Source organism: Rhizobium sp. TH135 (assembly GCF_002855515.1).
In the GTDB taxonomy this organism is placed as follows: domain Bacteria; phylum Pseudomonadota; class Alphaproteobacteria; order Rhizobiales; family Rhizobiaceae; genus Allorhizobium.
Map to the genome: position 1 here is coordinate 222,523 of NZ_PKRP01000001.1, position 55,140 is coordinate 277,662.

Annotated in this window: 56 protein-coding genes and 1 tRNA gene (2 of these 57 cut by a window edge); 30 read left to right on the forward strand and 27 right to left on the reverse strand. The window is 61.6% G+C overall.

Annotated elements, in window-relative coordinates:
• Both ade and C0V73_RS01125 read left to right on the forward strand, forming a co-directional pair.
• Positions 1-398, forward strand: partial view of an adenine deaminase gene (gene ade, locus C0V73_RS01120; protein WP_102018159.1) — the 3' portion only. The gene continues 1,297 nt to the left of window position 1, outside the view; the window shows 398 of its 1,695 coding nt (coding positions 1,298-1,695); its start codon lies off the left edge, out of view; the stop codon is at positions 396-398.
• A gap of 168 nt (positions 399-566) precedes the next feature.
• Complete coding sequence (locus C0V73_RS01125; protein ID WP_102018160.1) at positions 567-1,355, forward strand: potassium channel family protein; 789 nt, start codon at positions 567-569, stop codon at positions 1,353-1,355.
• A 1-nt stretch (position 1,356) separates the two neighbouring features.
• On the opposite strand, the gene aac(6') is transcribed toward C0V73_RS01125, so the two are convergent.
• Together aac(6') and C0V73_RS01135 are read right to left on the reverse strand one after the other, a co-directional pair.
• The gene (gene aac(6') / locus C0V73_RS01130; RefSeq protein ID WP_102018161.1) at positions 1,357-1,809 is read right to left on the reverse strand and encodes an aminoglycoside 6'-N-acetyltransferase; all 453 of its coding nucleotides are present in this window, start codon (positions 1,807-1,809) and stop codon (positions 1,357-1,359) included.
• A gap of 4 nt (positions 1,810-1,813) precedes the next feature.
• Positions 1,814-3,472, reverse strand: coding sequence for an alpha-glucosidase family protein (locus C0V73_RS01135; protein ID WP_102018162.1), 1,659 nt, complete (start codon positions 3,470-3,472; stop codon positions 1,814-1,816).
• A gap of 192 nt (positions 3,473-3,664) precedes the next feature.
• Here C0V73_RS01135 and C0V73_RS01140 point away from each other — a divergent pair, with 192 nt between their 5' ends.
• Positions 3,665-4,759 (forward strand): glycosyltransferase family 1 protein, encoded by a 1,095-nt coding sequence (locus tag C0V73_RS01140; RefSeq protein WP_102018885.1) that lies wholly within the window; start codon positions 3,665-3,667, stop codon positions 4,757-4,759.
• A gap of 10 nt (positions 4,760-4,769) precedes the next feature.
• Here C0V73_RS01140 and der read toward each other — a convergent pair whose 3' ends face one another.
• From der to C0V73_RS01155, 3 genes are all read right to left on the reverse strand, one after another.
• Positions 4,770-6,197 carry a ribosome biogenesis GTPase Der gene (der, locus tag C0V73_RS01145; protein ID WP_102018163.1) on the reverse strand — a complete coding sequence of 476 codons (1,428 nt, stop codon included), beginning with the start codon at positions 6,195-6,197 and terminating at the stop codon, positions 4,770-4,772.
• A 36-nt stretch (positions 6,198-6,233) separates the two neighbouring features.
• On the reverse strand, positions 6,234-6,905 hold the full coding sequence (locus C0V73_RS01150; RefSeq protein ID WP_102018164.1) for a tetratricopeptide repeat protein: 672 nt from the start codon (positions 6,903-6,905) through the stop codon (positions 6,234-6,236).
• Positions 6,906-7,013: 108 nt separating this feature from the next.
• Positions 7,014-7,592 carry an NnrU family protein gene (locus C0V73_RS01155; protein WP_102018165.1) on the reverse strand — a complete coding sequence of 193 codons (579 nt, stop codon included), beginning with the start codon at positions 7,590-7,592 and terminating at the stop codon, positions 7,014-7,016.
• A gap of 129 nt (positions 7,593-7,721) precedes the next feature.
• On the opposite strand from C0V73_RS01155, the gene C0V73_RS01160 reads away from it, so the two are divergent.
• Positions 7,722-8,741: a polysaccharide deacetylase family protein gene (locus C0V73_RS01160; RefSeq protein WP_102018166.1), complete on the forward strand. Its 1,020-nt coding sequence runs from the start codon at positions 7,722-7,724 to the stop codon at positions 8,739-8,741.
• A 66-nt stretch (positions 8,742-8,807) separates the two neighbouring features.
• Entirely contained in the window at positions 8,808-8,963 is a 156-nt protein-coding gene (locus C0V73_RS23005) for a hypothetical protein (protein ID WP_172449956.1), read from the forward strand.
• A 78-nt stretch (positions 8,964-9,041) separates the two neighbouring features.
• On the opposite strand, the gene sbmA is transcribed toward C0V73_RS23005, so the two are convergent.
• Positions 9,042-10,322 carry a peptide antibiotic transporter SbmA gene (gene sbmA / locus C0V73_RS01165; protein ID WP_102018167.1) on the reverse strand — a complete coding sequence of 427 codons (1,281 nt, stop codon included), beginning with the start codon at positions 10,320-10,322 and terminating at the stop codon, positions 9,042-9,044.
• A gap of 214 nt (positions 10,323-10,536) precedes the next feature.
• Between sbmA and C0V73_RS01170 the strand changes: the two genes are divergently transcribed.
• Complete coding sequence (locus C0V73_RS01170; protein ID WP_102018168.1) at positions 10,537-10,773, forward strand: hypothetical protein; 237 nt, start codon at positions 10,537-10,539, stop codon at positions 10,771-10,773.
• A 25-nt stretch (positions 10,774-10,798) separates the two neighbouring features.
• Here C0V73_RS01170 and map read toward each other — a convergent pair whose 3' ends face one another.
• Positions 10,799-11,551, reverse strand: a complete 753-nt coding sequence (map, locus tag C0V73_RS01175) for a type I methionyl aminopeptidase (protein WP_102018169.1) — start codon at positions 11,549-11,551, stop codon at positions 10,799-10,801.
• Between the two features lie 67 nt (positions 11,552-11,618).
• On the reverse strand, positions 11,619-12,665 hold the full coding sequence (locus tag C0V73_RS01180; RefSeq protein ID WP_102018170.1) for an LLM class flavin-dependent oxidoreductase: 1,047 nt from the start codon (positions 12,663-12,665) through the stop codon (positions 11,619-11,621).
• A gap of 231 nt (positions 12,666-12,896) precedes the next feature.
• Here C0V73_RS01180 and C0V73_RS01185 point away from each other — a divergent pair, with 231 nt between their 5' ends.
• The 3 genes from C0V73_RS01185 (at position 12,897) to xdhB (ending at position 17,563) form a co-directional block, all read left to right on the forward strand.
• Complete coding sequence (locus C0V73_RS01185) at positions 12,897-13,670, forward strand: 3-hydroxybutyrate dehydrogenase (protein ID WP_102018171.1); 774 nt, start codon at positions 12,897-12,899, stop codon at positions 13,668-13,670.
• A gap of 81 nt (positions 13,671-13,751) precedes the next feature.
• Positions 13,752-15,224 carry a xanthine dehydrogenase small subunit gene (gene xdhA, locus C0V73_RS01190; protein ID WP_102018172.1) on the forward strand — a complete coding sequence of 491 codons (1,473 nt, stop codon included), beginning with the start codon at positions 13,752-13,754 and terminating at the stop codon, positions 15,222-15,224.
• 2 nt (positions 15,225-15,226) lie between these two features.
• Positions 15,227-17,563, forward strand: a complete 2,337-nt coding sequence (xdhB, locus tag C0V73_RS01195; protein ID WP_102018173.1) for a xanthine dehydrogenase molybdopterin binding subunit — start codon at positions 15,227-15,229, stop codon at positions 17,561-17,563.
• Between the two features lie 5 nt (positions 17,564-17,568).
• Here xdhB and C0V73_RS01200 read toward each other — a convergent pair whose 3' ends face one another.
• Positions 17,569-18,450: a hypothetical protein gene (locus C0V73_RS01200; RefSeq protein ID WP_102018174.1), complete on the reverse strand. Its 882-nt coding sequence runs from the start codon at positions 18,448-18,450 to the stop codon at positions 17,569-17,571.
• Between the two features lie 130 nt (positions 18,451-18,580).
• Between C0V73_RS01200 and xdhC the strand changes: the two genes are divergently transcribed.
• Entirely contained in the window at positions 18,581-19,378 is a 798-nt protein-coding gene (gene xdhC, locus C0V73_RS01205; protein ID WP_102018175.1) for a xanthine dehydrogenase accessory protein XdhC, read from the forward strand.
• 71 nt (positions 19,379-19,449) lie between these two features.
• Here xdhC and C0V73_RS01210 read toward each other — a convergent pair whose 3' ends face one another.
• On the reverse strand, positions 19,450-19,671 hold the full coding sequence (locus tag C0V73_RS01210) for a hypothetical protein (protein WP_143708296.1): 222 nt from the start codon (positions 19,669-19,671) through the stop codon (positions 19,450-19,452).
• Between the two features lie 110 nt (positions 19,672-19,781).
• Between C0V73_RS01210 and C0V73_RS01215 the strand changes: the two genes are divergently transcribed.
• The 6 genes from C0V73_RS01215 to C0V73_RS01240 all read left to right on the forward strand — a co-directional run bounded on the left by C0V73_RS01215 (position 19,782) and on the right by C0V73_RS01240 (position 25,509).
• The gene (locus C0V73_RS01215) at positions 19,782-20,681 is read left to right on the forward strand and encodes a LysR substrate-binding domain-containing protein (protein WP_102018177.1); all 900 of its coding nucleotides are present in this window, start codon (positions 19,782-19,784) and stop codon (positions 20,679-20,681) included.
• Between the two features lie 137 nt (positions 20,682-20,818).
• Positions 20,819-22,051: a urate hydroxylase PuuD gene (puuD, locus tag C0V73_RS01220; RefSeq protein ID WP_102018178.1), complete on the forward strand. Its 1,233-nt coding sequence runs from the start codon at positions 20,819-20,821 to the stop codon at positions 22,049-22,051.
• A 2-nt stretch (positions 22,052-22,053) separates the two neighbouring features.
• Positions 22,054-23,367, forward strand: a complete 1,314-nt coding sequence (gene guaD / locus C0V73_RS01225) for a guanine deaminase (protein ID WP_102018179.1) — start codon at positions 22,054-22,056, stop codon at positions 23,365-23,367.
• 7 nt (positions 23,368-23,374) lie between these two features.
• Positions 23,375-23,794, forward strand: a complete 420-nt coding sequence (locus C0V73_RS01230) for a hypothetical protein (protein ID WP_102018180.1) — start codon at positions 23,375-23,377, stop codon at positions 23,792-23,794.
• A 28-nt stretch (positions 23,795-23,822) separates the two neighbouring features.
• On the forward strand, positions 23,823-24,257 hold the full coding sequence (locus C0V73_RS01235; protein WP_102018181.1) for a potassium channel family protein: 435 nt from the start codon (positions 23,823-23,825) through the stop codon (positions 24,255-24,257).
• Between the two features lie 106 nt (positions 24,258-24,363).
• The gene (locus C0V73_RS01240) at positions 24,364-25,509 is read left to right on the forward strand and encodes an alpha-hydroxy acid oxidase (RefSeq protein WP_102018182.1); all 1,146 of its coding nucleotides are present in this window, start codon (positions 24,364-24,366) and stop codon (positions 25,507-25,509) included.
• 6 nt (positions 25,510-25,515) lie between these two features.
• On the opposite strand, the gene C0V73_RS01245 is transcribed toward C0V73_RS01240, so the two are convergent.
• The 6 genes from C0V73_RS01245 to C0V73_RS01270 form a co-directional block, all read right to left on the reverse strand.
• Entirely contained in the window at positions 25,516-26,256 is a 741-nt protein-coding gene (locus C0V73_RS01245; RefSeq protein ID WP_102018183.1) for a metallophosphoesterase family protein, read from the reverse strand.
• Positions 26,257-26,258: 2 nt separating this feature from the next.
• A complete protein-coding gene (uraH, locus tag C0V73_RS01250) occupies positions 26,259-26,615 on the reverse strand; it encodes a hydroxyisourate hydrolase (protein WP_102018184.1) in 357 nt (118 codons plus the stop codon).
• Complete coding sequence (locus C0V73_RS01255; RefSeq protein ID WP_102018185.1) at positions 26,612-27,112, reverse strand: ureidoglycolate lyase; 501 nt, start codon at positions 27,110-27,112, stop codon at positions 26,612-26,614. Before C0V73_RS01255 ends, uraH begins: the two co-directional genes overlap by 4 nt.
• A 5-nt stretch (positions 27,113-27,117) precedes the next feature.
• Entirely contained in the window at positions 27,118-27,483 is a 366-nt protein-coding gene (locus C0V73_RS01260) for a HepT-like ribonuclease domain-containing protein (protein ID WP_102018186.1), read from the reverse strand.
• Positions 27,480-27,773, reverse strand: a complete 294-nt coding sequence (locus tag C0V73_RS01265) for a nucleotidyltransferase family protein (protein ID WP_102018187.1) — start codon at positions 27,771-27,773, stop codon at positions 27,480-27,482. Before C0V73_RS01265 ends, C0V73_RS01260 begins: the two co-directional genes overlap by 4 nt.
• 133 nt (positions 27,774-27,906) lie before the next feature.
• Positions 27,907-28,947 carry a glutamine synthetase beta-grasp domain-containing protein gene (locus C0V73_RS01270; RefSeq protein WP_102018188.1) on the reverse strand — a complete coding sequence of 347 codons (1,041 nt, stop codon included), beginning with the start codon at positions 28,945-28,947 and terminating at the stop codon, positions 27,907-27,909.
• A 394-nt stretch (positions 28,948-29,341) separates the two neighbouring features.
• Between C0V73_RS01270 and C0V73_RS01275 the strand changes: the two genes are divergently transcribed.
• On the forward strand, positions 29,342-29,521 hold the full coding sequence (locus C0V73_RS01275; RefSeq protein ID WP_054148428.1) for a DUF2735 domain-containing protein: 180 nt from the start codon (positions 29,342-29,344) through the stop codon (positions 29,519-29,521).
• A 149-nt stretch (positions 29,522-29,670) separates the two neighbouring features.
• Here the strand turns inward: C0V73_RS01275 and alc are convergent, their stop codons facing one another.
• Complete coding sequence (gene alc / locus C0V73_RS01280; protein ID WP_102018189.1) at positions 29,671-30,693, reverse strand: allantoicase; 1,023 nt, start codon at positions 30,691-30,693, stop codon at positions 29,671-29,673.
• Between the two features lies 1 nt (position 30,694).
• A complete protein-coding gene (gene uraD, locus C0V73_RS01285) occupies positions 30,695-31,192 on the reverse strand; it encodes a 2-oxo-4-hydroxy-4-carboxy-5-ureidoimidazoline decarboxylase (RefSeq protein ID WP_102018190.1) in 498 nt (165 codons plus the stop codon).
• 233 nt (positions 31,193-31,425) lie between these two features.
• Between uraD and C0V73_RS01290 the strand changes: the two genes are divergently transcribed.
• Entirely contained in the window at positions 31,426-32,472 is a 1,047-nt protein-coding gene (locus tag C0V73_RS01290; protein ID WP_102018191.1) for an NAD(P)-dependent alcohol dehydrogenase, read from the forward strand.
• A 54-nt stretch (positions 32,473-32,526) separates the two neighbouring features.
• Here the strand turns inward: C0V73_RS01290 and C0V73_RS01295 are convergent, their stop codons facing one another.
• Positions 32,527-33,384, reverse strand: coding sequence for a DUF1989 domain-containing protein (locus C0V73_RS01295; RefSeq protein ID WP_102018192.1), 858 nt, complete (start codon positions 33,382-33,384; stop codon positions 32,527-32,529).
• 109 nt (positions 33,385-33,493) lie between these two features.
• Here C0V73_RS01295 and C0V73_RS01300 point away from each other — a divergent pair, with 109 nt between their 5' ends.
• Positions 33,494-34,372: a LysR substrate-binding domain-containing protein gene (locus C0V73_RS01300; protein WP_102018193.1), complete on the forward strand. Its 879-nt coding sequence runs from the start codon at positions 33,494-33,496 to the stop codon at positions 34,370-34,372.
• Between the two features lie 90 nt (positions 34,373-34,462).
• Here C0V73_RS01300 and puuE read toward each other — a convergent pair whose 3' ends face one another.
• The 3 genes from puuE to C0V73_RS01315 form a co-directional block, all read right to left on the reverse strand.
• The gene (puuE, locus tag C0V73_RS01305; RefSeq protein WP_102018194.1) at positions 34,463-35,383 is read right to left on the reverse strand and encodes an allantoinase PuuE; all 921 of its coding nucleotides are present in this window, start codon (positions 35,381-35,383) and stop codon (positions 34,463-34,465) included.
• A 91-nt stretch (positions 35,384-35,474) separates the two neighbouring features.
• The gene (locus C0V73_RS01310) at positions 35,475-36,182 is read right to left on the reverse strand and encodes a DUF1045 domain-containing protein (RefSeq protein WP_102018195.1); all 708 of its coding nucleotides are present in this window, start codon (positions 36,180-36,182) and stop codon (positions 35,475-35,477) included.
• Between the two features lie 137 nt (positions 36,183-36,319).
• On the reverse strand, positions 36,320-37,528 hold the full coding sequence (locus C0V73_RS01315; protein ID WP_102018196.1) for an FAD-binding oxidoreductase: 1,209 nt from the start codon (positions 37,526-37,528) through the stop codon (positions 36,320-36,322).
• Here C0V73_RS01315 and mnmD point away from each other — a divergent pair.
• Positions 37,527-38,252 carry a tRNA (5-methylaminomethyl-2-thiouridine)(34)-methyltransferase MnmD gene (gene mnmD, locus C0V73_RS01320; protein ID WP_102018197.1) on the forward strand — a complete coding sequence of 242 codons (726 nt, stop codon included), beginning with the start codon at positions 37,527-37,529 and terminating at the stop codon, positions 38,250-38,252. The two genes, C0V73_RS01315 and mnmD, sit on opposite strands and share 2 nt — an antisense overlap.
• Here mnmD and C0V73_RS01325 read toward each other — a convergent pair whose 3' ends face one another.
• A complete protein-coding gene (locus tag C0V73_RS01325; RefSeq protein WP_102018198.1) occupies positions 38,253-42,245 on the reverse strand; it encodes a PAS-domain containing protein in 3,993 nt (1,330 codons plus the stop codon). It lies immediately after the preceding gene.
• Positions 42,246-42,484: 239 nt separating this feature from the next.
• Here C0V73_RS01325 and C0V73_RS01330 point away from each other — a divergent pair, with 239 nt between their 5' ends.
• Positions 42,485-44,071, forward strand: coding sequence for a trimethylamine methyltransferase family protein (locus C0V73_RS01330; protein WP_102018199.1), 1,587 nt, complete (start codon positions 42,485-42,487; stop codon positions 44,069-44,071).
• 4 nt (positions 44,072-44,075) lie between these two features.
• Here C0V73_RS01330 and C0V73_RS01335 read toward each other — a convergent pair whose 3' ends face one another.
• Positions 44,076-44,753 (reverse strand): YafY family protein, encoded by a 678-nt coding sequence (locus tag C0V73_RS01335; protein ID WP_102018200.1) that lies wholly within the window; start codon positions 44,751-44,753, stop codon positions 44,076-44,078.
• Positions 44,754-44,838: 85 nt separating this feature from the next.
• On the opposite strand from C0V73_RS01335, the gene C0V73_RS01340 reads away from it, so the two are divergent.
• Both C0V73_RS01340 and C0V73_RS01345 read left to right on the forward strand, forming a co-directional pair.
• On the forward strand, positions 44,839-45,138 hold the full coding sequence (locus C0V73_RS01340) for a hypothetical protein (RefSeq protein ID WP_102018201.1): 300 nt from the start codon (positions 44,839-44,841) through the stop codon (positions 45,136-45,138).
• Positions 45,139-45,144: 6 nt separating this feature from the next.
• Positions 45,145-46,284 carry a DNA alkylation repair protein gene (locus C0V73_RS01345; protein WP_102018202.1) on the forward strand — a complete coding sequence of 380 codons (1,140 nt, stop codon included), beginning with the start codon at positions 45,145-45,147 and terminating at the stop codon, positions 46,282-46,284.
• 62 nt (positions 46,285-46,346) lie between these two features.
• Here the strand turns inward: C0V73_RS01345 and C0V73_RS01350 are convergent, their stop codons facing one another.
• The gene (locus tag C0V73_RS01350) at positions 46,347-46,622 is read right to left on the reverse strand and encodes a PepSY domain-containing protein (RefSeq protein WP_102018203.1); all 276 of its coding nucleotides are present in this window, start codon (positions 46,620-46,622) and stop codon (positions 46,347-46,349) included.
• A 463-nt stretch (positions 46,623-47,085) separates the two neighbouring features.
• On the opposite strand from C0V73_RS01350, the gene C0V73_RS01355 reads away from it, so the two are divergent.
• A complete protein-coding gene (locus tag C0V73_RS01355) occupies positions 47,086-48,471 on the forward strand; it encodes a DEAD/DEAH box helicase (protein WP_102018204.1) in 1,386 nt (461 codons plus the stop codon).
• Between the two features lie 67 nt (positions 48,472-48,538).
• Here C0V73_RS01355 and C0V73_RS01360 read toward each other — a convergent pair whose 3' ends face one another.
• Positions 48,539-49,435: a DMT family transporter gene (locus C0V73_RS01360; RefSeq protein ID WP_102018205.1), complete on the reverse strand. Its 897-nt coding sequence runs from the start codon at positions 49,433-49,435 to the stop codon at positions 48,539-48,541.
• A gap of 389 nt (positions 49,436-49,824) precedes the next feature.
• On the opposite strand from C0V73_RS01360, the gene C0V73_RS01365 reads away from it, so the two are divergent.
• From C0V73_RS01365 to C0V73_RS01380, 4 genes are all read left to right on the forward strand, one after another.
• Positions 49,825-51,234, forward strand: coding sequence for a circularly permuted type 2 ATP-grasp protein (locus tag C0V73_RS01365; protein ID WP_102018886.1), 1,410 nt, complete (start codon positions 49,825-49,827; stop codon positions 51,232-51,234).
• A 7-nt stretch (positions 51,235-51,241) separates the two neighbouring features.
• Positions 51,242-52,183, forward strand: coding sequence for an alpha-E domain-containing protein (locus C0V73_RS01370; RefSeq protein WP_102018887.1), 942 nt, complete (start codon positions 51,242-51,244; stop codon positions 52,181-52,183).
• Between the two features lie 14 nt (positions 52,184-52,197).
• On the forward strand, positions 52,198-53,019 hold the full coding sequence (locus C0V73_RS01375) for a transglutaminase family protein (RefSeq protein ID WP_102018206.1): 822 nt from the start codon (positions 52,198-52,200) through the stop codon (positions 53,017-53,019).
• Positions 53,020-53,132: 113 nt separating this feature from the next.
• A complete protein-coding gene (locus C0V73_RS01380) occupies positions 53,133-53,609 on the forward strand; it encodes a hypothetical protein (protein ID WP_102018207.1) in 477 nt (158 codons plus the stop codon).
• 3 nt (positions 53,610-53,612) lie between these two features.
• Here the strand turns inward: C0V73_RS01380 and C0V73_RS01385 are convergent, their stop codons facing one another.
• The gene (locus C0V73_RS01385) at positions 53,613-54,065 is read right to left on the reverse strand and encodes a MarR family winged helix-turn-helix transcriptional regulator (RefSeq protein WP_245407845.1); all 453 of its coding nucleotides are present in this window, start codon (positions 54,063-54,065) and stop codon (positions 53,613-53,615) included.
• A 351-nt stretch (positions 54,066-54,416) separates the two neighbouring features.
• On the opposite strand from C0V73_RS01385, the gene C0V73_RS01390 reads away from it, so the two are divergent.
• Both C0V73_RS01390 and C0V73_RS01395 read left to right on the forward strand, forming a co-directional pair.
• Positions 54,417-54,493 (forward strand) — tRNA-Arg (locus C0V73_RS01390).
• Positions 54,494-54,761: 268 nt separating this feature from the next.
• A protein-coding gene (locus C0V73_RS01395) for an AMP-binding protein (RefSeq protein ID WP_102018208.1) crosses the window boundary here: on the forward strand, positions 54,762-55,140 show its beginning. It continues 1,358 nt past the right edge of the window; 379 of the gene's 1,737 nt are visible here — the first part of the coding sequence; its start codon is at positions 54,762-54,764; its stop codon lies off the right edge, out of view.

A 55,140-nucleotide genomic window follows, 5' to 3' on the forward strand; every position in this document is an offset into this window, starting at 1 on the left:
ACGCCAACGGCTTCGTCCAGGGTTTCGGCCTGAAGAAGGGTGCGATCGCCTCGACCGTCGGCCACGACAGCCACAACATCTGCGTCGTCGGCGTCTCCGAAGAGGACATGGCTCTCGCCGCCAACCGGCTCGGCGAGATCAAGGGCGGTTTCGTCGTGGTCGAAGACGGCAAGGTCACCGGCGAGATCCCGCTGCCCGTCGCCGGCCTGATGAGCCTCGAACCCTATGAAAGCGTGCGCGACACGCTGCATCACTTGAGAAAAGCGGCCTATGCCCTTGGAACGACTCTCGAAGAACCCTTCCTGCAAGTCGCCTTCCTGCCTCTGCCGGTCATCCCGCACTTGAAGATTTCCGACAAGGGCATGGTCGACGTGGACAAGTTCTGCCTGATCGGGTGAGGATTGGCAGCGGGCATCGGCAAGACGGAGCCATTAAAAGACACGCTCAAGGGCATGTAGTCCTGCCGCATCACCCAGGAACACCGGATCGTCTAAGCCGTTGTCGGCAAGGACGAGGACCAGACACTGGTCATCCCGCAATGCCGCCACCACGACTGACGAGGCTCTATGGCATCCCAGACTGAAAGCACTCCATCCAAAACGATCCGCCAGCATCTGGCGCGGCTCTACTACGGCCGCGACACCCCCGCCATCCGTTTCCAGTTCGCGCTGATGGTGATCGATCTCTCGATCATCGGCTTCTTTCTCGCGGGACCGTACATCCGAGATCGGCCGAGCTATCTCATTCTGGATTACGCCATCGCCGCATGGATTGCGGTCGAGATGCTGGCCCAGTGGGGCGCGTCGCGCACCACGCGCGGATTTCTGACGCGACCGATGACCTGGGTCGACCTCTTCGTGCTCGGCACGCTGCTCTTCCCGCATCTCCTGTTCAACTTCGCCTTCCTGCGCGTTGCGCGCATCTGGGCGGTGGCGCAGCGCCCGGTCTTCAAGCTGATGCTGAACCGGCTCGGCCTGAAAGAGCAGACGGATGTCGTCACCGCCTTCATTAACCTCTTCGTTTTTCTCTTCCTGGTGACGGGCTTCGTCTACACCTTCTTCTTCTATGCCGAAGATGCCGGCACCGGGTTCATCGATGCGCTCTATTTCACCGTTGCCACGGTCACCACGACGGGCTTCGGCGACATCACGCTGCCGGGCACGGCCGGCAAGCTCACCTCGATCGTGACGATGATCATCGGCATCTCACTCTTCGTGCGGCTCGCCCAGGCGATCGTCCGGCCCTACAAGGTGAGCTTCCCCTGCCCCGAATGCGGCTTGCAGCGGCATGACGCGGATGCCGTCCACTGCAAGGCCTGTGGCCACACTCTCAACATCCCCGACGACGGGCTTTAACTCAGAGCGCTTTGCGGAAATAGACCACGCGCTGCGTCTCCTCGAAACCGAGAGCACCATGCATGGCATGGGAGGCGGTATTGTGCAGTTCAGCATCGGAAGCGAGTTCGCTCAGGCCCTTGCTACGAGCCCAGTCGCTGACGGCAGCGACCAGCAGAGCTGCGACGCCCCGCCGCCGCATTGCGGGATCGACCACGATGCCTTCGAGAAAGGCGACCGGCGAGGTTTCGCAGCCATTGACATAGTCGGAGCGGACACTCGCCTCCGCAAGCCCGACCGCAGTCCCATCGGGTGACATACACAAGAAGGCGATGAGCCTCTCAGGCAGCGACAGCGCGTCGACGATCTCTGCCTCGTGCGCTTCCAGCGACAGATGGGGCCAGAGTTGGTGGCGCAGCCCCGCCCAAGCGCCGAGATCGTCCGCCGTTGCAACCCTCGCAGCCAGCGCCGTCATCGCGTCACAGCCGCGCGCAGAAGCCGTCGAGCGGCCCGAGATGGATTTCGCTCTCCACCTTCCGTCCGAAAAGACCCGGCATCACGATGCTTTCCTTGACCTTCAGCCCTGCCGGAACCGAGATCTCCTGCGGGCCGCGGCGGAGATTGAAGACGAAAAGCAGCCGCTCCTCACCCTTGGAACGGGTGAAGGCCAGCACGTCCTCATTGGTCGCCAGGAACTCCATGTCGCCGTCAGCAAGGGCCGGATGCGCCTTGCGGAAGGCAAGTGTCGCCCGGTAGTGGGCAAGCACCGAAGCCGCATCGGCTTCCTGCGCATCCACGGCCAGCGCCTGATGCTCAGCCGACACCGGCAGCCAGGGCTTCGCCGTCGAGAAGCCGGCTTGGTCCTTGCTCTTGTCCCAGACCATTGGTGTGCGGCACCCGTCGCGACCCTTGAAGGCTGGCCAGAAGCGAATGCCATAGGGGTCGCGCAGATCCTCGAAGGAAAGCTCCGCCTCTGGCAAGCCCAGTTCCTCGCCCTGATAGAGGCAGATCGAGCCGCGCAGGGTCGAGAGCACCGAGATCGCCAGCCGGGCAACGGCTTCGCGTTCCTGCGGCTGCTGCACGAAGCGGCTCACATGCCGCGTCACATCATGGTTGGAGAAGGCCCAGCAGACCCAGCCGTCCTTCACCTGTTTTTGAAAACTCTCGACGCAATGGCGGATATGGCTCGGCGTGAAGTCCGGCCCAAGCAGGTCGAAGGTGTAGCACATGTGCAGCTTGTCGCCGCCGGACGTATAGGCTGCCACCGTCTTCAGCGAGCGGGCTCCGTCACCGACTTCGCCCACCGTCGTGCGATCCGGATACTGGTCAAGCAGTGCACGGAAACGCTTGAGAAACTCGATATTCTCCGGCTGTGTCTTGTCGAAGAGATGGCTCTGCATGCCGTAAGGATTGACGTCGGGCGCATCGAGGCCGGCATCGTCGCTGTCGGGCGCATGGGGCGGATTGTCCCGCAGCTCCTTGTCGTGGAAATAGTAGTTGACCGTATCGAGACGGAAGCCGTCGACGCCGCGGTCGAGCCAGAACTTCACGGCATCGAGCACGGCGTCCTGAACCTCGCGATTGTGGAAGTTGAGATCCGGCTGCGAGGCGAGGAAGTTGTGCATGTAATACTGCTTGCGCACCCCGTCCCACTCCCAGGCGGGGCCACCGAAGACGGAGAGCCAGTTGTTCGGCGCCGTACCATCGGGCTTGGCGGCAGCCCAGACAAACCAGTCGGCCTTGGCATTGTCGCGGCTCGCCCGGCTCTCCTTGAACCACGGATGTTGATCCGAGGTGTGCGAGATCACCTGGTCGATGATCACCTTGAGGCCGAGACGCTTGGCCTCCGCCATCATCGCATCAAAATCGGCAAGCGAGCCGAACATCGGGTCGACATCGCAATAGTCCGAGACGTCATAGCCCATATCGGCCTGCGGCGAGGTGAAGAAGGGCGAAAGCCAGATCGCGTCCACCCCAAGCGCTGCGATGTAAGGCAGCCGCTGGATGATGCCCTTGATGTCGCCGATGCCGTCGCCATCCGTATCCTGGAAGGAGCGCGGATAGACCTGGTAGATCACGGCGCCCCGCCACCAGTCGGCGGTTGCTGCGTGGGCGGCCTTGGCGGGAGCTTTGGTCATGGGGCGGGTCCTTCGGCGGGAATCGATCTCGATGGGCGTCAGCCCCTAGGCAACCGACTTGTGCCGGCAATGTCAAACGGGCGCCGTCCCCGGACTGACATCAAGCTGTAATGTTCCGCTCCGATAAGGCGTGCAGAGCTTGTGAAGCAGAATCGCCGCTCCGGCGGCCGTTCGGATGAGGGCGGACGCGCCATGCCGAGACTGACCATCGTGACCGATGCCTGGCACCCGCAGGTGAACGGGGTCGTCCGATCCATAGAGACCACCAATCGCGAGCTGAAGAAGCTGGGTGTCGAGGTCTCGATGATCACGCCCGAGCCCTTCCGCAGCATTCCGATGCCCACCTATCCGGAGATCCGGCTGTCGCTGGCCTCGCCCGGCCGCATCGGCCGCATGATCGAAGCCCAACAGCCGGACTATGTGCATATCGCGACAGAAGGCCCGCTCGGCCTGATGGCGCGCCACTGGTGCATCCGCAACAAGCGCCCCTTCTCCACGACCTATCACACGCGCTTTCCGGAATATGTGGCTGCCCGCCTGCCCGTACCGCTCTCCTGGCTCTATGCATTTGTCCGCTGGTTCCACAATCGCGGCGGCGCCTGCATGGTGGCGACCGAGAGCCTGCGCCGGGAGCTTTCAGCGCGTGGCATAAACAATCTCTGCCTCTGGAGCCGCGGCATCGACACCGCCCATTTCCACCCGCGCGAAAAATCGGAAAAACCCTTCGGCCTTGCCCGCCCGATCTTCATGACGGTCGGCCGTGTGGCGGTCGAAAAGAACCTGCCGGCCTTTCTCGATCTTGATCTTCCCGGATCAAAAGTGGTGGTCGGGGATGGCCCGGCCCGTGCCGACCTTCAGGCGCGCTATCCGGATGTGCTGTTCACCGGTGTGAAGCATGGCGAGGACCTCGCCCGCGCCTATGCAGAAGCCGATGTCTTCGTCTTCCCGTCAAAGACGGACACCTTCGGCAACACGATCCTGGAAGCGCTGGCCTCGGGCGTTCCCGTCGCCGGCTATCCTGTGACCGGCCCGATCGACATCATTCCGGCAGGCTCCAATGCCGGAGCACTCGATCACGACCTGCAGATCGCCTGCATCGCAGCGCTTCAGGCATCGCCGGCGTCCGCCCGCAGGCTTGCAGAAACCTATTCCTGGGAAGCGGCGACCGAGCAGTTCTTCGACAATGTCGTGGAAGCCAAGGAGCAGCGCCGCAAGCGGGGCCTGCGGCAGCGCTTCGGAACTCGCCCGGCAGAGCTGGACGCCCACGGACGTCCTGCCACCGAATGAGCCGCTGAAATCAGCGGCGTCTCTTGCGACCCTCGAACGGGTTTTCGCCTGCCTTGAAATGGATGCGGATCGGCACGCCCGGCATGTCGAAATCGGCGCGCAGACCATTGGTCAGATAACGCACATAGCTTTCGGGCAGCGCATCGGGGCGAGTGCAGGAAATCATGAAGGCCGGCGGGCGGGCCTTGACCTGCGTCATATATTTCAGCTTCAGGCGACGGCCCGACACGGCCGGTGGCGGATGCTGGGTCGTGACCGCATCGAGCCAGCGATTGAGCTTGGCGGTCGAGATGCGCTTGTTCCACACCTTGTCGGTGTCGATAATGTTCTGCATGAGCTTTTCCAGCCCATAGCCCGTCTGGCCCGACATCGGCACAGCGCGAATACCGCGTGCCTGCGGCAGCAGCCGTTCGGTCTTCTCGCGCAGTTCCGTCAACAAGGCCTGCGGATCGTCGACCAGATCCCACTTGTTGAAGGCAAGCACCGCAGCGCGGCCTTCGCGCAGGCAGAGGTCGACAATCTGTAGATCCTGCTTTTCGAACGGGATCGTCGCATCGAAGACGATGACCACCGTTTCGGCAAAGCGGATGGCGCGCAGCGCATCGGCGACAGAGAGCTTTTCGAGCTTCTCCTGCACGCGCGCCTTCTTGCGCATGCCGGCGGTGTCGAACATCTTGATGGTGCGGCCGCGCCAGTCCCACTCGACGGAGATCGAATCGCGCGTGATGCCGGCCTCCGGGCCGGTCAGCAGACGGTCTTCGCCAAGGAAACGGTTGATCAGCGTCGACTTGCCGGCATTCGGGCGACCGACGATCGCAACACGCAGCGGCTTGGTCTCGTCATATTCCGGTTCGGCCTCGTCTTCCTCGCCTTCGAGGTCGCTGTCCTCAGGAAGCAGGACATCCGTCTCGGCAACGTCCTCTTCCTCAGGGAAGGCGCGATCCTCGCCGATGGCCTCGACGATCGCGTCGCGCAGATCGATCATGCCCTGGCCGTGTTCAGCCGAGATCGGCACCGGCTCGCCAAGACCCAGCGTATAGGCATCGTAGAAGCCGGCATCCGAGCCGCGTGCTTCCGACTTGTTGGCGACCAGCACCACGGGCCGGCCACGACGGCGCAGCATTTCGGCAAGGGTCTGATCGACGGGCGTCAGGCCGAACTTGGCATCGACAACGAAGAGCGTCAGATCCGCCTCGTCGATCGCCATCTCCGTCTGGGCGCGCATGCGGCCTTGCAACGTCTCCGGCCCTGCCTCTTCGAGACCGGCCGTATCGATGATGGTGAAGCGCAGGTCCACGAGCTTGGCATCGCCCGGCCGACGGTCGCGGGTAACCCCCGGGGTATCGTCGACGAGCGCCAGCTTCTTTCCGACCAGACGGTTGAAAAGCGTGGACTTGCCGACATTCGGGCGCCCGACGATGGCGACTTTGAAACTCATGGGAACGCTAGCTTTCCGGCCTTGATGGCCTTGTTGTTACGGAGCCTTGCCGGAGGCCTTGATGTTGTCGAGCAGCATCTGGGCACGGTTGGCAACATTGCGCGGTGCTTCCGCGTCTTCGACGATCTGCTCGAACCACTCACGGGCGCGGGCCATGTCGCCGGCCTTGTAGGCGGCGAGACCGAGCGCTTCGCGGGCAGCATGGCGCATGGCATTGGTCGGCGTCGCCATGGCCTCGACCATGGCAGAAACTTCCTCATAGGTGCCGGTATCAACCAGCAGCCATGCGGCGCGCACCTTGGCTGTGTTGCGCACGGCTTCCGGGATCGAGGCATCATCGCCGATCGTCTTGAACGAGGCAACGGCACCAGCCGGATCACCCTTTTCGGCGAGAACCGAGGCGGCACGGAACCGGGCGAGAATGCCATAGGCGCCGTAGCCGTCCTGTTCGAGCGCCTGCAACGCGGCTTCCGCCTCATCGCGCTTGCCCTGATCGGCCAGCGTCAGCGCTGCAAGGAACTTGTCGCCGGCATCCGAGGCCTGGGTGGAGTCCCAATGGGTCCAGAGGCGATGGCCAGCCGTGCCGAGGACGATGACCACGGCAGCACCTATGATGATGCGGCTGTAGCGCTTCCAGGCATTGCGCACCTGGTCGGAGCGGAGCTCCTCGTTCACTTCGCGGATAAAGCTGTCGTTCTGATCAACCATTCATATCCCCGGACAATGCCGGCCTTTCGATGCAGTCTCATGCGTGAGCGGCCTTCTAGCCGATTTTTGCCCGCTTGTAAGGGGAAAACCGCCAACAGGCTTAAGCCGTCACATGGCAAGTGGTGCAACCCCGATCAACAGTTTGTGCAGCCACATGGTGATGACGGCCCAAACGACGATACCGCCGATCACCGCAATCGCATCCCAGCGTGCCGACACGAAGGGCTTGAGCACAAGCTCGCCCGCCCGCACACGGCGCTTGTAGCTGATGCGCAGGACCACACCCCAGGCCAGAAGCGCCACGAACAGCAGAACCGAGGCGAGGTCGCCATTGGCGAGCAGATGGGCGGCAGCCCAGATCTTGATCGACAGCACGATCGGATGCTTGGTCTTGGTGGCGATATGCCCGGCCGGCAGGAAGCCGGCGACCAGACAGATCATGGCAAACAGCATCAGCGTCGTCGTCAGATGGTTCATGCCCATCGGCGGGAACCAGAGATTGATGACGGGTGCTGTCGCATAGCCCCAGATCAGGACCACCAGCGACACAAGGCTCATCACCGAATTGATGACCCGCCAGCCGGTCTCGCCGAAGCGACCGATCATCGAGACCCGAAAACCGGGCGCGACGACGCGGATCAGATGGGTGGCCAGAAACAGGATGATGCCGAGAATGAGAAGTGTCATGAGTGAGAACCTTTCGGGTCGAGTTGCCCAAAGCCTTACTGGTCTGACGTTCGAATATCCAGCCTGTTCAAAGCTTCGCCGCATTTGGATGGGAGGCAACACACCGAATTGATTGCCGGGTGTTTGCTGATGTTTCGTTCTTTGATTGCCGTTTCCCTTGCCCTTTGCGCCACGACTGCGATCGCACAACAGCCCGCCCCTGCGGCAAAAGGCGCTGACGGCACAAAGCCGAGCCAGATCCTGATGATCTCCTTCGATGGTGCGCATGATGTGAGGCTTTGGGCGCGAAGCCGCGCCATTGCCGAGCGTGCAGACGCGCATTTCACCTATTTCCTATCCTGCACCACCCTGATCCCGCGTGCCCGCGCCGGTGACTACAAGGCGCCGGGCATTAAGGCCGGTCGCTCGAATATCGGTTTTGCAACGGATGCCAATGAGGTGGCGGTCAGGCTCGACCACATCTGGAACGCCAGAAACGAAGGGCACGAAATCGCCAGCCACACCTGTGGCCACTTCGACGGCAAGGACTGGACGAAGGCCGAGTGGCTGACGGAATTTCAGACCTTTGATCGGGTCCTCCTGAACGCCTGGAAGGACAATGGCCTTAGCGATCGCGAGCCGAGAGACTGGGCGAACTTCGTCAAGAACGACATCACAGGCTTTCGTGCGCCCTATCTTTCCGCCCCCGACAGCCTGTTCCAGGCGGAGCGCGAGCATGGCTTCCGCTACGATGCGAGCGTGGTGACCCATGACCCGGCCCTGCCGGTGAGAAAAGGCGGACTTGCCCGCTTCGGCCTGCCGCTGATCCCGGAGGGGCCGAAGGCACGACGCATCATCGCCATGGACTACAATCTCTTCATCCGCCATTCGGCCGGCATCGACCATCCGTCGAAGGGCGATGAATTCGCCGAGCGCAGCTACAAGGCATTCAAGTCAGCCTTCGAGGCACAATACAACGGCGACCGCATCCCTCTGCAGATCGGCCTGCACTTCGTCACCATGAACGGCGGCGCCTATTGGGCAGCAATGGAGCGGCTGGTGGCGGAAGTCTGCCCCCGCCCCGATGTCGCCTGCGTCACCTATTCGGAAGCGCTCGACATGCTGGAAGACCGAGCTGATGCATCTGCCGGAACGCCCGGCGCGATGTGATCGCATGACGCATTTACTTGGAAGTCGCGACACCCGATATGGACGGACAAAACCTCGAGGTAATCCATGAAGATCCTTTTCCTCCTCGCCTGCGCCTGCGTGATCGCCGCAACCATCGGCGCCGTTGCAATCGGCCTGTCGCTCTTCACCCAGCCGGAGGCCTACGCGGCGATGCCGGTCAGCGTTGGCTTGTCGGGGCTGATCGTCACTGATCTCGCCTGAAGACACCGCCAGAGATCAATGAGAAAGGCCGCGCTGGTTTCCCGGCGCGGCCTCATTTCTTGTTGCAGCCTGTAGTCCTCAGTACGGACGGTCGGCAGCAATCTCTCCTTCGGCAGCTTCACGCTCCAGATAACGCTGGTCAATCGCCGGCAGCGGCTCGCCATCGATCGCAGCCTCGAAGGCAGCAAGACGCTTGTGGATCGACAGAAGCTCGATGATGGTCGACCAGTAGCTGACGAGATATTGGAAGCTGTCCGTGACCTGGCCGAAGGCGGTGGCGATCTGCTGCCAGAGGCCCATGGTGATCTTGCCGGCAACGATCGTCGGGATCAGGATGAAGGTCAGGAAGATCGCGTCGAGCTGGCCATAGGTGTACCGGGCGACGTTGAAGTAGGTGTAGTGCCAGTACATGCGGAAATAGTTGCGGCGAACGTTCGAGAAGAGCTCCCGCACGGTGACCGGCTCTGCACGATCCGCATTGTCTTCGCCGTAGACGAGTTCCTTACGGAAGGCGGCCTCGACACGCTGGTTGCGGAACTGCAGCCCCGGCAGCTTGATGCCGGCGACCATCAGCAGGATGGTGCCGAAGGCGGACCAGAAGATCGCCAGCCAGAACAGCGCATGCGGTACGGCCCCGATGATCGGCAACTCGCTGACATTTTCCGACATGCGGAACAGGATCGGCAGGAAGACGACCAGCGTCATCACCGAGTTGATCAGCGCAACGCCGAGGCCTTCGAGGATATTGGCAAAGCGCATCGTGTCTTCCTGCACACGCTGCGAAGCACCTTCGATATGGCGAAGCTTGTCCCACTTCGACATGTAGAAGTCGTTCATCGCATTGCGCCAGCGGAAGACGTAGTGGTTGGTGAAGAAGGCAGTCAGCACCGAGAGGGTGACGCCGACCATGCCGATTTCGAGGAAGCGCAGCTGCAGCTCGTAGAGCTGGCCAGCGGTCACCGTGCCATCCCCGTTCAGAGCCTTCTGGAAGAGGTCGAAGAAGGGGCCACGCCAGTTGTTGACCGCCACTGAAATCTGCACGCTGAAATAGGCGATGAAGATGATGAAGGCCGAGCCCCAGATCGACCAGTTGGTCCAGGGATGATCCTTGGCGATCACCTGCCAGACGCCTCCGAAGATCAGCACGAAGATCGTGAAGTAGAGGTAGAACCAAAGATTGTCGGGCGTGAAGAAGAAGGCAAGCCCGACTGGCGGCGTCTGCCCTTCAGCCAGCGGCGGCATGCCGAGGGCAGCACCGATCTGCGGACCCACGGTATACCAGACGATGATGCAGACGAGGGTCCAGAGCGCGGCGGAGGTGAAGAAGAGCTTGGGCCGCGGGAAGAAGGAATGAAACACGGGGGAAACCTTCGTGAAGGAGAAGTCCTGTAGAACCTGGCGGAACCTAGGACAGAAGGTTCCATCCAGCAATGGCATCGCCAAATTGTGGCAGAATTACCCCCGCGAAAATTAAGGGTTTGTAAGATTAGGCGGAGCCTGGAGATTTACGCTTCGCTTGCCTCACGCCCAAAAATCGCTAGGGAAGTCCCCAAAGCTTTTTCAGGAGTGCCCCATGAGCGACCTCAGCCTTCAGCAGGCCATCGACAACATCTACACCTCGATCAACAACGACAACGAAGAGATCGACACGCACATTGCAGCCCTGAAGGCCGCGATGGCGAAAGAAGGCGTGAAGGAAGCCGTGTTCGAGACGTCAAAGCTCGCCCAGTCGAACCGCCAGGGCCGCAAGATCATGCAGTCCTATTTCAAGAAGAAGGGCGTCGTCGTCGCCTTTTCGAAGGCCGACTAACACAGCGGAAACCAAGGCGCTCGCCTCAATCGGCGAGCGTCAATACCAGCGGACCGTTCTTCGTCACCACGATCGTGTGTTCGAACTGGACGGTCGGCGCGCGCGGTTCGCTGTACAGCGTCCAGTTGTCCTTGTCGCCATCCTCGGCCCATTGGCCACCGAGCGAAAGAAACGGCTCGACGGTGAAGACAAGCCCCTCCTCCATGATCCGCGTCTCATCAGGATCCGGCCAGGTCGAAAGCTCGGTCGGCTCCTCGTGCAACGAGCGGCCAACGCCGTGGCTGGCGAGATTGGTGATCAGCGTATAGCGGTTCTTGCGGGCAAAGGCGCCGATCGAATTGCCGATATCGGCCAGCGGCCGGCCGGTTTTCACCTGGTTCAGCCCGACCCAGAGCGCGCGTTTGCCGTCGCGCAGCAGTCGTTCCTGCTTGGCCGTGCCCGGCGGCACGATGAACGACGAGCCGGTATCGCCGAAATAGCCGAGCTTCTCCGCAGACACATCGATATTGACGAGATCACCCGCCTTGATCACCCGGTCGCCGGGAATGCCATGCGCAATCTCCTCGTTGACGGAGATGCAGGTGGCGCCCGGAAACTGGTAGCAAAGCTCAGGTGCCGATTGCGCCCCATTGTCTTCCAGCAGCTTGCGGCCGATCAGATCGAGTTCGCGCGTCGTGATCCCCGGCTCCAGCGCTGCCGCCATCGCCTTGACGGCGGTCGCACAGATGCGGCCGATATCCTTGAGACGGACGAGGTCCTCTTCAGTTTCAACGATCATCAGGGGTCCTCGCAGTCTTCGGGGCGCACGCCCTCAGGGCAGCAGCCCTCGGGGGCAAGGCCGCTGCTTACGCAGCCGACGCCTTCTCCGTCAATGCCTGGCGGACCAGGGGAGCCACTTTCGTACCGTAAAGCTCGATCCCGCGCATGATCTCGATATGCGGCATCGGCCCGATCGCCATCTGCATCAGGAAGCGATCATTCTTGAAGATGCCATGCATGGCGACGATCTTTTCGGCCACGGCTTCTGGATCACCGACGAAGAGCGCACCGCGCGGACCGCGCGAGGCATCGAACTGCGCCCGGTTGGTCGGCCCCCATCCACGCTCACGGCCAATCCGGTCCATCACCACCGCCTGCGGTGCATAGAAGATGTCGGCCGCCGATTGCGTCGTGTCATGGATGAAGCCATGCACGTTGATGCTCGTCTTCAGCAGCGCGGGATCAACACCGGCCTTGGCCGCACTCTGGCGATAGAGATCGAAGAAGGGCGCAAAGCGATGTGGCTCGCCGCCGATGATGGCAAGCGCCAGCGGCAGCCCGAGATAACCGGCACGTGCCGCAGACTGCGGTGTGCCGCCGATTGCGATCCACAGCGGCAGCAGATCCTGCAGCGGACGCGGATAGACGCCACGACCCTGGATCGGCTTGCGGGTCTGGCCTTCCCAAGTCACCACTTCGTTTTCGCGGATCTCCATGAGCAGCTGCAGCTTCTCGGCAAACAGCAGGTCGTAATCTTCGAGGTCATATCCAAAGAGCGGGAAGCTCTCGATGAACGAGCCGCGACCAACCATCAGCTCGACACGACCGCTGGAGAGCAGGTCGACCGTCGCGTATTGCTGGAAGACGCGCACAGGATCATCGGAGGAGAGCACGGAGACGGCGCTGGTCAGCCGGATATTCTTCGTCTGCACCGCAGCGGCAGCCAGGATCGTCGCCGGCGAGGATGCCATATAGTCAGGGCGGTGATGCTCGCCGAGACCGAAGACATCGAGGCCGACCTCGTCGGCAAGCTTGATCTCGGCCAGCAACTCGTCGACGCGACGCTTCGCATCCGCGCCCTTGTTGGCGGCATTGGGATCGACATCGGCAAAGGTGTAGAGGCCGAGTTCCATGGCAAGACTCCTGATCACGTGTGTTGCTCCTGACATAGAGATTGAGAGCTGCAGACAAAAGAGCCGAGGATGAAACAGTGTGTCACGCTCTGCACATGGCAACAGTTCGCTTGAGGGTTGGCTGCGGCAAAACGCCGTTGCTTCGGAACTTCATTTGAGACTAACCTTTGATTTCGCGGGTGCAACAAAACACCCGTCATCCATCGGCATCCGTCGAGAAGGAAAATTCAGATGAAAAGAACAGTTGTCGTCACCGGCTCCACCAGCGGCATTGGCCTTGGCATTGCCAAGGCATTCGCGGCGGAAGGCGCCAATGTCGTGATCAATGGCTTTGGCGATGCAGCCGAAATCGAAAAGGTCCGCCAGTCGCTGGAAACATCCGGTGGCAAGGCGCTCTATCACGCGGCCGACATGTCAAAGCCAGCCGAGATCGCCGACCTGATCGCCACCGCCGAGCGCGAGTTCGGTGGCATCGACGTGCTCGTCAACAATGCCGGCATCCAGCATGTCGCGCCGGTCGAGGATTTCCCGATCGAGAAATGGGACCTGATCATCGCGATCAACATGTCGAGCGCTTTCCACACGATTCGCGCCGCCATTCCCGGCATGAAGGCAAAGAAGAAGGGCCGCATCATCAACATTGCCTCCGCCCACGGCCTCGTCGCCTCGCCCTTCAAATCGGCCTATGTGACGGCCAAGCACGGCGTGCTCGGCCTGACCAAGACGGTGGCGTTGGAAACCGCCAAGGACGGCATCACGGTCAATGCGATTTGCCCAGGTTACGTCCTGACACCTCTGGTCGAGAAGCAGATCCCCGACACCGCCAAGGCGCGCGGCATCTCGGAGGACCAGGTGAAGAACGATGTGATGCTGCATCTCCAGGCGACCAAGGAATTCGTAGAGGTCGATCAGGTGGCGGCACTTGCCATCTATCTTGCATCGGATGCGGCAGCCCAGGTGACCGGCACCTCGATCTCCATTGATGGCGGCTGGACTGCACAATAAGCTTGAAAGATAAAGCTGCGCCGCCCACCATCACAAGTCGGGCGACGCCGCAGCCAAAGATCGAGGGGACAAGACGTTTTAATGGCAGACAGCATCCGTTTCATCCTGAACGGCGAGGACATCGCCCTTTCCAGCCTCGATCCGACCGAGACGCTGCTCGATTTCCTGCGCCTGAAGCGCCGGTTGACGGGCTCCAAGGAAGGCTGCGCGGAAGGCGACTGCGGCGCCTGCACGGTGCTGGTCGGGCGACTGGTCGGCGGCAAGCTGAGTTATGAAACGGTCAATGCCTGCATTCGCTTTGTCGGCTCGCTGAATGCCACGCACGTGGTCACGGTCGAACACCTCGCAGCCAAGGACGGCACGCTACACCCCGTGCAGCAGGCCATGGTCGACTGTCATGGCTCGCAATGCGGCTTCTGCACGCCGGGCTTCGTCATGTCGCTTTACGGGCTGTGGCTGACCTCGGAGAACCCCAGCCGTGCCGAGATCGAACGCGCACTTCAGGGCAATCTCTGTCGTTGCACAGGTTACGAGCCGATCGTGAAGGCCGCCGAACAGGTCGGCCACATCAGGCCGTCTGCTCTGTTCGACCCGCTGGAGCGCGAGCGCGCCGATATCATCGCGCGGCTGGAAGAAATCTCGACCCGCGAAACCATCGCCATCACAGGCCCGGATGGCCGTCGCCTCGTCGTCCCCGGCAGCGTCGATGGACTGGCCGAAACCTTGGCCGCCCATCCCAAGGCAACCGTAGTTGCCGGCGCAACCGATGTCGGGCTTTGGGTCACCAAGCAGATGCGCGTGCTGGACCCGGTCGTCTTCATCAATCAACTGGCAGAGTTGCAGGAGATCACCGTCACGCCTGAAGGCATCACCATGGGCGCCGGCGTCAGCTACAACGGCGCCTTCGAGGTGCTACGCCAGGAAATCCCCACCTTCGGTCGCCTGATCGAACGCATCGGCGGCCAACAGGTCCGCAACATGGGCACCATCGGCGGCAATATCGCCAACGGCTCACCGATCGGCGATAGCCCACCGGCGCTCATCGCGCTCTCCGCCACCGTCACCCTGCGCTCCGCCTCGGGCACACGCACCCTGCCGCTCGAGGACTATTTCATCGACTACGGCAAGCAGGACCGCCAGCCGGGTGAATTCGTCGAAAGCATGTTTGTGCCCCGCCCCAAGGCGGACAGCCACGTGGCCGTCTACAAGATCACCAAGCGCCGCGACGAGGATATCTCGGCGCTCTGCGGCGCCTTCCACCTGGAGCAGGACGCAAGCGGCGTCGTCACCCATATCCGCATCGCCTTCGGCGGCATGGCGGGCACCCCGAAGCGGGCGCGGTCGGTCGAGGCGGCGCTCTACGGAAAGCCCTTCACCCAGGCGACCATGGAAGCCGCGCGCGACGCCTTCGACCTCGATTACAAGCCGCTCACCGACTGGCGCGCCACAGCGGAATACCGCCAGCTGACGGCGAAGAACCTGCTGACACGGTTCTTCCTGGAGGTGTCCGGTACTCCGCAGGAACTGCAGCGCTTCGCGACGGAGGAGGCGTGATTATGGATAAGGCGACCTACGAGACGACGAAATACATCAAGGGGCCGATGCACCAGTCGCTGCGGCATGATTCAGCGCACAAACATGTCGCTGGAAGTGCCGAATATATCGACGATATTCCCGAACCCGCAGGCCTCCTGCATGGCGCACTCGGCATGGCAGATCGAGCCCATGCTGAGATCCTGTCGATCGATCTTTCGGCGGTGAAGGCTCACCCCGGCGTCGTCTGCGTGCTAACCGCCGACGACATCACAGGCGTCAACGACGTCTCCTCCGGCGGCCGCCACGACGAGCCCCTGATCGCGACCAACAAAATCGAATTCCACGGCCAGACGATCTTCGCCGTCATCGCCGAGACCCGCGATGCGGCTCGCAAGGCCGCCCGCCTCGCCAAGGTCGAGTATCGCGACATACCCTTCTGGACCGATATCGACGGTGCGCTGGAGAATGGCAGCCCGCTCGTGACGCCCGGCATGACACTGAAGCGCGGCACGCCGGAGACCGAACTCGACAAGGCGGCGCACCGCATCCAGAGCTCGATGCGGATCGGCGGCCAGGAGCATTTCTATCTCGAAAGCCATATTGCGCTTGCCATCCCCGGCGAGGACGACGATGTGACCGTCTGGTCCTCCACCCAGCATCCCTCGGAAATCCAGCACATCGTCGGCCATGTGCTCGACATTCCGTCCAACGCCATCACGGTCAACACGCGGCGCATGGGCGGCGGCTTCGGCGGGAAGGAGACGCAAGGCAACCAGTTCGCGGCACTCGCAGCCCTTGCCGCCAAGAAGCTGAAGCGCGCGGTGAAATTCCGCCCCGACCGCGACGAGGACATGGGTGTCACCGGCAAGCGCCACGACTTCAAGATGGATTTCGACGTCGCCTTCGATGACGATGGAAAGATCCACGCTATCGAGGCCAATTTCGCCGCCCGCTGCGGTTACTCGTCGGACCTCTCCGGCCCAGTCACCGACCGCGCCCTTTTCCATGCCGATTCCAGCTATTTCTATCCGCATGTAAAGCTGACCTCGCAGCCGCTGAAAACCCACACCGTTTCCAACACCGCCTATCGCGGCTTCGGCGGGCCGCAGGGCATGCTTGGGGCCGAGCGGGTGATCGAGGAGATCGCTTATGCGTTGGGCAAGGACCCGCTCGAGGTCCGCAAGGCCAATTTCTACGGCGAGAAGGGCTCCGGCCGAGACGTGACCCCCTACCACCAGCAGGTGGAGGACAACATCATCCTGAAGGTCGTCGAGGAACTCGAAACCTCCTGCGACTACCAGGCGCGCCGCAAGGCGATCATCGACTTCAACAAGACGAGCCCGGTCATCAAGAAGGGCATCGCGCTGACGCCGGTCAAATTCGGCATCTCCTTCACCATGACCGCCTTCAACCAGGCGGGCGCGCTCGTCCATATCTATCAGGACGGCTCGATCCATCTGAACCATGGCGGCACCGAAATGGGCCAGGGCCTCTACACCAAGGTCGCCCAGGTCGTCGCCGACTGTTTCCAGGTCGATGTCGACACGGTGAAGATCACGGCCACGACGACCGCCAAGGTGCCGAACACCTCGGCCACCGCCGCCTCCTCCGGCTCCGACCTGAACGGCATGGCCGCCTATGATGCCGCCCGCCAGATCAAGGAACGGCTGGTCGCCTTTGCCGCCGAGAAATACGGCGTATCCCCCGCTGAGGTGGCCTTCCTGCCGAACCGCGTGCGCGTCGGCGGTGAGATCTTCACCTTCGGCGACTTCGTCAAACAGGCCTATTTCGGCCGCGTTCAGCTCTCGGCTGCCGGCTTTTACAAGACACCGAAGATCCACTGGGACCGCGCCGCCGGTCGCGGCACGCCCTTCTATTATTACGCCTATGGCGCCGCCTGCACGGAAGTCTCGATCGACACGCTGACGGGCGAATATCTGATGGAGCGCACCGACATCCTGCATGATGTCGGCAAGTCGCTGAACCCGGTCATCGACATCGGCCAGATCGAGGGCGGCTTTGTTCAGGGCATGGGTTGGCTGACGACGGAAGAGTTGTGGTGGGACGGCAAGGGACGGCTGCGCACCCACGCCCCCTCCACCTACAAGATCCCGCTCGCCTCTGATCGACCGAAGATCTTCAACACGCGGCTCGTTCCCTGGTCGGAAAACTCAGAGCCCACCATCGGCCGCTCCAAGGCCGTGGGCGAGCCGCCCTTTATGCTGGCGATCTCGGTGCTGGAAGCGCTGTCCATGGCTGTGGCTTCGGTTGCCGATTACCGCCTCTGCCCGAGGCTCGATGCACCGGCAACGCCGGAGCGGGTGCTGATGGCGGTGGAGAGGCTGAAGCGGGGCTGAAAGGCTCAGCGCAAGGCGGATCGCATCAGGTAGAGCATGGCTGCCAAAATCAGGATCGGCAGCACCAGCAGCTTGACCAGATAGGCCGTGGCAATGCCGATCGAGGCGGCAAACAGGTCCGTGGAGATCGCGACACCATCGCGGATGATCTGCGCATTGGCAGCGGCAGTTTCCGCCATGTCGGAGGCAGCCTGCAAGGTGCCCGTGAATGCCGTGCCGAGCCGGTCAAACATGCCGTCCTCTGCTGGCGGGATCCGGTCGGTGGGGGAAAGCGCCCCTGCCGTTGCTGCGGCCTCGTCTACACCGGCAAACGCATGCTGGCCCCGCATGCGATCGAAAACCTCAGTCGCATGTGTCCAGGCCCGATCGGTGATCGCATCTCCAGCGTAGAAGGCGATGGTATAGGATGCCGGCAACAGAACGGCGCCGAGGACACCCAGCACGATGACCGACCGCGTCAGGCGCTCCAGCATCGGCGGCACCCGCCGGGCGGTCAGCGTCATGCCGGCGCAAAACAGCGCGCAGGCCGCAAGCCCGATGGAGGCAACCTTCGCCACCGGCACCAGGATCAGCGACAGGATGCCGGATACGATGGCAAGCCCGAACAGCAGATCGACCATGCGCTCGATCGTGTTGATCACAGGCTGCAGCAATTGGCCGGGGCTGGCGGTAACCGAGGCGACGCCCACCCCGCCGGTGATATCGGCATCGCGCGCCACGCTCATCACTGAATTTGCCACCCGCAAGGTCGTGTAGAGCGCGCCGCTGCCGAGCGTGACGTCTCGGCTGAACTTAGCTGCGATATCCGCCAGCGGATTGAAGAGGAATAGAGCCGCGGCGAAAGCTGCCACGAGCAGCCAGACGATCAAGCCTTTGGTTCTGGTCATTCCCGCTCCCGAGCCTCTCATGCCGAACCATAACACGTCAGACGTCTTACAGGCGCGGTGAAACCTTGGTGGATTAAACCCGAAGCCCCGCTGTCCAGTTCCCACTGGCTAGTGTTAGGATCAGCCCATCATGACCATCGCCACCCTCCCCGCCTTCCTCGCCGCCCATCCTGGCGCCATCCTCGTCGAAGTCGTCGAGGCCAAAGGCTCGACGCCGCGCGAGGCCGGCACGCTGATGCTGGTGGCTGAAGCAGCACTCTGGGGCACGATCGGTGGCGGATCTCTGGAGTTCATGGCGATCGACCGCGCCCGCAGGCTGCTCGGAGGCGAAAGTGTGCAACCCGAACTCGATGTGCCACTCGGTCCGGAAATCGGTCAGTGCTGTGGCGGACGGGTCCGTCTATCGCTCCGCCGGATCGATCAATCCGTCCAGAACGCACTTTTGCAACGTCTCGCGGACGAGCGCGCCACCTTCCCCGAAGTGATGCTTTTCGGCGCCGGGCATGTCGGGCTGGCGCTGGCTCAAGCGCTTAGCCCCCTCCCGCTCGCCGTCACGCTGATCGACTCGCGCCCTGATATCGACGGCGCCGTACCGGATGGCATCGCCTTCCGCCGCGTCGCCATGCCCGAAGCGGAGGTCGCGAGGTTGAAGACCGGCGGTGCCGCCGTCATCCTCACCCATGACCATGCATTGGATTTCCTGATCGGAAAGGAAGCGCTCGCCCGAACCGACCTTGCCTATGTCGGCATGATCGGCTCGAAGACCAAGCGCGCGACCTTCGCATCCTTTCTGGACCGCGAAGGTATTGGCCGGGCAGCGATCGACAGGCTGATCCTGCCGATCGGCGGCAGCACGGTCAAAGACAAGCGACCGGCGGTGATCGCCGCGCTGGTCACTGCAGAATTATTGGGCGTCTTGATCAGCTGAAGCGGCATGCGAGGGCGCGGAATCAACCTGGAAAAGGTCTCCTCTAAGTTTCTGTTGTAAATACGCTTTCCTCACATCACCCCTGGCCGCGTGAGATCAAGCAGCCGCTGGCCGGCAAGCTCCCGACCACGCAACGCGTCGTCTTCCATTTCTAGACCTATGTCACGGCGCAGGTCCGCCGGCAGGTCTTGCAGGCGCAGCCGCCGAGGGCCTCTACCCCACTGGAAGGCGTCCCGGAGCCATTGCAGAATGCCCCAGGATTTGGCGTTCAGTCGTTCTGTCGCGGATATCATCTCTGCCTCCACGCGTCTGTTATCGTTCTGGTTTGATGAGGCTTTTATGGCCGTGGTTGCGAGCCCGATCCAATTCAATTACGCTTCTCATGGATAAAGAGAGCTAATCCATGAAACTGTCGCGACAATTTCCGCTCAATGCCCTGCGCGTCTTCGAGGCGGTCGGGCGCCTCAACAGTTTCACGCGTGCCGGCGAGGAGCTGGGCATGACCCAGACGGCCGTCAGCTACCAGATCAAGCTTCTGGAAGAGCATGTCGGCGAGCCGCTCTTCTGGCGCCGCCCACGCCAGATCGGGCTGACGGAAACGGGGGAGCGCCTGCATCCGAAAGTCGCCGAAGGCTTCGATCTTCTGGTCGATGCCGTGCAGCAGGCAAAGCGCAGTGCCGTCGAGACACTTGAGATCCACTCGGTGCCGACCTTCGCCTCGAACTGGCTGGCCCGCCATCTCGGCAGCTTTCAGCTCGCCCATCCTGATATTGCGGTTCGGCTGCTGCGTGTCAGCAAGTTCGAGGACCTGGCAACCAAGAGTGCCGATGTTGCGATCCCCTGGGGTGAAGGGCCCTGGCCGGGCACCATCGCCCATCCGCTAATCCGGCTGGACTTCACGCCGATGCTGAGCCCGAAGCTGGCGGAAACCATCGGCGGCGTGCATGAGCCGGCCGATCTGTTGAAGCTACCGATCATTAGCCCCGGCGACCCGTGGTGGCCGCAATGGTTTGCCGCCGTCGGCATCCACAATCCCACCCTGATCGACACCAAGCTGCACAGCTACGAGGCACAGGATCTGGAAGCCAATGCCGCCATCGCCGGCTATGGCGCTGCCATCATCAGCCCCTTCTTCTTCAAGGAAGAGCTGGCCTCTGGGCGCCTGATCCGCCCCTTCCCGCTCGCCTGCCCGGCCAATGCGCCGATCCAGCTTGTCTATTCCCACTCCAGACGTAACGCGCCGAAGATCAAGGCATTCCAAGCCTGGATCACCGCCACGCTCGAAGCCGAAAAAGCGCCCTGATTTCACCGACTTCTGTGGAAGAAAAGAATCTCTGCATAAATCGACATCAGGAGCCCTCGCCGCACCGCTGAGGGCTTCCCTTGCAGCGCAATATTTTCCACACTGTCCGGCCGGGAGGACGAAAGGGGAATTCTCGAATGTATGAATATGCGATCGCCTGGGAATGGCTGAACTTCGCAGTCCGTTGGCTGCATGTGATCACGGCCATCGCCTGGATCGGCTCGTCCTTCTACTTCATCGCGCTCGATCTCGGCCTCGTGAAGCGCCCGGGGCTTCCCGTAGGCGCCTATGGCGAGGAATGGCAGGTCCATGGCGGCGGCTTCTATCATATCCAGAAATATCTGGTCGCCCCCGCCTCGATGCCGGAGCATCTGACCTGGTTCAAATGGGAAAGCTACGCCACGTGGCTCTCGGGCTTTGCCCTTCTCGCCGTGGTTTACTATGGCGGCGCCGACCTCTTCCTCATCGACCGCACGGTGCTCGACATCGAGCCCTGGCAGGCCATCTGTCTGTCACTGGCGTCGCTGGCTGTCGGCTGGATCCTCTATGATCTCTTGTGCAAGTCGCCGTTCGGCAAGAACACCTGGGGCCTGATGGCCTTCCTCTATGTCGTGCTGATCGCCATGGCCTGGGGCTATACGCAAGTGTTCACTGGCCGCGCCGCCTTCCTCCATCTGGGGGCGTTTACCGCCACCATCATGTCGGCAAACGTCTTCTTCATCATCATTCCCAACCAGAAGATCGTCGTCGCCGACCTGATCGCGGGCCGCACCCCCGATCCGAAATACGGCGTGATCGCCAAGCAGCGCTCGCTGCACAACAACTATCTGACGCTGCCCGTCATCTTCTTCATGCTGTCGAACCACTATCCGCTGGCCTTCGCCACGGAGTTTAACTGGATCATCGCGGCGCTCGTCTTCCTCATGGGCGTCACCATCCGTCACTGGTTCAACACGACGCATGCCCGCAAGGGCAAGCCGACCTGGACCTGGCTGGTGACGGTGCTCATCTTCATCGTCATCATGTGGCTCTCGACCGTGCCCAAGGTGCTGACCGGCGAGGAAGAACAGGTGAGCCTTTCGACCCGTGAACAGACCTTTGTTGCAAACGGCCATTTCGAAGCCGTGCGCGATGTCGTACAGGGCCGCTGTTCGATGTGCCACGCTGCCGAGCCCGTCTGGGAAGGCATTGCGCGCGCACCGAAGAACGTGAAGCTGGAAACGGACGGCGAGATCGCCGCCCATGCCCGTGAAATCTACCTCCAGGCCGGCCGCAGCCATGCCATGCCGCCCGGAAACATCACCGATCTCTCGCCCGAAGAGCGCCAGTTGCTCGTCGCCTGGTACGAGACGACGGTTCAAGGCAGATAAGAATGACAGACACCCTGATCCGCGGCCGCCTCCTTTCCTTTCGACGTTCACCTGAGCACGCCGGCGACCGCGAGAGCTATCTCTATGAGGAAGACGGCGCGCTGCTGGTACGGGACGGCAAGATTGCAGCCGCTGGCAGCTATTCGGATGTGAAGCAGAAGGCCGGTGCAGAGACATCAGAGATCGACCACCGCCCGCATCTGATCCTTCCTGGCCTGATCGACTGCCACGTACATTTCCCGCAAATGCAGGTGATCGCCTCCTATGCCGCCAACCTGCTGGAATGGCTAAACACCTACACCTTCCCAGAGGAATGCCGCTTCGTCGAAAGCGCGCATGCGCAGCGGATCGCCACGCAGTTCTTCGACGAATTCCTGCGTCAGGGCACGACGACGGCGGTGGCCTATTGCTCGGTACACAAGGCCTCGGCCGACGCTTTCTTCGCCGAGAGCCTGAAACGCGGCACGCTGATGATCGGCGGCAAGGTGATGATGGACCGCAACGCCCCGCAGGGCCTGCTCGACACGCCGCAGCTGGGTTATGACGAGACGCGCGCCGTGATCGAACAATGGCACGGCAAAGGCCGCAATTACGTCGCCATCACACCCCGCTTTGCCATCACCTCGACGCCCGAACAGATGGCGATGACGCAGACGCTGGCGGAAGAATTCCCCGACCTGCATATCCAGACGCATCTGTCGGAGAACCACGACGAGATCCGCTACACCTGCGAACTCTATCCGGATGCCAAGGACTACACGGATATCTACGCTCGCTACGGCCTGCTGCGGAAAAAGGCGCTCTTCGGCCATGCGATCCATCTGTCGGACCGGGAGGCAGATGCCATGGCAGAAAGCGGTGCGGTCGCGGTGCATTGCCCGACCTCGAACCTCTTCCTTGGCTCCGGCCTCTTCCCGCTGAAGGCGATCCAGCGCCGCGAAAAGCCTGTGACCGTGGCGGTCGCAACCGACATCGGCGGCGGCTCCAGCTATTCCATGTTCAAGACCATGGACGAGGCCTACAAGATCCAGCAGCTGCTCGGCGAGCGGATGAACCCGCTTGAAAGCTTCTATCACATGACGCTCGGCAATGCCGTGGCGCTCGATCTTGCAGACCGGATCGGCACGCTGGACGAAGGCACGGACGCCGATATCGTCGTTCTCAACGCTGCTGCGACCCCGGCCATGCGACTGCGCATGGAAACCGTGACGTCTCTGTCCGAAGAGCTCTTCCTCTTGCAGACGCTGGGCGACGATCGCGCTGTGGTCGAGACTTATGTGGCAGGCAAGGCCTCCAAGCCGGGAGCGGAGGCATAAGACGGTCATGAGCGAAAGCGGCTATTCCGGCACCCCTCTTCCGAAGAAACTCGGATTGAAGCCGGAATTTGCCGCTCTCTTCATCGCTCTGCCGCCAGACCTTGACCATCTGACTGCTGATCTGCCCAAGGCATCACAGGCACCGAGCCTCGAAATCGCAAAGGGCGCCAACCTCGACTACCTCCATGTCTTCGAGACGGATCGTGCTCGCCTCGAAGATCACGCCCAGCGCTTGAAAGCCATGCTGAAACCATCGGGCATGCTCTGGATATCCTGGCCCAAGAAGGCGTCAAAGGTCCCGACCACGATCACCGAGGATGTTCTGCGCACCGTCTTCCTGCCCACCGGCCTCGTCGATGTCAAAGTCTGCGCCGTCACCGAGATCTGGTCCGGCCTCAAATTCATGATCCGCAAGGACCTTCGCTAAAACAGAGTCATCCGGAGGAGGATGCACCATGCTGGCCACCAATCTTGCGCTGGGCACCCTGATGATCTCGCTGACGGTAGTCATCCACACCTTCGGGCTGATGGGCGTGACCCATGTCATGAGCTTTGTCACCGATCGCATCCGCCTGCATGGCCATCGCAGCCGGATGCTGGCCATGAACACGGTGGTCATCGGGGTCTTTGCGGTGCTGACCGCCGAAGTCTGGCTCTGGGCGGCGAGCTTCACACTGATCGGCGTCGTCGATGATTTCGAAACTGCCCTTTATTTCTCGACCATCACCTTCTCCACCGTCGGCTATGGCGATGTCGTGCCCCATTCGGAATGGCGAATGCTGGCAGCGCTCGAAGGGGTCAACGGCTTCCTCCTGATCGGCTGGTCGACCGCCTATCTGATCGCCGCCGGCATGCGAGTCGGTCCGTTCAAATCGGGAGAACACTTCTGAAGGACCCAAGAGGTAAAATTATCTTACCTCTTTCGCGCTCCCCCTGTTCACAGTCGACCGAGTGGCATGATATGCCGAGACAAAGACATTGGCGGAGAGAGAGACAATGGGGCCGATCCTTGAAATTTCCGATCTGAAGAAGCTCGCACGCAAACGCGTGCCAAAACTCTTCTTCGACTATGCCGACAGCGGCTCCTATACCGAGAGCACCTACCGGGCGAACGAGAGCGATTTCTCCAAGATCAAGCTGCGCCAGCGCGTGCTCGTCGACATGAGCGGTCGCACGCTGGAAACCACCATGATCGGCGAAAAGGTGAAGATGCCGGTGGCGCTCTCGCCGACCGGCCTCACCGGCATGCAGCATGCCGATGGTGAAATGCTGGCGGCGAAGGCAGCGGAAGCATTCGGCGTACCCTTCACGCTATCGACCATGAGCATCTGCTCGATCGAGGATGTCGCCTCGGTCACCAAGCGCCCCTTCTGGTTCCAGCTTTACGTGATGCGCGACCGCGATTTCGTCGTGAACCTGATCGAGCGCGCCCGCGCCGCCAAGTGCTCGGCGCTGGTGCTGACGGCCGACCTGCAGCTGCTCGGCCAGCGCCACAAGGATATCCGCAATAGCCTCTCTGCCCCGCCGCGCCTGACTCCGAAACACCTCTTCCAGATGGCCATGCGTCCGCGCTGGTGCTGGAACATGCTGCACACCCAGCGCCGCACCTTCCGCAACATCCACGGCCATGCCAAGAATGTCTCCGATCTCGCCTCGCTCGGCGCCTGGACCAACGAGCAGTTCGATCCGAAGCTCTCCTGGGATGACGTCGCCTGGATCAAGAAGCAGTGGGGCGGCAAGCTGATCATCAAGGGCATTCTCGACGTCGAGGACGCCAGGATGGCTGCGGAAACCGGCGCCGACGCGATCATCGTCTCCAACCATGGCGGCCGACAGCTTGACGGCGCTCATTCCTCGATTGCCATGCTGCCGAGAATTGTCGACGCCGTCGGCGACAAGATCGAAGTCCATCTCGACGGCGGTATCCGCTCCGGCCAGGATGTGCTGAAGGCGATCGCACTCGGCGCCAAGGGCACCTATATCGGCCGCCCCTTCCTCTATGGCCTCGGCGCCATGGGCCAGCAGGGCGTGACCAAGGCGCTGGAGATCATCGCCAAGGAGATGGACGTGACGATGGCGCTCTGCGGCAAGCGACAGCTCGCTGATGTGGACAAGTCGATCATCGCAGAAAACCCGTTCTGAGCGATCTCAGATAATCCAGCCGCTTGAGAGCGCGCTGACCCAATCCATCATGCCATGGCGGCGCGCAAGCTCTGCCATGGCATGATTGTCGTAGCGCACCTGCCGGAAGCTCGGCTGCCAGCCACGCGGGCTCTTTTCGAGGATCGCATAGCTCGCAAACGGCGTGCCCGCCTGGGCCTTGTGGTAGACGGGCACGTCATAATCGAAACCGGGGCAGCCAACGCTGCCTGGATTGACGATCAGTCGGCCGTCAGAAAGTTGCACGGCACGCGGAATATGGCTGTGCCCGCAGAGGATGAGCGGCGTGTCGATCCCTGCCGCCAGCGCCTCGATCTCGGCGAGCGGCTTCAGATGAAAGATACCGTCTGCCGAAAGCGTCTCGGTCCAGTAGGTATTGTCGTCCTCAGGCGTCGCGTGGCAGAGGAACACCTCGTCGCCGATCCGGGCCGTTTCCGGAAGGCCGCGGATCCAGTCGAGCTGGGAAGGCGACAATTGCGGATAGCTCGGCTTCTCCCAATCGCCCATATCCTCGAAAGGTCGATCAATCAGAGCCCGATCGTGATTGCCCCGCACGGTCAGGGCGTCGAGCGGCATCAGCAGATCCGCCGTCAGACCCGCCTCGAGCGGCCCCGAAAAACTGTCGCCGAGATTGACGATCTGATCAATCCCCTGTGCGCGGATATCGGCAATGACCGCCTCAAGCGCCAGATGGTTCCCATGGATGTCAGCAATCGCGGCAAAACGCATGCTCAGCTTCCCCGATAAGTCGAATAGCCATAGGGCGAGAGCAACAGCGGCACATGGTAATGCGCCGTGGTGTCGGAGATCCCGAAGCGGATCGGGATCACGTCGAGAAAGGGCGGCTCGGTCAGCGCAAAACCCTTGGCCTTCAAATAATCGCCGGCATGGAAGAGCAGTTCATATTGCCCGACCTGAAACGTGTCGCCGATCAACATCGGCCCGCCATCGACCCGGCCGTCATCATTGGTGAAGACGGTCTTGATCAACTCCGCCTCCTCGCCATTCATCCTCATCAGCTGGATGCGAAGCCCCTGGGCGGGCTTGCCGAGAGCGGTATCGAGGACATGGGTGGTGAGACCGGTCATAGGCTTGGCTCCCGAATCATGAAGGGGGTATCGAAGAAGAATTCCTCGAGATTGTTGCCGGGTCCGTCACGATCCACAACCAGGAAATCACTCACCTCACCGATCGCCATCAAGGGATGGTGCCACGTGTTGCGCCGATAATTCACGCCCTGATGCGGCGCGGCGAGAAACACCTGAGGTTCGCCAGGCTTGCCGTCTTCATCGGGCGAAACGGCAACCAGGAACGGCCGGCCCGACAGGGGCGAGAAACTCTGGCTGCCGAAGGGATGGCGCTCCATCATGCCGATCTCATAGGGAAAGGCGCGCGGCTGACCGCGAAAGATATTGACGATCACCCTTGCACCCTCTCCCGCAATTTCAGGCGAAAACAGCGCATGGAAACGCTCGGTCGTGCCGCCATTGATCAGCCGCATGGTGGACGGTTCGGCTCCGATGACCTCGCCAAAGGGCGCAAATGCTTGGGCCGTCAGGGGACGGATGGAGAGTTCGATGGGCAAAGGGGTTATTCTCCCTCGGGATAAATGTGGATTAGGGAGTCGACGATCCGAACCAGATCAAGCGCTTCATGTTTCGCAGTCTGGTACACATAATCGAGATTTATGTCGAAATACCCGTGCGCCATCCGGTTACGCATGCCACGGATCGTCACCCAATCGATTTCAGGATGCTCTGCAACGAAGTCCGGCGAAAACGCTTCGAGTTGGACAACGCTCTCGCTTGCCATCAAAAGGCTCATCCCGACGCCGCGTTGAACAAGAAGATTCGTGCGGAACTCTTGCAGACCGAGCGCGCCCAACAGCTCATGGGCATCCAAGGATGCGCTACGGATCCGTTCGAGAAGCGAGCGAATACGATGTTCACGCTTCATATTGGCAGCGCTTCCGCCAGGATACGTCCCCGATGCTTCTGAGGTATCTCGCTGGTCGTCACCAGATGCACCGGCACTCCCTCTGCAAGATCTTCGAGGGCAGACTGCAACCCGCCAAGCGTCATCAGGGAAGAACCCGGAAGCGCATCGACGAGAATATCGAGATCACTGTCTGAGCGGTCTTCTCCGCGCGCAACGGAACCGAAGACACGAGGATTCGTCGCGTTGTGACGTGCTGTCACCTCGCGGATCAAAGCTCTTTTTCGTTCCAGCACATCTGACGGTCGCATCACCGGGCTCCTTGACGACAATATATGTCACAGCGGCCGCAAACAAAAGACGCCCGGCTTTTGCCTAGCCCCCCAAACGAAAACAGCGCCGGTGTTACCACCGGCGCTGCAATCATTGTCGCTCAACCTGAAATCAGGCGGCGTTCTTGGCGTAATCGGCCGTCGGCACTTCGGCGATCGTCTTCAGGACGACGGAAGCGATCTGGTAGGGGCAGCCCTGGGAGTTCGGGCGACGATCTTCCAGGTAACCCTTGTAGCCGTTGTTGACGAAGGAGTGCGGAACGCGGATCGAGGCACCACGGTCGGCAACGCCGTAGGAGAACTTGTTCCACGGAGCCGTCTCGTGCTTGCCGGTCAGGCGCAGGTGGTTGTCCGGACCATAGACGTCGATATGCTCCTGCCAGTTCTTGGCAAAGGCGGCCATGAGGGCTTCGAAGTATTCCTTGCCGCCCACTTCACGCATGAAGGTGGTCGAGAAGTTGCAGTGCATGCCCGAGCCGTTCCAGTCGGTATCGCCGAGCGGCTTGCAGTGGAATTCGACGTCGATGCCGTACTTCTCGCAGAGGCGGAGCAGCAAGTAGCGCGCGATCCAGATCTGGTCGGCAGCCTTCTTGGAGCCCTTGCCGAACACCTGGAATTCCCACTGGCCCTTGGCCACTTCAGCATTGATGCCTTCGTGGTTGATGCCGGCTTCAAGGCAGAGGTCGAGATGCTCTTCAACGATTTCGCGGGCGATCGAGCCGACGTTCTTGTAGCCGACGCCGGTGTAGTACGGGCCCTGTGGAGCCGGGTAGCCCTGCTCCGGGAAGCCGAGCGGGCGGCCGTTTTCGTAGAAGAAGTATTCCTGTTCGAAACCGAACCAGGCGCCTTCGTCGTCGAGGATCGTGGCGCGGCTGTTCGACGGATGCGGGGTGACGCCGTCAGGCATCATGACTTCGCACATGACGAGAGCGCCGTTGGTGCGAGCCGGGTCGGGATAAATGGCGACCGGCTTCAGCACGCAATCCGACGAGTGCCCTTCGGCCTGCATCGTGGAGGAGCCGTCGAAGCCCCAGAGCGGCAGCTGTTCCAGGGTCGGGAAGCTGTCGAATTCCTTGATCTGCGTCTTGCCACGCAGGTTCGCTACCGGCTTGTAGCCATCGAGCCAGATATACTCGAGCTTAAACTTGGTCATGGTGCTCTCTCTTCAGTCTCGCGCCATTCATGCGCAACAGAGGGGTGATTCTCCGGTTCGCCCGGGAGTCGGAGAAGAAAAAGCAGGAAGCGTGCCAGTTTGCAGACGGACTACGAAAAGCGACCATTTTGTCGCAGGCGATCCGCCAAATCGCGGGCAATGCAGGCCTTTCTTTAACAGATTGAGCGCATACTCATGGAACCAGAGGCGCGTATCGGGTGTTGTCAGCCCACCAAAGATCACGAAAGCGCTGTGATGATTTTAAATTCATCACTTTTTCTGCTTCTATATTGCCCATAAAATAGGCATATTGCACTTTTCATGTGCATTTCAGTTTCAGACGTGGTAAGCAGGAACCATCGAGACAACACTCGGTGAAACGAGAGGTAGTAGCATGACAACGAACATGGTTCGGGAATCGGCGAAGATCTACGAATTCCCGGTGCGTGACCTGGCCCGGCTGAACGCCATGCGTGAGCGCCAGACGCCGAAACCCGTGATCTATGAGAGCGGTTCGGCAAGCTGGTATCACGAGGAAGCGATCCGCGAAGCCGAACGGGCGCCGAAGCAGTAAGGGCGAAAGCCGAAAAAAAAAGCCGCCCGCATTGCGGACGGCGAAAAGCATGCGACGAGCGGGCCTTTGCCCGCTCTTTTCGTTTTCAGCGCAATTTCAGCAAAAGTGGAAACCGGTTTTGCGTCCGGAATTGCGTCACAACAAACAGCTCAAGCCTTGGTGCCGAACAGGCGCAGGCGCATCACGCCGCCATCCGGATGCACGCCGATCCGCACATGCGTAACCGGACCAATCTTCCGGAGCTGGTCGCCTTCATAGAAATGTTCGGCATCCATCTGCATCTTCTGCCGCGTCAGGATTGGCTGCCACTGTTCGGATGCGGCAATCTCCGCGTCGCTGAAGGTGTCGCCTGCGTCAGGCAGATAGGCGCCTAGCAGCTCGCAGGTATCCGGATAATTGCCCTTGTAGAAATGAGTATCGATCAGCACCCGGTTGATCACACCTGCATGGCCAAGCCGGATGATCGCCCAGTCATGACCGGGGCCACGTCGGCGCTTGGTTTCCCAGCCATCGCCCATATTGGTGCCACGCCCGGGCGACAGGATCTTGTCGGGATGGCCGTAATGGGCATCCGACCAGGCAAGCGACTTGGCGCCATGGAAGATATAGGCGAGATCGATTTCTTCGGCCGCGCCGACCTTCGACCAGTCGAAATGGGCAGCCCCATAGACACGCAAACGCGCCACGCCACCATCCGGATAGATGTGCAGGCGCAGATGCGTCCAGACCTTCGACGTATCGGCATTGGCGAAAAAGTGCTGCGCCGAGGCGCCAAGCGGCGACTTGGCAACCAGTTCGGTCCAGACCGTCGCCTCCGTCGGATCGCCGCTTTCGACGAAAGCCGCCTCGATCGAGCCATGCGGCGGGTAGTTGCCGGTAAAGAAGCGCGTATCGACATCGAAGCCGAAGATGCGGCCCGGCATGGCAAGACGGATGATCGCATAGTCATGGCCCGGCACACGCTTGCGACGGCTTTCCCAGCCATCCATGTATTTGCCGTTGTCGTCGTAGAGATCAGGATCGAAGGTCGCGGGATCATCGTTCAGCATGCGCGACACCGGCGCGAAGAACTCGTCAGTCGAGAAGATGCCCACGGCACCAAGGCGGGCCGAGGCGAGATTGACAGCACCGGCAGCGAAATCCGGCAGAACGACGGTCGAGGTCTCAAGCATTTCAGTGTGTCTCCGGAAGCAGGCTTTCGAGGCGAAGCCTGGCGATTTTTTCCACCTGCTGGCAGGCGGTGTCGAATTCCTGATCGCGGCCATTGGCGATCCGCATCTCGAAGGCGGCGAGAATGTCGTCCTTCGTCAGCCCCTTGACCGCAATGATGAAGGGAAAGCCGAACTTCTCGACATAGGCCGTATTCAGTTCGGTGAAGCGGGCGTGCTCGTCGGCACTCAGGCGATCGAGCCCGGCGCCGGCCTGCTCACGTTTGCTGTCTTCGGTCAGTTCGCCCGCAATCGCGAGCTTGCCCGCAAGATCAGGATGCGCACGCAAGACGCCCAGACGCTCATCCTGGCTTGCAGTGCGAAACATCGCCGCCATGGCATCATGTACGTCGAGTGCTGTCAGCGGCTCCTCGATCATGCCGGCATCAAAGGCCCGTTCCGCAATGAAGGGCGAATGTTCGAACACCCCGCCGAAACGCTGAACGAAGTCCGCTCTGTCCATGCCGTCAATCCAGTATCATGTGAGGCCGCAGCTGCGAGAGCCGCGGCAAGGAGGGGCCGCCCGCGCATGCCGCGAAGCAGTTGAAGACAAGGATTAGCCGAGCCCCCTGGTCTTGTCGAGTTTCCGAGGACGACAGGCACTTTCAACACAAACGCCATGGTCCTTCGCTTGCAGCAGACCCGGATCGACCTATCTACAGGTCGCTTCTCCCATGACTTTTGAAAGGATACCCCATGCCGATTGCCAAAGGCTATGCCGCAACGGATGCCTCCAAGCCATTGGTTCCCTTCACCTTCGAGCGTCGCGAACCGAACGCGGACGACGTGGTGATCGAGATCAAGTTCTCCGGCATCTGCCATTCCGACATCCATCAGGCCCGCAACGAATGGGGCAACTCGACCTTCCCCATGGTCCCCGGCCACGAGATCGCCGGCATCGTGACAGCAGTCGGCTCAAGCGTTTCGAAATACAAGGTCGGCGACCGCGTCGGCGTCGGCTGCTTCGTCAATTCCTGCCTGCATTGCGAACGCGATCTCTACCGCGAACAGTATATGCCTGGTCTCGTCGGCACCTATAACTCCACGGAAGTCGACGGCGTGACCCCGACGCAGGGCGGCTATGCCAACTCCATCGTCGTCCAGGAAGATTATGTCCTCTCCATCCCGGACAACCTGCCGCTCGACAAGGCAGCGCCGCTGCTTTGCGCCGGCATCACGCTCTATTCGCCGCTCAGCCACTGGATGGCCGGCCCCGGCAAGAAGGTCGCCGTCATCGGCATGGGCGGTCTCGGCCACATGGGCGTCAAGATCGGCGCGGCCATGGGTGCCGACGTCACGGTGCTCAGCCAGAGCCTGTCGAAAAAGGAAGACGGCCTCGCCTTCGGCGCCAAGGAATATTACGCCACCTCGGATCCGGAGACCTTCAAGAAACTCGCCGGCTCCTTCGACCTGATCCTCTGCACCGTCAGCGCCGAGATCGACTGGAACGCCTACCTGAACCTTTTGAAGGTCGACGGCACGATGGTATTGCTCGGCGTGCCGGAAAACCCGGTGCCCGTGCATGCCTTCGCGCTCATCGCCGGCCGTCGCTCGCTCGCCGGTTCAATGATCGGCTCGATCAAGGAAACCCAGGAAATGCTGGATTTCTGCGGCAAGCACGACATCACCCCGGAGATCGAGATCATCGACATCGCCCAGGTGAACGAAGCCTATGAGCGTGTCATCAAGAGCGATGTCCGCTACCGCTTCGTCATCGATATGGCGACCCTCGACAAGGGCTGAGCTGCGAAGACGGAATGAGAAGGGCCCGGCATCGCTGCCGGGCCCTTTGTCGTTTCAGACCTGAAGCTCGTAGCCATTCCGCTCCGGAAAGGGCCAGTCCGCCAGCAATGCCATGTCCGGTCGGTAAATCTCCACCTTCAGCGGATAGCACTTGGCCACATCGCTCGAATGGCTGGTGCTGCAATCGCCACCCGGGCAGGCCGAGAGGGCGCCGAGCAGATCAATCTCCGCAAACATCTCGAGGAAATCGCCGGGACGCACCGGGCTCGCCTTCATGAAATACTGCTGCGTATCGCGGGTGAAACCGGTGCACATGAAGACGTTCAGCACGTCATGCACATGCGGCTCGACTGCCTTGATGTCGGATCCGGTATGATGGGCCAGCGCCCGGCAGAGGTTGGAATGGCAGCAATGATGGTAGTCGCCGCCTGAGAGCAAACCGTTGGTATAAGGGTCGCAGCGCGTGCCGATCACGTCATGCACGCCACCGCCGAACTCGTCGAAGCCGTACCAGCCGAGCGTATCATGGCTGATCGTTGCCATGGGGCGAAGCGACGGCAGATTGCTCCAGAGACGGTTGCCTGTGGTGACATGGGTCGCATGCAGCGCCCGCGTCTTGCCGGAGAAGAAGCGCTCGGAGAGATCGTTGGCGTTCCAGAGGTTCAGGTCGCCGACCTGCGGCCCCTCGACACTGACGATGCGGAAGAAATGCCCCTTCGGCACCTCAAACGTATTGCCCTCACGCGGCGGCACGATCACCTCGCCGACCTTTTCCATCGTTGCCCGCGCCCGATCCAGAATGCTCATGTCAGGAGCAACAAGCGACTCGACCGGATAGCAGACGACAGGCTTCACGGCGCGGCGGGCAGCCGCATCGGCAGGAACGGGAATGTTGGCGTTGAAAGATCGCATGGGCGGCTCCGGGGATAAAAGAGGTTTGCCGCAAGGTGCCCCACCTACCCCCTCAAGACAACCGCCCCTCTTCTTGCCCGATGGCCAAGTCTGGCTTAGTCATAGAGCAATGAAACTGCCGCCGCTCCCAACACTGCGCGCCTTCGAGGCCGCCGCCCGTCGCGAAAGCTTCCTGCAGGCCGCAACCGAACTCGGCATGACGGCAGCGGCCGTGAGCCAGCATGTGAAGGCGCTGGAGGATTGGCTAGGTCTTGCCCTCTTCGAACGCCGGCCGCGTGGCGTGCGCCTGACCGCCGACGGACGCGAATTCGGCGCCGCCTGCTCGGAAGGCCTCGGCCACATCGCCCGCGCCGCAGAGCGGCTGACCGCCCGCAAATCCTTGGCCCGCGCCAGCCTCGCCTGCATGCCCTCCGTGGTCACCCACTGGCTCGGCCCCCGCCTGCCCCGCTTCCGCGCAGCGCATCCCGATATCCAGGTCTCGATCGTCTACCCGTTGGGGGCACTCACTCCGGACGAAGCGGGCGCGGATCTGCTGATCTGTCATGGCACCCGCCCGCCGGGTCGCGCCGAGCGCATTCTACCAGCCGCGACCCGCCCGACCTGTGCGCCGAGCTATCTGGATCGACATGGCCCCATCACCAGCCCAACCGACTTGCTCGCCCATGACCTGTTGCACGACGCGACCGAGGCCGCCTGGCAATCCTGGCTGGCCGCGCGAGGCGTTAAAGGTCCGACACCCTCTGGACCGCTCTATGCCGATTTCAACCTGCTGGTCAGCTCGGTCCTCTCTGGCCTCGGCATAGGCCTCTGCCCGACCGCCCTGATCGCGGACCAACTAGCAGCGGGAACGCTGAAAGTGCTGTTCGATGAAGCCGCCGACGAGGACAAGGCCTATTGGCTGCTGTCAGGCGCGGAGTTGTCCGGGCCGGCCACGATCTTACGGGACTGGTTGCTGGCGGAGGCCGCGAGTTCGGCTTCGAGCGCCTGATACTCGACGCAGGCCTTCTCATACTCGGCACGGAATGCCGAGGATTCCATGAGCTTGGATTTGAGGTCGCCGAGTGTTGTCATCAGGCCCTCACCAAGCCGGCTTGTGATGCTTGTGCCAGTGCTCCGCGATCTCGATGCGCTTCGGCACCCAGACCTTCTCATGGCTCGTCACATAATCGATAAACCGCGCCAGTGCGGCCGCGCGTCCGGGACGCCCAACGAGGCGGCAGTGGAGGCCGACGGACATCATCTTCGGGCTGCCGTTTTTCCCCTCCTCGTAGAGTACGTCGAAGGCGTCCTTCAGATAGGTGAAGAACTGGTCGCCGGTGTTGAAGCCCTGCGGTGTGGCGAAACGCATGTCGTTGGTCTCAAGCGTATAGGGAATGATCAGGAAGGGCTTGCCCTCGAGATCCGGCACCCAGAACGGCAGGTCGTCGGAATAACTGTCGGAAGAGTACATAAACCCGCCCTCCTCCATCACGAGGCGCAGCGTGTTGTCCGACGGCTTGCCCTGATACATGCCAAGCGGATGAGAGCCGGTCAGCTCCTTGTGCAACCGCACGGCTTCGCGGATATGCTCGCGCTCGACGTCCTCAGGGAAATCCTTGTACTCCAGCCAGCGATAGCCGTGGCTGGCGATCTCCCAGTCGGCTTCCTTCATGGCGGCGACGGCTTCGGGATTGCGTGCCATGGCGAGCGTCACACCGTAGACGGTGACCGGAACCTTGCGCTCTGTGAACATCCGCCAGAGCCGCCAGAAGCCGGCGCGAGAGCCATATTCGTAGATCGATTCCATATTGAGATTGCGCTGGCCGGCCCAGGGCTGTGCACCGACGATTTCCGACAGAAGGCACTCGGACGCCGGGTCACCATCGAGAATGCAGCTTTCGCCGCCCTCCTCGTAATTCACCACGAACTGCACCGCGATCCGCGCATCACCGGGCCATTTCGGATCGGGAATGTCGCGGCCATAGCCAATCAGGTCGCGGGGGTAGGGAGCAGTCGTCATCGGTTCACCTCTCGTGTTTTCACGCGAGGCTATTGGCGACGATGGCAGCTGTCGAGATGGAAAAAGCGGAATTTGCTGCAGCGCAAACCGGTCAGGCAATCTTCCGGCTGGAAACCCGCCCCAGCGGGTGCAGCGAATGCACGGTAAACGGTGCGCCCCGCTCCGTTTCCACGAACAGCGCAAGATTGGTCACAACCACGGGCTCGGCCAAAACAGGATCGAAATGGGCCTTTAGCCCCTGCTCGATCCGGGGGAAATCCCGTGCCAGAAGCGGCCCCGTCAGCGTCATGTGAAAGCGAAACTCGTCCATCACGTAAGGATGGCCCCAGCGGCTGAGGTTGGAAAATTGCGGTGCCGACAGCCGCTCGGGATTGCGCCGCTCGATCTCGACTTCGGAAAGCGGCGCGCGAAAACCGTCAAAGGCCTGAACGATCGAGGCTGCGAGATAGTCGACCGACGGGCAAGGTCGCTCCAGAATGAGGCCGTAGACGTCGCCGATGCGACCGACCGTCAGCCCCTGGAGCATCACCGGCTCCATGCGCCCGGCAAAATGCATCAACTCGCGCAGCAAGGCCGGTTCAGTGGATCCCTCACTCAAGCGGAACGGCGCCTTGAAGGTGGCATGAAAACCGAAACGACGGGGCAGCGCGGTGTGAAAGGCAATCTCGTGCACGCCGAGACCTTTCAGCCCCGGATGCTCTTCTGCCTCGCCGGAAAACACGTTGCGACCGAGCCAACGTGCCGCTGCATCGGCAAGCGGATCACGGGCAGGCGGCGTAAAGCAGATGGCATAGCGCATGTCGAGCACCTCACACTGGCTCGCTTCGGAACTTTAGCAGTTTCCGTTACAACCCGGTGGATAGGTGATTTGCATGACAGTATCACGAAGCGGGCAAAAGGATTTTCACCCTTCGCACCGCAGGAATCCGCGTGATTTCAGGGTGTTTCGGTAAATCCCTCATCGACTGGTCGGCCAACAGCCACCGAAACGTGATGAGAAAGCGAGAAGCTGTGAGGCACCGGCAAGGCCTGCCCGGCAATCGCATCAAGGGCAGCATCGGCCAGAAGATGCGCAATGCCGAAACTCACCTTGAAGCCGCCGGTCAACGCATGGATATGCGGATGATCCGGGTGCGGACCGACCATCGGATCCCGGTCGACCGCCTTTGGGCGCAGGCCAGCCCAGCGCTCGACCACCTCAGCTCCCTGCAAGACCGGTGCAAGCTCCCTCGCCTCGGCGATCAGGGCATCCAGCTGTGCATCCGTTGAGAACGGGTCATCGAAACTGTTTTCGCTGGTGCTCCCGATCGCAACATGCCCGCCCTCATGTGGCACGACATAGAGACCGTCGAGGTAAACCAGGGGAAGATCGGCCGGCAGATCTGCCTTGAGCAAGGCCGCCTGCCCCTTAACGCCTCGGCCAAGCGGCTTGCGGATGGACGGACCGATCGTTTCAAGCAGCGGGAAGGAGCCAACGCCCGCCGCGACCAGCAGATCACCGAAACCGACAGACGCGCCATCGGCTGTCACCACCTGCCGCGCGCTGGCGTCGATCGACTTAACGGCAACCCCTTCGAGGATACGCACACGACCCGTGCGCTCCAGCCGCGCCCGGATCGCCGCGATCAGCGCCCGTGGCGAGACCCTCCCCGCGAACCGGTCATAGACAAGACCCGCGTCGGTGAACCGCTGCGATGGCCAATCGTCAAACGGGCTTTCCTCGATGACGGACCACTCGAAGCGCCTGCCCTGCTGGCTCCAGTTGGTTTTGGCCTCCTGCGAATGCCGCTCGGCGATCGGCCGCAAATGCGGCTTCGGCAGCGGAATCAACCGCCCGCAGCGGCGATAGCCGGCTGAAAGGCCGGTCTCGGCTTCAAGCTCGGCGATCTCTGCCTCCAGAGACAAGAGTCCATCGAACTGCAACTGCTTCTTCTCGTTCCAGCGATCCGGCATATGCGCCATCAGCGCGCCGAGCAGCCCACCGCTGGCCCCGCTTCCGGTTCTGTCGCCGTCGATGAGGATCGTATCGATACCCCGACACTCGGCTTTCAGCGCCGCCCAGAGGCCCATGATGCCGCCACCAACGATCACGAGATCCGCCTGCAATTGACCTGACATCGCAGCCGTTTTATCGGACATCACCATGACCCATTCAAATTATCCGCCAGGCACCGGCGACACCCAGGCACCGCTCGCCTGGCACGACGGCGATATGCCCTTTTCCACCGCCTTTGGCGATCATTTTTATTGCCAGACGGACGGTCGACTGGAATGCGGCCATGTCTTCCTCGCCGGCAACGGTCTGCCGGACCGATGGCAGACGGCAGAGAGCTTCACCATCGGCGAACTCGGCTTCGGCACCGGACTGAATGCCTGCGAGACCTGGCGCCAATGGAAGGAGCATCGTCGTCCCGGCGCACACCTCCATTTCGTTTCCTTCGAACTATTCCCCATGCAGGCGGAAGAGATCGACCGCGCCCTCTCCCGCTGGCCGGAGATCGATGCCGAGCGGGAGGTGCTGGTCTCGCTCTGGCCCTCGGATCCGTCCGGCGTGGTCACAGTCGACCTCGACGCACAGACCCGACTGTCCGTCGTCTGCGGCGATGCATTCGAGAACCTGACGGCGAGCACGCTGACCTTTGATGCCTGGTTCCTCGATGGCTTTGCGCCCTCGCGCAACAGTGCCATGTGGTCGGCGGAATTGATGCAGCGGGTCCACGACACGACGAGAGAGGGCGGCAGCTTCGCGACCTATGCCGCTGCCGGCTTCGTACGGCGCAATCTGACCGCCACCGGCTTTGATGTCGATCGGCGCCCAGGCTTTGCGGGAAAGCGTGAAATGCTTTGTGGGATCAGGCGTCCGACCTGATCAGCCTTCGGCGCTGGCCGCAGCCGCGACCGGCCTGCCGCTCCACTGCTCGATCTTGCGCATCAACAGCTCCGGCGAAATCGGCTTGGAGAGATAGTCATCCATGCCCGCCGCAAGGCAGGCCTCACGGTCGCTTTCAAGCGCATGGGCGGTAACGCCGATGATGGGGATGCGATAACCGCCGCGACGGGCCTCTTCGCTTCGGATCAGACCCGTCGCCTGATGGCCGTTCATGACTGGCATCGAGACATCCATCAAGATCAGGTCCGGCGGCTCGCTGCGCCAGGCCTCAACGGCCTCCTCGCCATTGCCAACGATTCGATAGGCGATGCCGCTGCCGGTCAGGATCTGTCGGAAGACAATCTGATTGACAGGATTGTCCTCGGCGATCAGGACCCTGAGGGCGCTGTCATCATGAAAGACTGGGGCAGCGGGAACGGGTTCAACCGGCAAGGCCGGCCGAACAGCAGCAAGAGAAGCCGAAGGCGACATGGGGCGCAAACGAGCCGAATTCACGCCGTGCACCCGCGCTGTGCGCACCACATCGATGATCGCGCCGCGCAATACATTCGCCCGCGCTGGCTTCATCAGATGCGCCTGGATCTTCAGGCTCTCGAACAGCCGGTCGTCACCGACCATGTCCATCGATGTCAGGAACACCAGTGCGATATCGTCATAGCGTCTGTCGCTGCGGATCGCCTTGGCCACATCGATGCCGTTGATGTCCGGCATCTGGTAGTCGATGACGACGACGTCGATCGACAGTCCTTCGGCATGAGCGGCTTTCAGAATTTCAAGCCCGGTCGGCCCGTCGGGCACCGCAAGTCCATCAAAGCCCCACATGCTCAACTGCTCGGTGATGATCCGGCGATTGACGGCATTGTCGTCGATGACGAGCACCCGCGCATCCTTGACCGTCGCCGGCAGCTCCTTTTGGCCCCGACGTTCCGCGACGATCGCAAGCGGCAGTTCGACCGTAAATGCCGAACCCCGGCCAACTTCTGATTCCACATCCAGCTTGCCGCCGAACAGACGCACAAGACCAGCGGTGATCGCGAGACCGAGACCGGTTCCTTCATGGCGGCGGGTCGACGACGTGTCGACCTGGGAGAATTTCTCGAAGATCTTCGCCTGCATCTCCGCCGGAATGCCGATGCCGGTGTCTTCGATACGCAGTTTCAAGATCGCCTGACCATCCATGACAGTCTCGGCGGAGACCTCGACATGCACATGGCCCTTCTCGGTGAATTTGATGGCATTGCCGAGGAGGTTCGTGACGATCTGCCGGAAGCGCCCCGGATCACCCATGAAGGTGTGGCGCACCTTCTGGTCGCCCGAGACGACCAGTTCGATATCCTTCTCGGCGGCAGCGGCAGACAGAAGCGTTGCGACATCCTCGATCGCCTCGACCGGATCGAAAGGCGACTTCCGGAGCTTCAACTGGCCGGCATCGATCTTCGAGAAGTCGAGGATATCATTGATGATGGTGAGCAGCGCATTGCCCGATTTCACCATGATGTCGACGAAGGTCTTCTGCCGGCTGTCGAGCTCGGATTTGGACAGGAGTTCAGCCATGCCGAGCACGCCATTCATCGGGGTGCGGATTTCGTGGCTCATATTGGCGAGGAAGTCGGACTTCGCCTTGTCGGCGGCTTCGCTGCGCGCAAGCAGCACTTCAAGCTCGGCTTCACGGGCCTTGAGTTCGGTGAAATCGGTGAGCACGACCACGCAGCTGCGATCACGCCCGAAGGTTGCTTCCAGCTTGACCCAGGTCTTGCCCGCAACAAGGAAATTTGTCGAAACCGAGTTTGCGCTTTGCAGTGCCGATTGCCACTGCTGCAGGACCGCCTGCGCGTCGGCGCCGAAATCGCCGCGTGCCGCACAATATTCGAAAACCGGCCGCCAGCTTTCACCCTCGACCAGAAGGCCCTCGGGCAGATCGAGGATGCGGCTGAACGAGGGATTGACCTCGGCGACCCGCCCCTGTTCGACCATCAACAGACCCTGGGACATCATCCGCATGGATTCCTGGACGAAGAGGCCAAGCCGCTCCAGTTGCTGCTGCGCCGCCGTGATTTCCCGCTCGCGCTGGCGCATCTCCGTGAGGTCTGAATAGGTCAGCAGGATCTTGCGGTCATGCAGGCGGGTGATCGTCGCCAGCACGAACTTGCCGTCGTCATAGGCAAGTTCGTTGACATGCGAGCCTTCGAGCGCTTCGAACTGGGCGATGCGCCGCCGGAAGCCTTCCTCGAACTCGATGCCGGGCCATGCATAGCCGAGCTTGTGATTCTGCTCGCAATAGGAACGGAAGCTCTGGCCGCTCAGGGGCACGTCATCAGGCCAGTGCCAGATTTCCCGGCACTTCTCGTTGGCGAATTCTACCATGAAGTCAGCATCGATGATGACCACGCCGACAGGCATGACCTGCAGCATCGAGACGATATCGTCGTAGAGCGATTCCGCGCGCGCCTGCGCTTCGACGAGCGCCTGCTGGCCCTTCTTGAGGTTCGAGATATCGTTCACCGAGCCGACGATGTAATGCTTCTGCTCGGCGGTGGTGATCCGGCTCAGCCGCGTGATGACCGAGATTTCCCGGCCGTCACGGACGACGATATCACGGTTCTTTTCAAGCATTTCACCCGTGGCGAAGATGTGGAGGTTCTCCGCCTTCATGATCTGGCCGTTCTCTGGCCACAGCTCCTCTTCGGTGAGGCCATAGATATCTTCCCGCCGCTGGCCGTGCAGCTCCTCATAGGCGGTATTCACATAGATCATCCGCCGGTTGATGTCGCGAATGAAGACCGGCACCGGCATCTGCTCAAGCGTCGCGCGGTAGAGGAGCGTCTCCTCCTCGCGCTGGACCATGTCGGAGACATCGGTGAAGGTGATCAGGATGCGGCCACCCTCGATCTTTCGGCTGCCGCCGGCCAAGGCACGACCGGAGGGAGTCTTGACGTCGATCAGCGGCCCTTCGGCAAGGGCAGTGAGCTGCTCAATGCGATAGGAAATGCGCTCCTCGATTTCTTCGGGCCGCATGCGCGCGAAACTGCGTGCCATCGTCCGCCTGAGAAATTCTCGGTAGCCCATCCCTTCGATCGGCACCGGCGGATCAAGTTCCGACATCTCGACCGCTGCCGGATTGGCAAAGGATATCCGCATGTCCTGATCAAGCACGAAGATACCAACGGGGAGCGACGACATCAGGCTTTGGAGCTGCAATTGCAGCGCTTCCGATTCCTGCCGCGCGGCCTTAAGCCTCTCCTGCTCCAGCCTGAGCGGCGAAAGATCGGTGATGGACCCGACGATGTAGCGATCGCCATCGGGTCCCGTGACGGCGCCAGTGCGGCTGAGCGCCGGGACGGAAGTGCCGTCAGCGCGGATGAAGGTATCTTGGACCTCTTCAGTGACACCGCGTTCCAGAACCCGTCGGTTGCCTTCGTAATAGGACTGCCCGAGTTCGGGGAAAATCTCCTGCTCGGTGCGGCCCAGCAGCTCTTCGATCGGCCGCCCGACCATCTCGGCATAGGCGCGATTGGCAAACAGCAGCCGATGGTCAGCCCCGCGGAAATAGGTGGCAATCGGATATTGCTCGAGAACGGCCTGATAGACCTGAGCGGATGGTGACGCTGCGGGGACGGCCATTTCAGGCATGGCCGATGCCGCCCGCTCTTCCATGAAACAGAAGAGATACATCCGGTCGTCATCATCGAAGAAGCGCTCGATATGCAGGATGTTCATGGGCCCGCCGGACACGGGGCGCAGGTGCAACTGCTCCTCTTCGCCGAAAACCAGGACGCGGCGCTCGCGGTCGTCGCGAATTCCGTCCGGATCGACACCCAGGATCTCTCGGTCACTGCGTCCGATGAAGCTTTCAGGAGCGAGATTATGGAGCCGGGCGAAGGGTGCATTGACCGCGACGTAACGCAGTTCGCTGTCCTTGACATACGAAGGCAGGTCAAGCGCGGCAATCTTGTCGCGGACTAGCTCGAGCAAGTCGCTTCCCCGGATCAAATCTTTGTTCACACTTCGATCAATGACTGGTTTTGGTAAACAGGGGGTAAGCAAAGCGCCATGAGACGCTTTAAAAGCAAATGTTGATGAATGCCTGACGTATGAAAACTTCTCGGTTCTTCCACTGTTCCAGATGAGCCGGTTTTTCGTCGCAAACGGCAATGCCTTTTGGTCCGCGAACCTGCGAGACTTGATGTCGAGATTGACACAATGGATCGACCATGAGCGACATTATCAACACCGCCTTGTCCGAGACTGAACCCCAATCCGGTGGTGGCGAGCGCCGCAGGCGCACCGGTGGCCGCGGCGGTGATCGTAGCCGCACAGGCGTCGCGGGCAAGTATCGCAATCTCGTCAATCGCCTGACCAAGACCGAGCTTCTGGATCCCGCAGCCCTCGACGACATGCACGAGGCGTCGCTGACCATTCTGGAAGAGATCGGCATGGACATCATGCTGCCCGAGGCCCGCGCCATCATGAAGGCGCATGGCGCCCACGTGACGGAGGGCTCGGACCGCGTCCGCTTCGACCGCGGCCTGATCATGGACATGATCGCGTCCGCCCCGCGCGAATTCCAGATGTTCGCCCGCAATCCCGAGCGCAACGTCAAGATGGGCGGCAACAACCTGGTCTTCGCCCAGATCGCCTCCGCCCCCTTCGTCGCCGACCGCGAGGGCGGCCGCCGCGCCGGCAATCAGGAAGACTTCCGCAAGCTGGTCAAGCTCGCCCAGTGCTACGACGTGATCCACACGACGGGCGGTTATCCGGTCGAACCGATCGACATCCACGCTTCGGTGCGCCACCTCGACTGCCTCTCCGACATGGTGAAGCTGACCGACAAGGTCTTCCACTGCTACTCGCTCGGCAAGCAGCGCAATCTGGATGCCATCGAGATCGCCCGCATCGGCCGTGGCATTTCGATGGAGCAGATGGAAAACGAGCCCTCGCTCTTCACCATCATCAATTCGTCGTCACCGCTCCGCCTCGACGGCCCGATGCTTCAGGGCATCATCGAAATGTCATCGCGCGGCCAGGTCGTCGTGATGACACCCTTCACGCTGGCCGGCGCCATGGCACCCGTCACCATCGCCGGGGCCGTCGTGCAGCAGAATGCGGAGGCGCTCTGCGGCATCGCCTTCACCCAGATGGTCAAGCGCAGCGCGCCCGTCGTCTATGGTGGCTTCACCTCGAATGTCGACATGAAGACGGGCGCACCTGCCTTCGGCACGCCGGAATACATGAAGGCGGTGATCGTCGGCGGCCAGCTCGCGCGCCGCTATGGCATCCCCTATCGCACCTCGAACACCAATGCCGCCAACACGCTGGACGCCCAGGCGGCCTATGAAAGCGCCTTTTCGCTCTGGGCCCTGACCCAAGGTGGCGGCAATTTCATCATGCATTCGGCCGGCTGGACCGAAGGCGGCCTGACGGCCTCGTTCGAGAAGTTCATCCTCGACGTCGACATGCTGCAGATGGTGGCCGAATTCCTGACACCCCTCGATGTCAGCCAGGATGCGCTGGCGCTGGATGCCGTCCGCGAAGTCGGCCCGGGCGGCCACTTCTTCGGCACCGCCCACACGCTGGCCCGCTACGAGACGGCCTTCTATTCGCCGATCCTTTCGGACTGGCGCAATTTCGAGACCTGGACCGACGCCGGCCGGCCGACAACTTACGATCACGCCAATCGCGTCTTCAAGGAAAAGCTCGCCACCTATGAGCGCCCGCCTATCGACCCTGGTATCGAGGAAGAGCTCGATGCCTTCGTGGCGAAACGCAAGGCCGAAGGCGGGGTTGCGACCGACTTCTGAGGCGCTACGATAGCTGCTTCAGATACGCCTGATAGGTCTGATGCGGCTGAGGCTCGAAGCGATCCTGCATCACCTTCCAGTCCTCCACCCGGTCGAGGCGGAAGTCTCGGAAGCCCTGGCGCATCTCGCACCAGGCGGTCATTACCCAGATCGCGCCGAAGGCGGCCAAGCCCAGCGGCCAGACGACGCGTTGGCTGCGCTCGCCGGGCAGCGAGTGATAGGCAATCCAGACCTTGCGTTTGGCCGACAGTGCCGAGCGCACATCGCCCAGACAATCCGGCACCACCGGTTGGGCTGATGACCGGAAGGCATGGATCGGGGCGGAGATCAGCCGTTCGGCATGATCCTTCGGCAGCATTGCCAGCATCTTGTCCTTCGCCTCCCGTGCCGCCTGGCCAAGCCTTGGATCGCCGAGCATCTCGACGGCGCGAAGGCCGAAGGCGAGTGCCTCCAGCTGCTCGAAGGTGAAGGTGAGCGGCGGGGCATCGAAGGCCTCGCGCAACATGTAGCCCACTCCGCGCTCACCCTCGATCGGGGCGCCCGAGGCGATCAGATGATCCATGTCGCGGTAGATGGTGCGTGGCGCGACCTCCATCTTCTCCGCAATCTCGGCGGCCGTCATGGCGCGGCCGGTCGAGCGCATCAGCTGGATGATCCGGAACAGGCGGTCGGCGGGGCGCATGCGTGCCTCCTTCGAAAGGTAATGGCCAGAAGGTTGTCAGTTGGGTCGTGCTAGGTCAAGCCGTGATCAACCACGGGAGAGCCAGATGACCACTAATACCATCCTCGAAATCGCCGTCTGCACAGTCGCCGACAGGCCGGCGGCAGATGAGGCACGACGTGCCGCCATGGCGGCGGTCAACACCTATCCCGGCTTCGTCAGTTGGCGGGCGCTCAACTCCCTCGACCAGCGCGACATGATCGTCGATCTCGTCGAATGGGCCGACAAGGAAAGCGCCGATGCGGCAGCCGCGAAAGTTCAGGCAGACCCGGCCTTCGCCCCTTACATGGCAGCGATCACGGGTGTTACCCTGATGCAGCATTTCGAAACCAAGGGAACGATCTGAGCGATCATGGCCGAGCCGCTGAAACACCTGATCGGCCCACACACCGCCCGCGATACAGCTGATGCCGTGGCGCGGGCTTGGGGCCCCTTCGATCACGCCGCCTTCATCGCCGACATCCTGCCCGTCATCGAAGGGCTGGAGCTGATGCAGCGCGGGCAATCTATCGCGGATGCGCTGCACCGACATCTGCCTGCCGATTTCGAGCAGGCGGGCAGGATCCTGCACGGTTGTCTGCCGGCACCGGATCGGGCGGGCCTCAGCGGTTGGGCCCTCCTCTCCTTCAACCAGTATGTTGCCGCCCACGGCCGCGGCCATCTTGAAACGGCCCTCGACCTCCTGAAGGCGCTAACGCCGCATTTCACCGCGGAATTCGGTATCCGCCCCTTCCTCGCCGAGGAACAGGATGCAGCACTTGCGATCATCGCCGGCTGGGTGACCGACCCGAACCACCATGTGAGACGCCTTGCGAGCGAAGGCACCCGCCCCCGCCTGCCCTGGGCCATGCGCCTGCCCGCTCTGGTGAAGGACCCCACACCCCTCCTGCCGATCCTCGAATCCCTGATCGATGACCCCGAGGACTATGTCCGCCGCTCGGTCGCCAACAGCCTGAACGACATCGCGAAGGATCACCCGGATCTCGTCGCTGACTTCGTCGAGCGCCACGCTCAAGGCGCTTCGAAAGATCGGCTCTGGCTGCTCAAACACGCCTCGCGCACGCTGATCAAGAAGGGCCATGGCAAGGCACTCGCCAATTTCGGCTTCGCGCCACTGGACGACGTGTCAGTGACCCTCACGCTGGAGACCCAGCAGATCGACTTCCCCGGCGAACTGGCCTTCGAGGTCCTTCTCTCTAATACTGATAAGGACATGCGTACGGTGCTGGTCGACTACGCCATCCACCACCAGAAGAAGGACGGATCGCTCTCTCCGAAGGTCTTCAAGGGCAAGAGCCTTCCGCTGAAGCCAGGTGAAAGCGTGACCATCGTGAAGCGCCATGCCTTTCGACCGATCACCACACGCGTCTATTATCCCGGTCGCCACAGGCTTGAGATCATGCTGAATGGGGTTGTGCAGACAGGCGCGGATTTCGATCTCGGCGCCTCTGAAGGCCGCGACGATCAAGGCCAGCGAGCATCACCGGCATGAGCGATTGAAACGCAAGAGGCCCGCGGCAAGCGGGCCTCGAACAGGTCATAAAGTGGTCAGGCTCAATCGTCGTTTTCAATCTTCAGCAATTCGCCCGAGACGGGATGAAAGGTCGCCTCGACACGACGCCCGTCGCGCATGCCTTTCACCTCGTAGCAGCCGTCATCGACCACGATCTCCTGGGCCGTGACATTCTCGGTCAAAGCCCGCTTTTCCATGTCACCAAGCGACATGCGCGCCTCGACCGTCACATCCCGGCATGCCGGATCGTCATCGGCCCGAACCGATCCGATCGAGGCGGCGAGGATGAGGGCTGAGGCTGCAAGTAGGGTCTTCATGGCTGTCTCCGTATATCATTGATCATTCGACGCAGCCCCGCCGGGCAGATTTCTCTGCTGCAGAAGCCGGCCCGGATCGGGCACCGTCATGGGCGAAACCCCGCACTTGTCGCTTTTGTTCACCTCACAAACCCGGCATCCGGTTGAACAAGCCGCCTCACCAAATGCCTGTTGTGCCACAAGCCCCGGGCGCAGATTTGTGCATTGCACTTGACTTCTCCGCCGAATAGGCTCATTTGCAGTCCAGCTTTTACCTTCCGGCCGCCGCGTGAGCGTGCCCAGCGACATCTGAGACGCGACGAAGGATAAGGCGCATGACATCCGGGCGGACATTCCGCCGATGCGCTTGGAAAGCTTTTTTCCAACTTACAAGTTCCCAAATCACGCGGGGTTCTTGACGCCAATGCCAACCGGCTCGCGAAGATCGCGTTCCGGGATTTGTGCATTTGGCGCCCCGAAAGGTATGACTTTGACAACTTTCGATGATCTTGGCCTCTCCAAGAATATCGTCGCGACGCTGACGACGCTCGGCTTCACGACCCCGACCCCGATCCAGGAGAAGGGCATCCCCGTCGTTCTCGGTGGACGTGACCTGATCGGCCTCGCACAGACCGGCACCGGCAAGACCGCTGCCTTCGGCCTGCCGATGATCGAGATGCTTCTCAAGGATGAGAAGCGCCCCGACAACCGCACCACCCGCGCTCTCATTCTCGCCCCGACCCGCGAACTGGTAAACCAGATCGGCGACAACCTGCGCAGCTACCTGCGCCGCCTGCCGCTGAAGATCAACCAGGTCGTCGGTGGAGCCTCCATCGGCAAGCAGCAGCTGCAGCTCGAAAAGGGCACCGACATCCTCGTCGCGACCCCGGGCCGCCTGCTCGACCTGATCGCCCGCAACGCGATCTCGCTGCGCGCCGTCCGTTACCTCGTTCTCGACGAAGCCGACCAGATGCTGGACCTCGGCTTCATCCATGACCTGCGCAAGATCTCGAAGATGGTCCCGCCGAAGCGCCAGACGCTGCTCTTCTCGGCCACCATGCCGCCGTCGATCGCTGACCTCGCCGCAAGCTTCCTGACCGATCCGCTCAAGGTCGCCGTGTCCCCTCCGGGCAAGGCCGCCGACAAGGTCGAGCAGCATGTGCATTTCGTCGCCGGCCAGAACGCCAAGACGGAAATGCTCAAGAAGATCCTCAACGACAATCCGGATGGACGCTCAATCGTCTTCCTGCGCACCAAGCACGGCGCGGAAAAGCTGATGAAGCACCTCGACGCCACCGGTTACTCGGTCGCCTCGATCCACGGAAACAAGAGCCAGGGCCAGCGCGAGCGGGCACTGAAGGGTTTCCGTGACGGCGAGATCAAGACGCTGATCGCCACCGACGTTGCCGCCCGCGGCATCGACATCCCGGCCGTTTCCCACGTCTTCAACTACGACCTGCCGGAAGTTCCGGACGCTTACGTCCACCGCATCGGCCGTACGGCCCGTGCTGGCCGTGACGGCATTGCGATCGCATTCTGCGGTCCCGATGAAGGTCGCCTGCTGCGCGACGTCGAAAAGCTGATGGGCATCGACATCCCGGTCGCCTCTGGCGAACCGCCGGCAAACCTCGCACGCCCGGCACGTCCGCAGCGTCGCGGCGGCGGCGGTGCAGGTGCTGGCGGCAACAACCGCAATCACCAGGGCCAGGGTCGTGGCAAGTCCGAAGGCGGCGCCAAGGCTGACGGTCGTCCGGCCAAGTCCGGTCACCGCAAGGGTGGCAATGGCGGCGGTCAGAACCGCAGCGCCAACGGCGGCCAGGGCCGTCCGGCCCGCTCTGGCACAGCGGGCGGACGTCGCCGCGAAGCCTGAGTTTCGCGCTGAATAACGAGCTGACATATCAAATGGCGCGGTCCCCACCGCGCCATTTTTCGTATCGTCAGTCTTTCAGGATGATGGGCTCGACCGCGCTCTTCCGGTTGATCAGATAGACGCCGACCATGACGACGCAGGTGCCGATCATCATCGGCACGGTAAGCTCCTCCCCGAACGCAATTGCTGCCTCAAGTGCTGCAAGCGGCGGCACGAGATAAATCAGGGACGCTGCCTTCGACACGTCGCCGCGACGGATGAGGTAGAGCAGGAGCGCAATCGCGCCCATGGAAATCCCGACCACCGACCAGGCGAGCGTTGCGAAGAAGCCGAGGCTCCACTCGACGTGGAGATCCTCCAGCAGGAGAGCAGCCGGGATGGTAACGATCAGGGCGCCGATATACTGCAGTGTCGCGACCGCCCGCAGATCGCCATCCTTCACCAGCCTCTTCTGATAGAGCGTGCCCGTGGTAACGCACGCCATGGCAAGCACATTGACCGCCACGGCATAGGCCGGAATTGTCGAGGCATCGATGACAAGCACTTTCGGCAGCACGGCAATCGCCACACCGACAAAGCCGACGACGAGGCCCACCCGCTGACCGGTGTTGAGGTTCTCGCCGATCAGATAGGCGGCAGCGATCCCGGTCATCAGCGGCTGTAGTCCTGCGATGATCCCGGACAGGGCCGCCGGCACCCCCTGCCCGATCGCCCACCAGACCATCCCGAGATAAAGCCCGTGCAGAAACACGCCTGACACGATCGCATGCAGCCATCCGGCCCGATCTTTTGGCCAGGAGACACCGCCGATGCGACAGACGATGTAGAACAGCACGACTGCCGTCCCGTAGCGCACGACGAGAAAGGTCAGCGGATCGGCAAAGAAGGTCGCGTATTTGGCCGAGACCCATCCGGTCGACCACAACAATACGAAGAGCACGGGAGCGAGACGGGCAAGGGTCATAAGCGGATTCGTCTTTCGAGGACCGGATCGCAAGCCGCCGGCTGCCCGTCTCGATAAAGGCCACCCGGCCCGCGGTCAAAAGAGTTTTCCTGCAACTGCCGTTGAATTCCGCTCACATCAGGCCTCACGACAAAAAACATTGCGAAGCACCTGCCTAAATCTTCAGCAGAAACTCATGCCTCATATGCGCTGCGCCTGACAAATGCGAAACCACCGCCCGACAGAACCGCAGAACCGGCGAAAGACAAAGGCTGAATTGCACAAACTTTGCGCCAATGCCGTCCATACAGGCAAAAGCAGATATTTCTAATTCTACGCGTACAGCCTGCGATGCAGCTTGCATTGCCCAAATGCTTGTATTCAAATGACCAAAAAAGGGGATGGCGCCATTGGCATTTGATGAAATGATTGGTGCGGACGGTGCTCCGCGCGGACCTTATCAGAACTATTTCGATTGGTATTCCAGCCAGGACCCGGCAAGGCTTCTGGCCAAGTCGAGAGATGCGGAGAACATATTCCGCAAGACCGGCATCACCTTCGCCGTCTACGGCCATGCTGACAGCGCCGAGAAGCTGATCCCCTTCGACATCATTCCGCGCATCATTTCCGGCCGCGAATGGCGCAAGCTCGCCCAGGGCATCGAACAGCGCGTGCTGGCACTCAACGCCTTTCTCGACGACATCTACCACAAGCAGGAAATCATCAAGGCCGGCCGTATTCCCCGCGAGCTGATCGAGAAGAACGTCGCCTTCCTGCCCGAGATGATCGGCTTCCGCCCGCCGGGTGGCGTCTATACCCACATCGTCGGCACCGACATCGTGCGCACGGGCGAAGACCAGTTCTACGTGCTGGAAGACAATGCCCGCACGCCCTCCGGGGTCTCCTACATGCTGGAGAACCGGGAAACCATGATGCAGATGTTCCCGGAGCTCTTTCAGCTCAACAAGGTGCAGCGCGTCGAGGATTACCCCTATCTGCTGCGGCAGTCGCTCGCTTCGCTTGCTCCTCCGGGCTGCAAGGGCAAGCCCCGCGTCGCGGTCCTGACCCCCGGCATCTACAATTCCGCTTATTACGAGCACTCCTTCCTCGCCGACATGATGGGCGTGGAACTGGTCGAAGGTTCGGACCTGCGCGTCATCGACGGCAAGGTGAAGATGCGCACGACGCGAGGCTACGAGGCAATCGATGTGCTTTACCGCCGCGTCGATGACGACTTCCTCGATCCCCTCACCTTCCGCCCCGATTCGGCACTCGGCATTCCCGGCATCATGGACGTCTACCGCGCCGGCAACATCACGATTGCCAATGCACCGGGTACCGGCATTTCCGACGACAAGGCGATCTACAGCTACATGCCGGAGATCGTCGAATTCTACACCGGTCGCAAGGCGCTTCTCGAAAACGTGCCGACCTGGCGCTGTTCGGAAGCCGACAGCCTGAAATACGTGCTCGAACATCTGGAAGAACTCGTCGTCAAGGAAGTCCACGGTTCCGGCGGCTACGGCATGCTGGTCGGCCCGACGGCCACGAAGAAAGAACGCGCTGACTTCGCCGACAAGCTCAAGGCACGCCCCTCGAACTATATCGCCCAGCCGACGCTGTCGCTCTCGACGGTGCCGATCCTCGTCAACAAGGGGATCGCGCCCCGCCACGTCGACCTACGTCCTTATGTCCTCGTCTCCGACAAGGTGCAGATCATTCCCGGCGGCTTGACCCGCGTTGCCCTGAAGCAGGGTTCGCTCGTGGTCAATTCCAGCCAGGGCGGCGGCACCAAGGACACCTGGGTACTGGAGGACTGACATGGTCATGCTCGGAAGAACTGCCAACGGCCTCTTTTGGATGTTCCGCTACATCGAGAGAGCCGAAAACATCGCCCGTCTCGTCGATGCGGGCCTGCGCATGTCGCTCACCCGCTCCGGCGCTTCGGACGAGGATTGGGACGCCGTCCTGAAAAGTGCCGATGTGCGCCCACTGTTTGCCGAACGCCACGGCAAGGTGACCGCCTCTGATGCCATCGACTTCATGCTGCGCGACACTGCCAACCCGTCGAGCGTCATGTCCTGCATCGACGCTGGCCGCAATAACGCCCGCATGGTGCGAACCGCGCTGACACGCGAGACCTGGGAAGCCACCAACGAATGCTGGATCGAACTCAAGCAGATGCTCGCCCGCAAGCTGAAGTCGGCTGATCTGCCTGAAGTCATCGATACAGTGAAGCGCCGGGCAGGCCTGATCCGCGGCGCCTTCCATGGCTCGATGCTGCGAAACGAGATCTACAACTTCGCCCGCATCGGCACCTTCATCGAGCGTGCCGACAATACGAGCCGCATTCTCGACGTGAAGTACTACGTGCTCCTGCCGGCGATCACCCATGTCGGCTCTTCGCTCGATAACATGCAGTGGGAATCGATCCTGCGCTCGGTCTCGGCCCATCGCTCCTATCGCTGGGTCTATGACGGGGAATACAAGGCGGCCAACATCGCCGACTTCCTGATTCTCAACGGCCAGATGCCTCGGTCGCTGGCCTATTGCTACGAGAAGATCACATCGAACCTCGGCTATCTCGCCAAGGATTATGCGCACCGGCTGCCGGCCCACGAGACCGCCGACAGTGTCGCCAAGACGCTGAAGTCGACCACCATCGGCACCATCATGGACCAGGGACTGCACGAATTCCTCGACGATTTCATCGCCAGCAACAACAAGCTGGGCAATGAGATCACTGAGGGTTACCGGTTCTACAGCTGAGCAGGATTGAGCGCATGCGTCTGCGGATAAGCCATACCACCGAATATCGCTATGACGACCCGGTCCAGTATTCGCTGCAACGGCTGCGGCTCTGCCCGCTCGACAGCCCCGGCCAGAAGATCGTCTCCTGGAACATCGCGGTTGACGGCGCCAATGTGGAAGCCGGCTTCAACGACCAGTTTGGCAACCACACCCATCTGGTCTCGACCGAGGGCGACAGCCACAGCGTCCACATCGTCGCCTCGGGCGAGGTCGAGACCGAGGATCGCTCCGGCGTCTTCGGTCCGCATCAGGGCTATGTGCCGCTCTGGCTTTATCTACGTGACACGCCGCTCACCAAGCCGGGCAAGCTGATCCGCGAGCTCTCGCGCAGCCTCTCGGGCGACAACGAACTGGCGAAGATGCACGACCTGATGGGCAAGCTGAACACCCAGATCGCTTATGAAACCGGAACGACCGGCACGGAAACCACCGCCGAACAGGCTCTCGAAGCAGGTCGCGGCGTCTGCCAGGACCATGCCCACGCCTTCATCGCCGCCGCCCGCCTGCTCGCCCTGCCGGCCCGTTACGTCTCAGGCTACCTGTTGATGGACGACCGCATCGAACAGGTCGCGACCCATGCCTGGGCCGAGGTTCACCTGCAAGGGCTCGGCTGGGTGGGTTTCGACGCCGCCAACAACCACTGCCCCGACGCCCGTTACGTCCGGATCGCAACCGGTCTGTGCTACCCCGATGCCGCCCCTGTTTCAGGCATGCGGATCGGGATCGCCGGCGAGGACCTGACCGTCAAGCTGGTGGTCGAACCGTCCCAAAGCCAGAGCCAGTCGCAGAGCTGAACCGCTAGACCATTGGAGCAGAACGAGAGGTGGCGCGGCACAAGCTCCGCACCACCTCGGCGTGATGTTGTGCGCCAAGGCGCGGCACGGCCGCAGCGGAGGTCTGTATACGCATGCTGTTTGGAAAGTCCGTCTTCCAGTCGGTCGTCGACAGGCTAAACGAAGAGGCGGAAGAGCAGAGCCCGGCCGAGGAGCCGGCCTTCCGCATCAACGGGCTTCCCGCAAGCTTCGTCCCTGAACATCCCGCATTTTCTAATGAAGCTTCGCCCGAGGCCATGGACCAGCGCCTAGACGCCTACCTGTTCATGATGCCTGAAGAGGTCGAGCAGCCGGAACCAGAGCCCGAAAACCCGCACCCACCGCCGGCCTGGCTGGAGCGCCTCTCCCCCGGCGAAGTCGCCGAGGATCTCGGTATCGAGGCATCCGACGATCGTGATCGGCTGCAGGAGCGCCGGCGCCACTTTGCAAGGGAAAACCACCCGGATCGCGTCGCGGCGGACTATCGCCACGCTGCAACCATGCGGATGAAAATCGCCAATGGGCTGATCGACGAAGCGATCAGCCGCTATGATTTGGGCATTGGGCTATGAGGATCAGTCGTAGAGCCGCTTGAGCAACTGGTTGACCGTGTCGCGTTCCGCCACACCGCCCAGCTGATCCAGAACCCATTTCTCATGATCGATCCAGATCGGCATCAGCTCTTCCAGATAGGCTTCACCGGCCGGCGTCATGTAGAGCGACTGGACGCGGCGATCGGTCTCCGACTTGCGGCGCTCGATAAAGCCCTTATTTTCCAGCCCGTCCACGATGGCGACGAAATTCGCACGCTGGATGCCCAGCGCCTCGGCCACCTCGCTCTGCTTGGCACCCTGATTATAGGTCAGAAGCAGCAAGACCGCGAAATCGGTCGGCCGAAGGCCCTTCGATGAAAATGCCTCATTGAAATGCTGAAACACGGCAAGCTGTGCCCGTCTCAAACGATAACCCACAGCATCGTCCATGACTGAAAAGTCGAGTTTCGACGCATTGGGTACGAATTCATCCATTATAAGTTCCGGCATATCCCCGCCATAGCCAATACAGACCCCTCAAAAGGTCGCCCGCTTGCGCGAACGCCTACCTGTAACGATACTATCTGTTTAAACCGATGTCACAAGGGCGCAACAGCAACCGTTCCAGCACCAAACGACGTTTTTGAACGCTCGCCGTTCATTTCCCCCAGGATTGGTTTATCTCACCGCAAGCAATTCCGGGCAATTGACCTCCATTTCACCATTCTGCCCGCATCCCGTGCGCGCGGCAGAATTACAGAGGGGCGTCCGATCTTTTCGGATTGAAGCGCGCGAGCGACTGCGCTATGACCGCTTCTGGAACGGCGAGTCAACCCGCCGTCGGAAGCACCCGTAGCTCAGCTGGATAGAGTGTTGGATTCCGATTCCAAAGGTCACAGGTTCGAATCCTGTCGGGTGCGCCATTCTCTCAAATCTCTCTTGCGCTTCAACACGCACCATGCGGTCGCGTAACTGCATCTCCGACCACGCCTCATCCAATAACGCGGACGTGATGGGATTTCGCCCCGGCAACCCCACCCCGGACGCCTTCGAGGCCTCGCAAGCCCCCGAAATCGCTGGACTTTGACCAAAGACAACTCCATCCTTTCCTCGTTCAACGGCTCCCGGACTCGCAATTGCGCCAGGGGAACGGAACGGTGAAGCGCCGAAGAGCGCTCTGGGGGAGGAAACATGGAACACATCTTCACGCCGCCACGGCCGTGGCTGGCGGCTTATGGCGCAAGCATTCCGCAGGAACTGGGAGAACTGCGCTACAGAAGCATCGCCGATCTGGTCGATCAGTCCTGTGCTGCAAACGGCCCTCGCAAGGCCTTCACCTGCGTCGTGCCGAACGGCATGAACGGCAGCCTGACCTATTCCGAGGTCGGCGAAATGTCGGATGCCTTCGCGGCTTTCCTGCATCATGACTGCGGCCTGCGCGCCGGCGACCGGGTCGCGGTGCAACTGCCGAACGGCCTGCCCTACCCCGTTGTCGCCTTCGGCGTCTTCAAGGCAGGCTGCATCCTGGTCAATACCAACCCCCTCTACACACCGAGCGAGATGATCCATC

What these genes read in the sequence shown, in the direction of transcription:
- C0V73_RS01125 (WP_102018160.1), top strand. Translation starts at nt 567, where the DNA reads ATGGCATCCCAGACTGAAAGCACTCCATCCAAAACGATCCGCCAGCAT.
- C0V73_RS01135 (WP_102018162.1), bottom strand. Translation starts at nt 3,472, where the DNA reads ATGACCAAAGCTCCCGCCAAGGCCGCCCACGCAGCAACCGCCGACTGG.
- C0V73_RS01140 (WP_102018885.1), top strand. Translation starts at nt 3,665, where the DNA reads ATGCCGAGACTGACCATCGTGACCGATGCCTGGCACCCGCAGGTGAAC.
- der (WP_102018163.1), bottom strand. Translation starts at nt 6,197, where the DNA reads ATGAGTTTCAAAGTCGCCATCGTCGGGCGCCCGAATGTCGGCAAGTCC.
- C0V73_RS01150 (WP_102018164.1), bottom strand. Translation starts at nt 6,905, where the DNA reads ATGGTTGATCAGAACGACAGCTTTATCCGCGAAGTGAACGAGGAGCTC.
- C0V73_RS01155 (WP_102018165.1), bottom strand. Translation starts at nt 7,592, where the DNA reads ATGACACTTCTCATTCTCGGCATCATCCTGTTTCTGGCCACCCATCTG.
- C0V73_RS01160 (WP_102018166.1), top strand. Translation starts at nt 7,722, where the DNA reads ATGTTTCGTTCTTTGATTGCCGTTTCCCTTGCCCTTTGCGCCACGACT.
- C0V73_RS23005 (WP_172449956.1), top strand. Translation starts at nt 8,808, where the DNA reads ATGAAGATCCTTTTCCTCCTCGCCTGCGCCTGCGTGATCGCCGCAACC.
- C0V73_RS01170 (WP_102018168.1), top strand. Translation starts at nt 10,537, where the DNA reads ATGAGCGACCTCAGCCTTCAGCAGGCCATCGACAACATCTACACCTCG.
- map (WP_102018169.1), bottom strand. Translation starts at nt 11,551, where the DNA reads ATGATCGTTGAAACTGAAGAGGACCTCGTCCGTCTCAAGGATATCGGC.
- C0V73_RS01180 (WP_102018170.1), bottom strand. Translation starts at nt 12,665, where the DNA reads ATGGAACTCGGCCTCTACACCTTTGCCGATGTCGATCCCAATGCCGCC.
- C0V73_RS01185 (WP_102018171.1), top strand. Translation starts at nt 12,897, where the DNA reads ATGAAAAGAACAGTTGTCGTCACCGGCTCCACCAGCGGCATTGGCCTT.
- xdhA (WP_102018172.1), top strand. Translation starts at nt 13,752, where the DNA reads ATGGCAGACAGCATCCGTTTCATCCTGAACGGCGAGGACATCGCCCTT.
- xdhB (WP_102018173.1), top strand. Translation starts at nt 15,227, where the DNA reads ATGGATAAGGCGACCTACGAGACGACGAAATACATCAAGGGGCCGATG.
- C0V73_RS01200 (WP_102018174.1), bottom strand. Translation starts at nt 18,450, where the DNA reads ATGACCAGAACCAAAGGCTTGATCGTCTGGCTGCTCGTGGCAGCTTTC.
- xdhC (WP_102018175.1), top strand. Translation starts at nt 18,581, where the DNA reads ATGACCATCGCCACCCTCCCCGCCTTCCTCGCCGCCCATCCTGGCGCC.
- C0V73_RS01210 (WP_143708296.1), bottom strand. Translation starts at nt 19,671, where the DNA reads ATGATATCCGCGACAGAACGACTGAACGCCAAATCCTGGGGCATTCTG.
- C0V73_RS01215 (WP_102018177.1), top strand. Translation starts at nt 19,782, where the DNA reads ATGAAACTGTCGCGACAATTTCCGCTCAATGCCCTGCGCGTCTTCGAG.
- puuD (WP_102018178.1), top strand. Translation starts at nt 20,819, where the DNA reads ATGTATGAATATGCGATCGCCTGGGAATGGCTGAACTTCGCAGTCCGT.
- guaD (WP_102018179.1), top strand. Translation starts at nt 22,054, where the DNA reads ATGACAGACACCCTGATCCGCGGCCGCCTCCTTTCCTTTCGACGTTCA.
- C0V73_RS01230 (WP_102018180.1), top strand. Translation starts at nt 23,375, where the DNA reads ATGAGCGAAAGCGGCTATTCCGGCACCCCTCTTCCGAAGAAACTCGGA.
- C0V73_RS01235 (WP_102018181.1), top strand. Translation starts at nt 23,823, where the DNA reads ATGCTGGCCACCAATCTTGCGCTGGGCACCCTGATGATCTCGCTGACG.
- C0V73_RS01240 (WP_102018182.1), top strand. Translation starts at nt 24,364, where the DNA reads ATGGGGCCGATCCTTGAAATTTCCGATCTGAAGAAGCTCGCACGCAAA.
- C0V73_RS01245 (WP_102018183.1), bottom strand. Translation starts at nt 26,256, where the DNA reads ATGCGTTTTGCCGCGATTGCTGACATCCATGGGAACCATCTGGCGCTT.
- uraH (WP_102018184.1), bottom strand. Translation starts at nt 26,615, where the DNA reads ATGACCGGTCTCACCACCCATGTCCTCGATACCGCTCTCGGCAAGCCC.
- C0V73_RS01260 (WP_102018186.1), bottom strand. Translation starts at nt 27,483, where the DNA reads ATGAAGCGTGAACATCGTATTCGCTCGCTTCTCGAACGGATCCGTAGC.
- C0V73_RS01265 (WP_102018187.1), bottom strand. Translation starts at nt 27,773, where the DNA reads ATGCGACCGTCAGATGTGCTGGAACGAAAAAGAGCTTTGATCCGCGAG.
- C0V73_RS01270 (WP_102018188.1), bottom strand. Translation starts at nt 28,947, where the DNA reads ATGACCAAGTTTAAGCTCGAGTATATCTGGCTCGATGGCTACAAGCCG.
- C0V73_RS01275 (WP_054148428.1), top strand. Translation starts at nt 29,342, where the DNA reads ATGACAACGAACATGGTTCGGGAATCGGCGAAGATCTACGAATTCCCG.
- alc (WP_102018189.1), bottom strand. Translation starts at nt 30,693, where the DNA reads ATGCTTGAGACCTCGACCGTCGTTCTGCCGGATTTCGCTGCCGGTGCT.
- uraD (WP_102018190.1), bottom strand. Translation starts at nt 31,192, where the DNA reads ATGGACAGAGCGGACTTCGTTCAGCGTTTCGGCGGGGTGTTCGAACAT.
- C0V73_RS01290 (WP_102018191.1), top strand. Translation starts at nt 31,426, where the DNA reads ATGCCGATTGCCAAAGGCTATGCCGCAACGGATGCCTCCAAGCCATTG.
- C0V73_RS01295 (WP_102018192.1), bottom strand. Translation starts at nt 33,384, where the DNA reads ATGCGATCTTTCAACGCCAACATTCCCGTTCCTGCCGATGCGGCTGCC.
- C0V73_RS01300 (WP_102018193.1), top strand. Translation starts at nt 33,494, where the DNA reads ATGAAACTGCCGCCGCTCCCAACACTGCGCGCCTTCGAGGCCGCCGCC.
- puuE (WP_102018194.1), bottom strand. Translation starts at nt 35,383, where the DNA reads ATGACGACTGCTCCCTACCCCCGCGACCTGATTGGCTATGGCCGCGAC.
- C0V73_RS01310 (WP_102018195.1), bottom strand. Translation starts at nt 36,182, where the DNA reads ATGCGCTATGCCATCTGCTTTACGCCGCCTGCCCGTGATCCGCTTGCC.
- mnmD (WP_102018197.1), top strand. Translation starts at nt 37,527, where the DNA reads ATGACCCATTCAAATTATCCGCCAGGCACCGGCGACACCCAGGCACCG.
- C0V73_RS01315 (WP_102018196.1), bottom strand. Translation starts at nt 37,528, where the DNA reads ATGGTGATGTCCGATAAAACGGCTGCGATGTCAGGTCAATTGCAGGCG.
- C0V73_RS01330 (WP_102018199.1), top strand. Translation starts at nt 42,485, where the DNA reads ATGAGCGACATTATCAACACCGCCTTGTCCGAGACTGAACCCCAATCC.
- C0V73_RS01335 (WP_102018200.1), bottom strand. Translation starts at nt 44,753, where the DNA reads ATGCGCCCCGCCGACCGCCTGTTCCGGATCATCCAGCTGATGCGCTCG.
- C0V73_RS01340 (WP_102018201.1), top strand. Translation starts at nt 44,839, where the DNA reads ATGACCACTAATACCATCCTCGAAATCGCCGTCTGCACAGTCGCCGAC.
- C0V73_RS01345 (WP_102018202.1), top strand. Translation starts at nt 45,145, where the DNA reads ATGGCCGAGCCGCTGAAACACCTGATCGGCCCACACACCGCCCGCGAT.
- C0V73_RS01350 (WP_102018203.1), bottom strand. Translation starts at nt 46,622, where the DNA reads ATGAAGACCCTACTTGCAGCCTCAGCCCTCATCCTCGCCGCCTCGATC.
- C0V73_RS01355 (WP_102018204.1), top strand. Translation starts at nt 47,086, where the DNA reads ATGACTTTGACAACTTTCGATGATCTTGGCCTCTCCAAGAATATCGTC.
- C0V73_RS01360 (WP_102018205.1), bottom strand. Translation starts at nt 49,435, where the DNA reads ATGACCCTTGCCCGTCTCGCTCCCGTGCTCTTCGTATTGTTGTGGTCG.
- C0V73_RS01370 (WP_102018887.1), top strand. Translation starts at nt 51,242, where the DNA reads ATGCTCGGAAGAACTGCCAACGGCCTCTTTTGGATGTTCCGCTACATC.
- C0V73_RS01375 (WP_102018206.1), top strand. Translation starts at nt 52,198, where the DNA reads ATGCGTCTGCGGATAAGCCATACCACCGAATATCGCTATGACGACCCG.
- C0V73_RS01380 (WP_102018207.1), top strand. Translation starts at nt 53,133, where the DNA reads ATGCTGTTTGGAAAGTCCGTCTTCCAGTCGGTCGTCGACAGGCTAAAC.
- C0V73_RS01385 (WP_245407845.1), bottom strand. Translation starts at nt 54,065, where the DNA reads ATGGATGAATTCGTACCCAATGCGTCGAAACTCGACTTTTCAGTCATG.